General features: G+C 65.9%; 57 protein-coding genes. 31 read left to right on the top strand and 26 right to left on the bottom strand.

The annotated features are described in order from the left end of the window. Positions 1 to 114 precede the first annotated feature (114 nt). Complete coding sequence (locus MK313_RS05805; RefSeq protein WP_287780433.1) at positions 115 to 831, bottom strand: pirin family protein; 717 nt, start codon at positions 829 to 831, stop codon at positions 115 to 117. 60 nt (positions 832 to 891) lie between these two features. Continuing rightward, complete coding sequence (gene wrbA / locus MK313_RS05800; RefSeq protein ID WP_287780432.1) at positions 892 to 1,488, bottom strand: NAD(P)H:quinone oxidoreductase; 597 nt, start codon at positions 1,486 to 1,488, stop codon at positions 892 to 894. 137 nt (positions 1,489 to 1,625) lie between these two features. Between wrbA and MK313_RS05795 the strand changes: the two genes are divergently transcribed. The 5 genes from MK313_RS05795 to grxD all read left to right on the top strand — a co-directional run bounded on the left by MK313_RS05795 (position 1,626) and on the right by grxD (position 6,521). After that, positions 1,626 to 2,534 (top strand): LysR family transcriptional regulator, encoded by a 909-nt coding sequence (locus MK313_RS05795; protein WP_287780431.1) that lies wholly within the window; start codon positions 1,626 to 1,628, stop codon positions 2,532 to 2,534. 302 nt (positions 2,535 to 2,836) lie between these two features. Further along, positions 2,837 to 3,526, top strand: a complete 690-nt coding sequence (purQ, locus tag MK313_RS05790) for a phosphoribosylformylglycinamidine synthase subunit PurQ (protein WP_287780430.1) — start codon at positions 2,837 to 2,839, stop codon at positions 3,524 to 3,526. A 36-nt stretch (positions 3,527 to 3,562) separates the two neighbouring features. Further along, positions 3,563 to 5,794 (top strand): phosphoribosylformylglycinamidine synthase subunit PurL, encoded by a 2,232-nt coding sequence (gene purL / locus MK313_RS05785; RefSeq protein ID WP_287780429.1) that lies wholly within the window; start codon positions 3,563 to 3,565, stop codon positions 5,792 to 5,794. A gap of 56 nt (positions 5,795 to 5,850) precedes the next feature. After that, positions 5,851 to 6,087, top strand: a complete 237-nt coding sequence (locus MK313_RS05780) for a BolA family protein (RefSeq protein ID WP_008944520.1) — start codon at positions 5,851 to 5,853, stop codon at positions 6,085 to 6,087. 98 nt (positions 6,088 to 6,185) lie between these two features. Next, positions 6,186 to 6,521, top strand: coding sequence for a Grx4 family monothiol glutaredoxin (grxD, locus tag MK313_RS05775; RefSeq protein ID WP_287780428.1), 336 nt, complete (start codon positions 6,186 to 6,188; stop codon positions 6,519 to 6,521). Positions 6,522 to 6,835: 314 nt separating this feature from the next. Here the strand turns inward: grxD and rpsD are convergent, their stop codons facing one another. The 4 genes from rpsD to MK313_RS05755 form a co-directional block, all read right to left on the bottom strand. Then, positions 6,836 to 7,450 (bottom strand): 30S ribosomal protein S4, encoded by a 615-nt coding sequence (rpsD, locus tag MK313_RS05770; RefSeq protein ID WP_008944522.1) that lies wholly within the window; start codon positions 7,448 to 7,450, stop codon positions 6,836 to 6,838. A gap of 174 nt (positions 7,451 to 7,624) precedes the next feature. Beyond that, positions 7,625 to 9,172 carry a DEAD/DEAH box helicase gene (locus MK313_RS05765; RefSeq protein WP_287780427.1) on the bottom strand — a complete coding sequence of 516 codons (1,548 nt, stop codon included), beginning with the start codon at positions 9,170 to 9,172 and terminating at the stop codon, positions 7,625 to 7,627. 422 nt (positions 9,173 to 9,594) lie between these two features. After that, entirely contained in the window at positions 9,595 to 10,416 is an 822-nt protein-coding gene (locus MK313_RS05760; protein ID WP_287780426.1) for a universal stress protein, read from the bottom strand. Between the two features lie 179 nt (positions 10,417 to 10,595). Further along, positions 10,596 to 12,404: an ABC transporter transmembrane domain-containing protein gene (locus tag MK313_RS05755; RefSeq protein WP_416054109.1), complete on the bottom strand. Its 1,809-nt coding sequence runs from the start codon at positions 12,402 to 12,404 to the stop codon at positions 10,596 to 10,598. A gap of 192 nt (positions 12,405 to 12,596) precedes the next feature. Here MK313_RS05755 and rpmE point away from each other — a divergent pair, with 192 nt between their 5' ends. Beyond that, positions 12,597 to 12,818: a 50S ribosomal protein L31 gene (rpmE, locus tag MK313_RS05750; RefSeq protein WP_008944526.1), complete on the top strand. Its 222-nt coding sequence runs from the start codon at positions 12,597 to 12,599 to the stop codon at positions 12,816 to 12,818. A 100-nt stretch (positions 12,819 to 12,918) separates the two neighbouring features. Here the strand turns inward: rpmE and MK313_RS05745 are convergent, their stop codons facing one another. After that, positions 12,919 to 13,395: a DUF1465 family protein gene (locus MK313_RS05745; protein WP_183077936.1), complete on the bottom strand. Its 477-nt coding sequence runs from the start codon at positions 13,393 to 13,395 to the stop codon at positions 12,919 to 12,921. 325 nt (positions 13,396 to 13,720) lie between these two features. On the opposite strand from MK313_RS05745, the gene MK313_RS05740 reads away from it, so the two are divergent. From MK313_RS05740 to MK313_RS05720, 5 genes are all read left to right on the top strand, one after another. After that, on the top strand, positions 13,721 to 14,203 hold the full coding sequence (locus MK313_RS05740) for an Hsp20 family protein (RefSeq protein WP_287780441.1): 483 nt from the start codon (positions 13,721 to 13,723) through the stop codon (positions 14,201 to 14,203). Between the two features lie 398 nt (positions 14,204 to 14,601). Then, positions 14,602 to 14,964: an endonuclease domain-containing protein gene (locus MK313_RS05735; protein WP_322098627.1), complete on the top strand. Its 363-nt coding sequence runs from the start codon at positions 14,602 to 14,604 to the stop codon at positions 14,962 to 14,964. A 132-nt stretch (positions 14,965 to 15,096) separates the two neighbouring features. Beyond that, positions 15,097 to 16,281 carry a M20 aminoacylase family protein gene (locus MK313_RS05730; RefSeq protein WP_008945474.1) on the top strand — a complete coding sequence of 395 codons (1,185 nt, stop codon included), beginning with the start codon at positions 15,097 to 15,099 and terminating at the stop codon, positions 16,279 to 16,281. A gap of 72 nt (positions 16,282 to 16,353) precedes the next feature. Continuing rightward, the gene (locus MK313_RS05725) at positions 16,354 to 16,650 is read left to right on the top strand and encodes a type II toxin-antitoxin system ParD family antitoxin (RefSeq protein ID WP_287780424.1); all 297 of its coding nucleotides are present in this window, start codon (positions 16,354 to 16,356) and stop codon (positions 16,648 to 16,650) included. 1 nt (position 16,651) lies between these two features. Next, a complete protein-coding gene (locus tag MK313_RS05720) occupies positions 16,652 to 16,981 on the top strand; it encodes a type II toxin-antitoxin system RelE/ParE family toxin (protein WP_287780423.1) in 330 nt (109 codons plus the stop codon). Here MK313_RS05720 and MK313_RS05715 read toward each other — a convergent pair. Both MK313_RS05715 and ubiG read right to left on the bottom strand, forming a co-directional pair. Continuing rightward, positions 16,978 to 17,712, bottom strand: coding sequence for a class I SAM-dependent methyltransferase (locus tag MK313_RS05715; protein WP_287780422.1), 735 nt, complete (start codon positions 17,710 to 17,712; stop codon positions 16,978 to 16,980). The two genes, MK313_RS05720 and MK313_RS05715, sit on opposite strands and share 4 nt — an antisense overlap. 10 nt (positions 17,713 to 17,722) lie before the next feature. Continuing rightward, on the bottom strand, positions 17,723 to 18,454 hold the full coding sequence (ubiG, locus tag MK313_RS05710; RefSeq protein WP_287780421.1) for a bifunctional 2-polyprenyl-6-hydroxyphenol methylase/3-demethylubiquinol 3-O-methyltransferase UbiG: 732 nt from the start codon (positions 18,452 to 18,454) through the stop codon (positions 17,723 to 17,725). 149 nt (positions 18,455 to 18,603) lie between these two features. Here ubiG and MK313_RS05705 point away from each other — a divergent pair, with 149 nt between their 5' ends. After that, entirely contained in the window at positions 18,604 to 19,824 is a 1,221-nt protein-coding gene (locus tag MK313_RS05705) for an aspartate kinase (protein ID WP_008945477.1), read from the top strand. On the opposite strand, the gene MK313_RS05700 is transcribed toward MK313_RS05705, so the two are convergent. Next, positions 19,803 to 19,964, bottom strand: coding sequence for a hypothetical protein (locus MK313_RS05700; protein WP_220660243.1), 162 nt, complete (start codon positions 19,962 to 19,964; stop codon positions 19,803 to 19,805). The genes MK313_RS05705 and MK313_RS05700 overlap by 22 nt on opposite strands. A 29-nt stretch (positions 19,965 to 19,993) precedes the next feature. Between MK313_RS05700 and ptsP the strand changes: the two genes are divergently transcribed. The 8 genes from ptsP (at position 19,994) to MK313_RS05660 (ending at position 30,918) form a co-directional block, all read left to right on the top strand. After that, positions 19,994 to 22,228, top strand: a complete 2,235-nt coding sequence (ptsP, locus tag MK313_RS05695) for a phosphoenolpyruvate--protein phosphotransferase (RefSeq protein ID WP_121219343.1) — start codon at positions 19,994 to 19,996, stop codon at positions 22,226 to 22,228. A gap of 251 nt (positions 22,229 to 22,479) precedes the next feature. After that, positions 22,480 to 23,910 (top strand): helix-turn-helix domain-containing protein, encoded by a 1,431-nt coding sequence (locus tag MK313_RS05690; protein WP_121219345.1) that lies wholly within the window; start codon positions 22,480 to 22,482, stop codon positions 23,908 to 23,910. A 278-nt stretch (positions 23,911 to 24,188) separates the two neighbouring features. Continuing rightward, positions 24,189 to 25,319, top strand: coding sequence for a flavodoxin-dependent (E)-4-hydroxy-3-methylbut-2-enyl-diphosphate synthase (ispG, locus tag MK313_RS05685; RefSeq protein WP_121219346.1), 1,131 nt, complete (start codon positions 24,189 to 24,191; stop codon positions 25,317 to 25,319). Positions 25,320 to 25,346: 27 nt separating this feature from the next. Then, the gene (hisS, locus tag MK313_RS05680; RefSeq protein ID WP_287780420.1) at positions 25,347 to 26,591 is read left to right on the top strand and encodes a histidine--tRNA ligase; all 1,245 of its coding nucleotides are present in this window, start codon (positions 25,347 to 25,349) and stop codon (positions 26,589 to 26,591) included. 15 nt (positions 26,592 to 26,606) lie between these two features. Further along, positions 26,607 to 27,899, top strand: coding sequence for a glutamyl-tRNA reductase (gene hemA / locus MK313_RS05675; protein ID WP_287780419.1), 1,293 nt, complete (start codon positions 26,607 to 26,609; stop codon positions 27,897 to 27,899). A gap of 4 nt (positions 27,900 to 27,903) precedes the next feature. Then, a complete protein-coding gene (gene prfA / locus MK313_RS05670) occupies positions 27,904 to 28,980 on the top strand; it encodes a peptide chain release factor 1 (RefSeq protein WP_287780418.1) in 1,077 nt (358 codons plus the stop codon). Further along, positions 28,977 to 29,831 (top strand): peptide chain release factor N(5)-glutamine methyltransferase, encoded by an 855-nt coding sequence (gene prmC / locus MK313_RS05665; protein WP_287780417.1) that lies wholly within the window; start codon positions 28,977 to 28,979, stop codon positions 29,829 to 29,831. The genes prfA and prmC overlap by 4 nt, the downstream gene beginning before the upstream one ends. 229 nt (positions 29,832 to 30,060) lie before the next feature. Continuing rightward, positions 30,061 to 30,918, top strand: coding sequence for a DUF4167 domain-containing protein (locus tag MK313_RS05660; RefSeq protein ID WP_287780416.1), 858 nt, complete (start codon positions 30,061 to 30,063; stop codon positions 30,916 to 30,918). 258 nt (positions 30,919 to 31,176) lie between these two features. Here MK313_RS05660 and clpB read toward each other — a convergent pair whose 3' ends face one another. Further along, positions 31,177 to 33,774: an ATP-dependent chaperone ClpB gene (gene clpB / locus MK313_RS05655; RefSeq protein ID WP_287780415.1), complete on the bottom strand. Its 2,598-nt coding sequence runs from the start codon at positions 33,772 to 33,774 to the stop codon at positions 31,177 to 31,179. Between the two features lie 210 nt (positions 33,775 to 33,984). Between clpB and MK313_RS05650 the strand changes: the two genes are divergently transcribed. The 3 genes from MK313_RS05650 to MK313_RS05640 all read left to right on the top strand — a co-directional run bounded on the left by MK313_RS05650 (position 33,985) and on the right by MK313_RS05640 (position 37,682). Next, positions 33,985 to 34,752, top strand: a complete 768-nt coding sequence (locus tag MK313_RS05650; protein WP_287780414.1) for an MOSC domain-containing protein — start codon at positions 33,985 to 33,987, stop codon at positions 34,750 to 34,752. Between the two features lie 483 nt (positions 34,753 to 35,235). Further along, positions 35,236 to 36,642 carry an MATE family efflux transporter gene (locus tag MK313_RS05645; RefSeq protein ID WP_287780413.1) on the top strand — a complete coding sequence of 469 codons (1,407 nt, stop codon included), beginning with the start codon at positions 35,236 to 35,238 and terminating at the stop codon, positions 36,640 to 36,642. 83 nt (positions 36,643 to 36,725) lie between these two features. Next, on the top strand, positions 36,726 to 37,682 hold the full coding sequence (locus MK313_RS05640) for an acetyl-CoA carboxylase carboxyltransferase subunit alpha (protein WP_008945922.1): 957 nt from the start codon (positions 36,726 to 36,728) through the stop codon (positions 37,680 to 37,682). Positions 37,683 to 37,713: 31 nt separating this feature from the next. Here the strand turns inward: MK313_RS05640 and MK313_RS05635 are convergent, their stop codons facing one another. After that, complete coding sequence (locus tag MK313_RS05635; protein WP_287780412.1) at positions 37,714 to 39,396, bottom strand: formate--tetrahydrofolate ligase; 1,683 nt, start codon at positions 39,394 to 39,396, stop codon at positions 37,714 to 37,716. On the opposite strand from MK313_RS05635, the gene MK313_RS05630 reads away from it, so the two are divergent. From MK313_RS05630 to MK313_RS05620, 3 genes are read left to right on the top strand one after another with little or no spacing between them, the layout of a single operon-like run. After that, positions 39,386 to 39,613 (top strand): hypothetical protein, encoded by a 228-nt coding sequence (locus MK313_RS05630; RefSeq protein WP_147430994.1) that lies wholly within the window; start codon positions 39,386 to 39,388, stop codon positions 39,611 to 39,613. The two genes, MK313_RS05635 and MK313_RS05630, sit on opposite strands and share 11 nt — an antisense overlap. Continuing rightward, on the top strand, positions 39,600 to 40,136 hold the full coding sequence (locus MK313_RS05625) for a protein phosphatase CheZ (protein ID WP_008945920.1): 537 nt from the start codon (positions 39,600 to 39,602) through the stop codon (positions 40,134 to 40,136). The genes MK313_RS05630 and MK313_RS05625 overlap by 14 nt, the downstream gene beginning before the upstream one ends. Positions 40,137 to 40,150: 14 nt before the next feature. Continuing rightward, entirely contained in the window at positions 40,151 to 40,561 is a 411-nt protein-coding gene (locus MK313_RS05620) for a DUF120 domain-containing protein (RefSeq protein WP_008945919.1), read from the top strand. A 3-nt stretch (positions 40,562 to 40,564) separates the two neighbouring features. Here MK313_RS05620 and MK313_RS05615 read toward each other — a convergent pair whose 3' ends face one another. Beyond that, a complete protein-coding gene (locus MK313_RS05615) occupies positions 40,565 to 40,861 on the bottom strand; it encodes a hypothetical protein (RefSeq protein ID WP_008945918.1) in 297 nt (98 codons plus the stop codon). A 142-nt stretch (positions 40,862 to 41,003) separates the two neighbouring features. On the opposite strand from MK313_RS05615, the gene MK313_RS05610 reads away from it, so the two are divergent. Beyond that, a complete protein-coding gene (locus MK313_RS05610) occupies positions 41,004 to 41,363 on the top strand; it encodes a PilZ domain-containing protein (protein ID WP_008945917.1) in 360 nt (119 codons plus the stop codon). On the opposite strand, the gene MK313_RS05605 is transcribed toward MK313_RS05610, so the two are convergent. Next, positions 41,360 to 41,761: an NUDIX hydrolase gene (locus MK313_RS05605; protein WP_287780411.1), complete on the bottom strand. Its 402-nt coding sequence runs from the start codon at positions 41,759 to 41,761 to the stop codon at positions 41,360 to 41,362. The two genes, MK313_RS05610 and MK313_RS05605, sit on opposite strands and share 4 nt — an antisense overlap. A 10-nt stretch (positions 41,762 to 41,771) precedes the next feature. Beyond that, complete coding sequence (locus MK313_RS05600) at positions 41,772 to 42,410, bottom strand: LysE family translocator (RefSeq protein WP_008945915.1); 639 nt, start codon at positions 42,408 to 42,410, stop codon at positions 41,772 to 41,774. A gap of 53 nt (positions 42,411 to 42,463) precedes the next feature. On the opposite strand from MK313_RS05600, the gene MK313_RS05595 reads away from it, so the two are divergent. Continuing rightward, complete coding sequence (locus tag MK313_RS05595) at positions 42,464 to 43,012, top strand: Lrp/AsnC family transcriptional regulator (RefSeq protein WP_322095731.1); 549 nt, start codon at positions 42,464 to 42,466, stop codon at positions 43,010 to 43,012. Between the two features lie 177 nt (positions 43,013 to 43,189). Further along, on the top strand, positions 43,190 to 43,483 hold the full coding sequence (rpmB, locus tag MK313_RS05590; RefSeq protein ID WP_008945913.1) for a 50S ribosomal protein L28: 294 nt from the start codon (positions 43,190 to 43,192) through the stop codon (positions 43,481 to 43,483). Positions 43,484 to 43,544: 61 nt separating this feature from the next. Here rpmB and MK313_RS05585 read toward each other — a convergent pair whose 3' ends face one another. The 6 genes from MK313_RS05585 to MK313_RS05560 all read right to left on the bottom strand — a co-directional run bounded on the left by MK313_RS05585 (position 43,545) and on the right by MK313_RS05560 (position 49,130). Further along, complete coding sequence (locus MK313_RS05585) at positions 43,545 to 44,009, bottom strand: MmcB family DNA repair protein (RefSeq protein ID WP_287780410.1); 465 nt, start codon at positions 44,007 to 44,009, stop codon at positions 43,545 to 43,547. Then, entirely contained in the window at positions 44,006 to 45,358 is a 1,353-nt protein-coding gene (locus MK313_RS05580) for a pentapeptide repeat-containing protein (protein WP_287780409.1), read from the bottom strand. Before MK313_RS05580 ends, MK313_RS05585 begins: the two co-directional genes overlap by 4 nt. A 69-nt stretch (positions 45,359 to 45,427) precedes the next feature. After that, on the bottom strand, positions 45,428 to 46,102 hold the full coding sequence (locus MK313_RS05575) for a TerC family protein (protein WP_287780408.1): 675 nt from the start codon (positions 46,100 to 46,102) through the stop codon (positions 45,428 to 45,430). Between the two features lie 82 nt (positions 46,103 to 46,184). Continuing rightward, positions 46,185 to 47,510 (bottom strand): TRAP transporter large permease, encoded by a 1,326-nt coding sequence (locus tag MK313_RS05570; RefSeq protein WP_287780407.1) that lies wholly within the window; start codon positions 47,508 to 47,510, stop codon positions 46,185 to 46,187. 13 nt (positions 47,511 to 47,523) lie between these two features. Further along, positions 47,524 to 48,030, bottom strand: a complete 507-nt coding sequence (locus MK313_RS05565; RefSeq protein WP_287780406.1) for a TRAP transporter small permease subunit — start codon at positions 48,028 to 48,030, stop codon at positions 47,524 to 47,526. Between the two features lie 5 nt (positions 48,031 to 48,035). Next, a complete protein-coding gene (locus MK313_RS05560) occupies positions 48,036 to 49,130 on the bottom strand; it encodes a TRAP transporter substrate-binding protein (protein ID WP_008945907.1) in 1,095 nt (364 codons plus the stop codon). Between the two features lie 264 nt (positions 49,131 to 49,394). Here MK313_RS05560 and MK313_RS05555 point away from each other — a divergent pair, with 264 nt between their 5' ends. After that, positions 49,395 to 49,583: a type II toxin-antitoxin system HicA family toxin gene (locus tag MK313_RS05555; RefSeq protein ID WP_287780405.1), complete on the top strand. Its 189-nt coding sequence runs from the start codon at positions 49,395 to 49,397 to the stop codon at positions 49,581 to 49,583. After that, positions 49,583 to 50,017, top strand: a complete 435-nt coding sequence (locus tag MK313_RS05550; RefSeq protein WP_287780404.1) for a type II toxin-antitoxin system HicB family antitoxin — start codon at positions 49,583 to 49,585, stop codon at positions 50,015 to 50,017. Before MK313_RS05555 ends, MK313_RS05550 begins: the two co-directional genes overlap by 1 nt. Before the next feature lie 3 nt (positions 50,018 to 50,020). Here the strand turns inward: MK313_RS05550 and MK313_RS05545 are convergent, their stop codons facing one another. From MK313_RS05545 to MK313_RS05525, 5 genes are read right to left on the bottom strand one after another with little or no spacing between them, the layout of a single operon-like run. Beyond that, a complete protein-coding gene (locus tag MK313_RS05545) occupies positions 50,021 to 50,794 on the bottom strand; it encodes an SDR family NAD(P)-dependent oxidoreductase (protein ID WP_287780403.1) in 774 nt (257 codons plus the stop codon). A gap of 11 nt (positions 50,795 to 50,805) precedes the next feature. Continuing rightward, on the bottom strand, positions 50,806 to 52,296 hold the full coding sequence (rfaE1, locus tag MK313_RS05540) for a D-glycero-beta-D-manno-heptose-7-phosphate kinase (RefSeq protein ID WP_287780402.1): 1,491 nt from the start codon (positions 52,294 to 52,296) through the stop codon (positions 50,806 to 50,808). Then, the gene (locus tag MK313_RS05535; RefSeq protein WP_287780401.1) at positions 52,293 to 52,874 is read right to left on the bottom strand and encodes a D-sedoheptulose 7-phosphate isomerase; all 582 of its coding nucleotides are present in this window, start codon (positions 52,872 to 52,874) and stop codon (positions 52,293 to 52,295) included. Before MK313_RS05535 ends, rfaE1 begins: the two co-directional genes overlap by 4 nt. A gap of 32 nt (positions 52,875 to 52,906) precedes the next feature. Next, positions 52,907 to 53,857, bottom strand: coding sequence for a GDP-L-fucose synthase family protein (locus MK313_RS05530; RefSeq protein WP_287780400.1), 951 nt, complete (start codon positions 53,855 to 53,857; stop codon positions 52,907 to 52,909). 3 nt (positions 53,858 to 53,860) lie between these two features. Further along, positions 53,861 to 54,886 (bottom strand): GDP-mannose 4,6-dehydratase, encoded by a 1,026-nt coding sequence (locus MK313_RS05525; protein ID WP_287780399.1) that lies wholly within the window; start codon positions 54,884 to 54,886, stop codon positions 53,861 to 53,863. Positions 54,887 to 55,129: the final 243 nt, after the last annotated feature.

The following is a 55,129-nucleotide window of genomic DNA, read 5'->3' as shown; positions in this document are numbered from 1 at the left end:
AGCGAGTTAGGCGAAGCTGGGTGAGGGGTAAGGCCAATGACAGCGCCGCCCCCTCACCCGGTTCGCTATCGCTCACCACCCTCTCCCGCCAGGGGAGAGGGTGACACGAGCGTCCTACGCCGCGACGGCGTCCAGGCCCGGCGCATCCACCAGCACAACCTGGGTATCTTCCAGCGCCTTGATCTCGACGCTGTCCAGATCGCTGATGGCGACGCCATCGCGGGACTCGGCGCGGGTGCCGTTTACCTCGATCTTCCCATCGGTCGAGACGAGATAGAGGTAGCGCCCCTTGCCCAACGTATAGGTCGTGCTGTCGCCGGCCTTGAAGCTGCCGCCCAGCACAGCCGCATCCTGGTTGATCGGCAGCGCGTCCTTGTCACCCGTCCGGCCGCTGGCCAGCACGGTCAGCCTGCCATTCTGCTCCTTCGGGAAGGTGCGGGCCTCCCAGTAAGGCTCGGCATGGCGCTTGTTGGGCATGATCCAGATCTGGAAGATCTGGGTGTCGTCCGGCTCCTGATTATATTCGGAGTGGACGATGCCCTTGCCGGCGCTCATCACCTGCACGTCACCCGCCTCGGTGCGACCAACATTGCCCAGCCGGTCGGTATGGGTGATCGCCCCTTTGCGGACATAGGTGACGATCTCCATGTCCCGGTGGCCGTGCGGGTCGAACCCGGTGAAGGGCGAGATGGTGTCGTCGTTCCAGACACGCAGCGCGCCCCAGCCCATGCGGGACATGTCGTGGTAATTGGCGAAGCTGAAATGATGCTTGGCCTTCAGCCAGCCATACTCGGCACCGCCTAGGGTGGAAAACGGACGAACGTCAATCATGACAGTCACTCCTTGCCTCGCCTGCACCGGCATTGTTGGCCCGGGCAGGCCGTAAAAACGTTACTTCACAAGCTTCGCGGCGATCCCCGCGACATGAGCGCCCTGCTTGCGGGCGATGGTCAGCTCGACCTCGCTGGGCTGACGGCTGCCGTCAGGCCCGGCCACGGTGCCGGCGCCATAGGCAGAGCCGCCGCGGAATTCGCTGATATCGGTCAGCTCCTCGATCGAGTAGGGCGCGCCGACGACGACCATGCCGTGATGCATCAGCGTCGGAATGAAGCCCAGGATGGTGCTCTCATTGCCGCTGCCGGTACCGGTCGAGGTGAACACGCTGCCCACCTTGCCGACCAGCGCCCCCTTCATCCACAGGCCGCCGGTCTGGTCCATGAAGTTGCGCATCTGCGAGGCGACCGTGCCGAAGCGCGTCGGCGCGCCGAAGATGATCGCGTCGTAGTCGCCCAGCTCGTCCGGCTTGGCGACCGGAGCGTCCTGGTCCAGCTTCATGCCGGACTTCTTCGCCACATCCTCCGGCACCAGCTCGGGCACGCGCTTCACCGTGACCTCAGCACCGGCGCCCTTGGCGCCTTCAGCGACGGCCTTCGCCATCGTCTCGATATGGCCGTAGGAGGAATAATAGAGAACCAGAACCTTCGCCATGTACCTGCTCCTTCGCATCTGTTGTGGCCGCCTGACGGCCGGACCGATCTGATGGCCAGGATATAGCGCGGAAGGACTGTCGCTTAAATCCGGCTCATGGCACAATACTGTTTCCAGACAGAAACGATGTGGCCGATATGCAGGATCTGAACGCGATGCTGGTCTTCGCCCGGGTGGTGGAGGAAGGCGGGTTCTCGGCGGCGGCGGAGAAGCTGACCCTGTCCAAATCCGCCGTCTCCAAGCAGGTGGCGAAGCTGGAGGACCAGCTGGGCGTGCGGCTGCTGAACCGCACCACACGCCGCATCAGCCTGACCGAGGCGGGCGAGCTGTTCTTCGTCCGCGCGCAGGAGGTGGTGGCGGCAGCCGAAGCGGCGGAACAGGCGGCGACCAGCCTGCAGGACGCGCCGCGCGGCACGTTGCGGCTGAACGCGCCGGTCAGCTTCGGGCGGCAGCATCTGGCGCCGGCGCTGCCGGACTTCCTGTATGTCAACCCGGACGTCACCATCGACATGACGCTGACCGACCGCTTCGTCGATCTGGTGAAGGAAGGCTATGACATGGCGATCCGCATCGGCGCGCTGCCGGATTCGACGCTGATCCAGCGCCGGCTGGCCGACGCCCGCATGCTGACCGTCGCCTCGCCCGACTATCTGACGCGGCGCGGTGTCCCGCAGACGCCGCTCGACCTGCAGCGCCATGACTGCCTGTGCTACGCCTATCAGGCGACCGGCGACGAATGGCGTTTCTCCGGCCCGGAAGGCATCATCCGGGTACGCGTGGCCGGCCAATTGCGGGCGAACAATGGCGATGTGCTGATGGAGGCCGCCATTGCCGGCCTCGGCGTGATCGTGCTGCCCAGCTTCCTGGCGGGCGACGCGGTGCGCGGCGGTCAGCTGACGCCGATCCTGCGCGACTACAAGCTCTCCGAAGGGGCGATCCACGCGGTCTATCCGCATGCCCGCCACGTCTCCGCCAAGGTCCGCGCCTTCACCGATTTCCTCGCCAAGCGCTTCGGCGGCAAGCCCTATTGGGACCGGGATTTGTAGGAGCGTATCTGCCGTTCCTCCCCCTACGTCATGGCCAGTTTCCCTCCTTTCAACTCCGCCCGTCACCCCCGCACTTGTTGCGGGGGTCCAGGCTTCCGCTTTCTGGATGTCTGCCCGAGTAGGCTGAACCCTGGATTCCCGGGACAAGCCCGGGAATGACGGTTGGAGAAACGGCACCGCCATGTGATCCTATTCTCTTGTACCGCCCCCGCTTCCGCTTGCCTTTCGGCGCTTCCGGGCATAGTGTCGCCCCGATTTCGCACCCCCATTTCGCACTCACGGCCGCAAGGGGCGACAGCGCCATGAAATCCGCCATCATTCTCTTCCCCGGCACCAACCGCGAGCAGGACATGCGCGCGGCGCTCCGCCAGTCTTCCGGCGTCGATCCCTACCTCATCTTCCACCGCGAGACGGAAGTGCCCGAGGTCGATCTGATCGTCATTCCCGGCGGTTTCGCCCATGGCGATTACCTGCGCTGCGGTGCGATGGCCGCGCGCTCCCCGGTGATGCGCGACGTGGTCGCCAAGGCCAAGCGCGGCGTGCCGGTGCTTGGCGTGTGCAACGGCTTCCAGGTGCTGACCGAGACCGGGCTGCTGCCGGGCGCCCTGATGCGCAACGCCGACCTGAAATTCGTGTGCCGCAATGTCGATCTGCGCGTCGAGAGCAGCCAGTCGCTGTTCACCAGCGGTCTTGCTGAGGGCCAGGTGATGAACGTGCCGGTCGCCCATCATGACGGCAATTACTTCGCCGACGAGGCGACGCTGGACCGGCTGGAAGGCGAGGGCCGCGTGGCCTTCCGCTATTGCGCGCCGGACGGCGCGGTGGACGGGCGCGGCAACCCGAACGGTTCGGCCCGCAACATCGCCGGCATCTTCAACGAGACCAAGAATGTGCTGGGCATGATGCCGCATCCCGAGGATTCGGTTGAGCCGATCCAGGGCGGCACCGACGGGCGCGGCCTGTTCGACGGCATCGTGCGCGCCCTCTCCTGATCCCTTAAATCCCAGCAGTACGGAAAGCGTCCAGGCATGACCGCAACCGAGGCCAGCCGGCGGAATGTCGCCATCACCCCCGAGATCGTCGCCGAACACGGGCTGACGGCGGAGGAATATGACCGCGTCCTGAAGATCATGGGCCGCGAGCCGACGATCACCGAGCTTGGCATCTTCTCGGTGATGTGGAGCGAGCATTGCTCCTACAAATCCTCGCGCATCTGGCTGAAGACGCTGCCGATCAAGGGGCCGCGCGTCATCCAGGGGCCGGGCGAGAATGCCGGCGTGGTCGATATCGGCGACGGGCAGGCGGCGATCTTCAAGATCGAGAGCCACAACCACCCCTCCTTCATCGAGCCCTATCAGGGGGCGGCGACCGGTGTCGGCGGCATCCTGCGCGACGTGTTCACCATGGGCGCGCGCCCCATCGCCAACATGAACGCGCTGCGCTTCGGCGAGCCCAGCCACCCGAAGACAAGGCATCTGGTGTCCGGCGTGGTGTCGGGCATCGGCGGCTACGGCAATTGCGTCGGCGTGCCGACGGTGGGCGGCGAGACCAATTTCGACCCGTCCTACAATGGCAACATCCTGGTCAACGCCATGACGGTAGGCGTGGCCCGCACCGACCGTATTTTTTATTCCAAGGCGGCGGGTGTCGGTAATCCGGTGGTCTATGTCGGCGCCAAGACCGGGCGCGACGGCATTCACGGCGCCACCATGGCGTCGGCCGAATTCACCGATGACAGCGAGGAGAAGCGCCCGACCGTGCAGGTGGGCGACCCGTTCACCGAGAAGCTGCTGATCGAGGCCTGCCTGGAGCTGATGGCCGAGGACGCCATCGTCGCCATCCAGGACATGGGCGCGGCCGGCCTCACCTCCTCCTCCGTCGAGATGGCCTCCAAGGGCGAGCTTGGCATCGAGCTGGAAATCGACCGCGTGCCGATGCGCGAGACCGGCATGACGCCCTATGAGGTGATGCTGTCGGAAAGCCAGGAGCGCATGCTGATCGTCCTGAAGCCGGAGGCGGAAGCCAAGGCCAAGGCGATCTTCGACAAGTGGGAGCTGGATTTCGCCGTCATCGGCCGGCTGACCGACAGCGGCAATCTGGTGCTGAAGATGCACGGCGAGACCTATGCCGACATCCCGGTCGCCCCGCTGGTCGCCGAAGCCCCGGAATATGACCGCCCATGGGTTCCGACCGAAAAGCCGGCAACCATCGCCGCCGCTGACCTGAAGCACGACATCGGCGTGCTGGACGCGCTGAAGGAGCTGGTCGGCGGGCCGCATCTCTCCAGCCGGCGCTGGATCTGGGAGCAGTACGACCATCTGGTCATGGGCAACACCATCCAGCGGCCGGGCGGCGATTCCGCCGTCGTGCGCCTTGAGGGCAGCAGCAAGGGCATCGCGATCACCACCGACTGCACGCCGCGCTATTGCTACAGCCATCCGGAGACGGGCGGCGCGCAGGCGGTGGCCGAGAGCTGGCGTAACCTCACCGCCGTGGGGGCGGAGCCGATTGCCGTCACCAACAATCTGAATTTCGGCAACCCGCAGCGCCCGGAAATCATGGGCCAGCTGGTCGGATGCATCAAAGGCATGGGCGAGGCCTGCCGCGCGCTCGACTTCCCGGTCGTTTCCGGCAATGTGTCGCTGTACAACGAGACCAACGGCAAGGGCATCCTGCCGACCCCGGTGATCGGCGGCGTCGGCCTGCTGCCGGATGTGGCCCAGCAGGCCACGCTGGCGCTGCGCAAGGCGGGCGAGACGCTGGTGCTGATCGGCGATCACTCCGGCTGGCTGGGATCGTCGCTCTATCTGCAGGAGATCGAGAAGCGCCGCGAGGGCGCGCCGCCGCCGGTCGATCTGGCCGCCGAGCGCCGCACCGGCGATTTCGTGCGGGCGCAGATCCGCGCCGGCAGCCTCAGCACCGTGCATGATCTCTCCGATGGCGGGCTGCTGGTCACTGTCTCGGAGATGGCGATGGCAGGCGGCACCGGTGCCGCGCTTGAGACCAATCTGACTGGCAAGGACCTGACCGCCTGGTGCTTCGGCGAGGATCAGGGCTGCTATGTCGTCGCAACATCCGATCCGGCCAGCGTGCTGGCGGCGGCGGAAAAGGCCGGCGTCCCGGCGAAACGTATCGGTACGACCGGCGGGGCCGAATTGACAGTGGCCGGCGCCGGTGCCATATCGGTGGAAGCGCTGCGCCGGGCCCATGAGGACTGGTTCCCGTCCTACATGGATCAGGCGGCGGCAGGGAACGCGTAAGCTTACCGGCGACGACAGCCAGCGACGACAGCCAGCGACGACAGGGAGACAGGCAGATGCCGATGGATTTGGGCGAACTTGAGCGCATGATCAAGCAGGCGCTGCCCGATGCCACGGTGACGATCGAGGATCTGCGCGGCGATGGCGACCATTACGCCGCGCATGTCGTCTCTTCATCCTTCGCCGGGAAGAGCCGTGTGCAGCAGCACCAGATGGTCTATCAGGCGCTGCAGGGGCGAATGGGCAACGAGCTGCATGCGCTGGCGCTGCAGACCTCGGTGCCGGAAGCCTGACAAGGCAAGCCTAACCGGGAACCACAGCCAGCCGCCGGCTTTGCTGGCGCAACGCACCAGACGCCGGCCGTGCCGGTGCAAGCAAAGGAATTGGAACCATGGACGCTTCGGTTCGCGACCGCATTCAGGGCGAGATCGACAGTAACGACATCGTGCTGTTCATGAAGGGCACGCCGACCTTCCCGCAGTGCGGCTTCTCCGCCGTCGTCGTGCAGGTGCTGAATCACCTGGAAGTCGACTACAAGGGCATCAACGTGCTGGAAGACCCCTCGATCCGCGATGGCATCAAGGAATTCTCCAACTGGCCGACCATTCCGCAGCTCTATGTGAAGGGCGAGTTCGTCGGCGGCTGCGACATCGTGCGCGAGATGTACGAGACCGGCGAGCTGACCGACCTGATGGCCACCCGCGGGATCGCCGTCGCGGCGGAATAACCGCTTCGCACCTTCACCGGATACTGAAAAGGCCGCCTGAAAGGGCGGCCTTTTCCTTTTCTTCCCTCTCCCCTTGCGGGAGAGGGTTGCGCAGGCTTGTGAGCAAAGCGAGCTAGCCGAAGCTGGGTGAGGGGGAACCGCACAGACCGAGCCGCCCCCTCACCCGGACGCTTCTCGTCCCCCCTCTCCCGCAAGGGGAGAGGGTTTAGGGACAGGCGTCTCGAAGCATAAGGCGGCTTAAAGAAAATTCCCCCCAAACGAGAACGGCCCGGCATGATGCCGAGCCGCGTCGTAGTCGGGATGTCCCGTACCGGTTAGCGCGAGTAGAACTCGACCACCTGGTTCGGTTCCATCGACACCGGGTAGGGCACATCGGCCAGCTTCGGGATGCGGGTGAAGGTACCCTTCATCGCGCTGTGATCGACATCCAGATAGTCCGGCACGTCGCGCTCGCCCGACGAGCTGCCTTCCAGCACCAGCGGCAGCTGGCGGGACTTTTCCTTCACCTCGATCACATCGCCCTCGCGGACCATGTAAGAGGGGATGTTCACGCGCTTGCCGTTGACCTTGATGTGGCCGTGGTTCACGAACTGGCGCGCCGCGAACACGGTCGGCACGAACTTCATGCGGTAGATCACGGCATCCAGGCGGCGCTCCAGCAGGCCGATCAGGTTCTCACCGGTGTCGCCCTTCAGGCGCACAGCCTCCTCATAGAGGCGGCGGAACTGGCGCTCGCCGATATTGCCGTAATAGCCCTTCAGCTTCTGCTTCGCCATCAACTGCACGCCGTAGTCGGTCGGCTTGCGGCGGCGCTGGCCATGCTGGCCCGGGCGGTAGTCGCGCTTGTTCAGCGGGCTCTTCGGCCGGCCCCAGAGGTTCACACTGAGGCGGCGGTCAATTTTATACTTGGATTCCTGACGCTTCGACATTCTCTAAACCTTGCTCCGTTTATACGGATGATGATGTCCCGGTAGGTCCTGCGGTCCGTTTCCGGACCCGGACGGGAATGGGCGTGCGTTTTCGCCCATTCCGCTTTCCCGGGAATGAAGGCGCGCAGTATAGGGATCGGCGCGCCCGAGTCAAACCAAGAGTCGCTAAGGCTGTTAGCCCGCCTTGCGGCTACGCCAGGGGCGACCGCCGCCCTTGCCGGAGCGCTCGCCAGAGCGCTCACCAGCCCCCTCGCTCTTGCCAGCATGGGAGGGGCGATTGCCGTTACCGGCCTGCGGCGGGCGCTTCATGAAGGACATGCCGGCCATCGAGTCATCGCCCTGGCTCCGGCGGCCCTCAGTACGGTCTTCGCGCTGACCGCCAGCATGGCCTTCGCCCTGACCACCAGCATGACGGGGACGCTGCGGCTTCTGGCCGTGACCATGATTGGGACGGCCACCCTCGGGACGCCCCTCGGAACGTCCATGCGGACGGCCCTGATGCGGACGACCCTGCGGGCGCCCCTGATTCGGACGGGGGCCACGCTCGCGGCGCGGCTCTTCGGCCGTCGCGACCGTGCCTTCCGGAAGGGCACGCTGCAGCTCCGGCACCTTCTGGCGGGTCAGCTTCTCGATGTCACGCAGATAGGCCCGCTCCTCCCGGTCGCAGAAGGAGATCGCCATGCCGTCCGCCCCGGCACGCGCGGTGCGGCCAATACGGTGGACATAGCTTTCCGCGATGTTCGGAAGATCATAGTTGATGACATGGGTGACGCCATCGACATCGATGCCGCGCGCGGCGATGTCGGTCGCGATCAGTACCTTGCAGGCGCCGTCACGGAAGGCCAGCAGCGCGCGTTCACGCTGGGACTGCGACTTGTTGCCGTGGATCGCGGCGGACACGATACCGGCCCCTTCCAGATAGCGCACGACCTTGTCGGCGCCATGCTTGGTGCGGGTGAAGACCAGCGTGCGGCCAAAGCCCATCTGGGCATCGGACAGCAGGTCGGCCAGCAGCGCGCGCTTCAGCCCGGTCGGCACGAAGATCACCTGCTGCGACACGCGCTCCGCCGTGGAGGCGACGGGTGTCACCGCGACCTTTGCCGGATCGTGCAGCAGTTCGCCGGCCAGCGTCTCGATCTCGCGCGGCATGGTGGCCGAGAAGAACAGGTTCTGGCGCTTCGCCGGCAGCGTCTTCACGATGCGGCGGATCGGCTGGATGAAGCCCATGTCGAGCATCTGGTCGGCCTCATCGAGCACAAAGATCTCGACCTGGTCGAGGCGCACGACGCGGTTCTGCAGATGGTCGATCAGCCGGCCCGGCGTGGCGACGACGATATCGACGCCGCGCTGCAGCGCCTTGGCCTGCGGCCCGGCGGACACGCCGCCGAACACAGTGGCGACGGACAGGTTCAGGAACTTGCCATAGACCCGGAAGCTCTCGGCGATCTGGCTGGCCAGTTCGCGCGTCGGGCTCAGGATCAGCACGCGGCAGGAACCGCGCGGCGTCTTGATGTGGTTGCCCTCTTCCGTCAGCCGGTTGAGGATCGGCAGCGCGAAGGCCGCCGTCTTGCCGGTGCCGGTCTGCGCGATACCCATGAGGTCGCGGCCGGTCAGCACCGGGGGAATGGCCTGCGCCTGGATCGGCGTGGGCGTCTCGTAGCCTTCGGCGGTGACCGCCTTCAGAATCGGGGCGGACAGGCCGAGGTCAGTAAATTTCGTCAAAATGGAAAACTTTCGCTCAAGGCCCGCAAACAGCGGCCGGCCGACTCGCTGTCGGCCTTGCGTCATACCATCGCGGGCATTTCAGGGACGCCCCGCGTGGCCTGGGCGATCAAATGAAATCAGCGGCGCGCGACAGTACCGGTTGCCTGGATAAGGCAGCGTTCACGCGGTCGGCGCGCCAAGGGCCGTTTCATGCGGCAGTGCACAAATGCGCCCTTGGCGGCCTAATGTCAAGGAAATCAACCAGAAATGTAATTTACCGGCTGAAGCGATGGTTGCTGTTTTCTCTTTCTTGTCATTGCCGGGCTTGACCCGGCAATCCAGGGGCCACGATCTGAGGCGATGCAGGCAGGGCACCGCCCCTGGCCCCCCGGATCAAGTCCGGGGGTGACAGAAGGGGATATTTGCAGCGGCGTGCAGCCTTACCGGGACAGCACGACCGGCACGGTCATGTGGTCGAGGATGGTGCGGGTGCTGCCACCCAGCACATATTCCCGCAGGCGCGAATGGCCGTAGGCGCCGATGACGATCAGCCGGGCATCGCGGTCCGCCGCCAGGTTCAGCAGCACGTCGCCGGGGTCCAGCTCGGTCGAGGGCTCATGCTGCAGCGTGACCTTCAAATCGTGGCGGGCGAGATATTCCGCCGCCTCCTCGCCGCTGACCACCGCGTCGCCGCCGACCGTGACCAGCGTCACCTTGCCGGCCAGCCGCAGCATCGGCAGTGCGTCATGCAATGCGCGCGCCGCCTCGCGCCCGCCATTCCAGCCGACCAGCGCCTCGCCGCCGGCAATCGGCTTCGCACCGATATTCGGAACCATCAGGATCGGCGTGGAGGCGTTCATCACCAGGTCGCCGGCCAGCATCGCCACATCGTCGGGCACGTTATCGTCCACCGGCTGGCCGATGACGATCAGGTCGGCGCAGCGCGCCGCCTCGGCCACCGCCATCGCCATCGGCGCGGCATAGACCCGCCAGTCGCTGCGGGCCGTCCAGTCGGCCAGCTTCACCTGATGCTGGAACGCCTCGCGCAGCTTGCCCAGCCGCTCATCCTCGGCGCTGTCCAGCTGCTCCAGCACCGTGTCGGGGATCGCCCCCATGGAATAGACCGGCACGGCAATCGGGCGCTTCACGCCGACACCGACCAGATGGGCGTCCAGCCGTTCGGCAAGGTCGAGGGCGGTACCGACAACGCGTGCGGCCTCATCGGCTTCGGTGATGGTGACGACGATGGTCTTGATGGACATGATCGCTTTCCTCCTGGTGGTGGCGTCCTTACGGAAGCCCTCCTTGCGGGTGGCGCCAGAGCCTGAAACATCAGTGTGAGACGTCAGTCTGGGGCGTCATGATGCGGAGGACATCATACGCCCCTTTCTGTGACATTGATGTGCATCAAGAAGGACGCAGCCTTTCCCGCAGGGCAAGATCACGCGCCTGCGGCAGCATCCGGCAGGTGCTGGTCGAACTGCAGCGTCGCCAGCCGGGCATAGAGCCCGCCCTGGCGCATCAGCTCGGCATGGCTGCCGGTCGCTGCAATGCGGCCCTGATCCAGCACCACAATGCGGTCCGCCTTCAGCACGGTGGCCAGCCGGTGCGCGATGATCAGCGTGGTGCGCCCGGCCATCAGCCGGTCCAGCGCCGACTGCACCAGCCGCTCGCTTTCGGAATCCAGCGCGCTGGTCGCCTCATCCAGCAGCAGCACGGCGGGATCGCGCAGGATCGCCCGCGCGATGGCGAGGCGCTGGCGCTGGCCGCCGGACAGGCGCACGCCCTTTTCGCCGAGGAAGGTGTTGAACCCTTCGGGCAGCCGATCCAGGAACTCGGCTGCCGCTGCGGCCTCGGCAGCGGCGCGTACTGCGTCATCGCTGGCGCCGGGCCGGCCATAGCGGATGTTCTCGAAGGCATTGGCGGAGAAGATCACCGGCTCCTGCGGCACCAGGCCGAGGCGGCTGCGCAGCGCCCTGGGATCGGCCTGCCGCACATCGACGCTATCCAGCCGGATTGTCCCGGACTCCGGATCGTAGAAGCGCAGCAGAAGCTGGAACACGGTGGTCTTGCCCGCCCCGGAGGGGCCGACCAGCGCCACCTTCTCGCCCGGCTGGACGGTCAGCGAAAACTCCTCCAGCGCCGCCCGGTCGGGACGTGCCGGGTAATGGAAGCGCACGCGGTCGAACTCGATGCCGCCGCGCGGCGGTTCCGGCAGGGCGACCGGCAGCGACGGTACTGCGACCGGCGACGGCGCGGCCAGCAGCTCCATCAGCCGTTCGGTCGCCCCCGCCGCGCGCTGCAGATCGCCGATCACCTCGGAGATCGCACCGACCGCGCCGGCCACCACCACGGCGTAGAACACGAAGGCCGACAATTCACCGCCGCTGATCGTGCCGTCGATGACGCTGCGCCCGCCCAGCCACAGGATGGCGGCGACGGCGCTGAACACCAGCATGATGACGGTGGCGGTCAGCATGGCGCGCGCCGCAATCCGGCGCACCGAGGTGGCGAAGGCACGCTCCACCTCACCGGCGAAATTCGCACGGTCCTCGCCCTCATGGGTGAAGGACTGCACGGTGCGGATCGCGTTCAGGCTCTCCTCGATATAGGCGCCGACATCGGCCAGCCGGTCCTGGCTGTCGCGCGACAGCCGGCGCACCTTGCGGCCATAGATCAGGATCGGCGCGACCACCAGCGGCACAACCAGAAAGACCAGGCCGGTCAGCACCGGGCTGGTGATAACCAGCATCACCGTGCCGCCGACGAACAGCAGCGTGTTGCGCAGCGCGATGGAGGCCGAGGAGCCGACCACCACCTGCACCAGCGTGGTGTCGCTGGTCAGGCGGGACAGCACTTCGCCGGTGCGCGTCGTCTCGAAGAAGCCGGGGCTCAGGCTCAGCACATGGTCGAACACCGCCTTGCGGATATCGGCCACCACGCGCTCGCCGATCCAGGACACCAGGTAGAAGCGCACATAGCTGGCGACCGCAAGCACCAGCACCACGCCGAACAGCACGATGACCGCCTGGTCCAGCAGCGCCGGATTGCCGGCCCCGAACGCGCCATCCACCAGGTAGCGCAGCCCCATGCCAAGTCCCAGCACGGTGGAGGCGGCGATGACCAGCGCCGTCAACGCGCCGGCGATCTGCCCCTTGTAAGGGGCGAGGAAGCGCAGCAGATGGTGCAGCGGCCCCAGCCGCTTGCCGCCTTCCGGCATAGTCCTGTCGGCCCGTTCACTCATCGACATTCGGCACTGCCCTTTTGTCTCTATATTTCCCTTGCCGTACAGCAATTTTCCGGCCATTTCCAGCAGCGCCGCCGCGGCCTCGCGTCACGGCCGGAAATCGCGGTGCGGATGGGGCTTGCCTCGCCGCACCGGCTTCTGTATATACGGCGGCTCGCATATTTGGCCCCTTACTCCCGACCGGCGGACTTGGCTATGAAGCAGGAAATCCATCCCGACTATCACGAGATCACGGTCGTGATGACCGACGGCAGCACCTACAAGACTCGCTCCACCTGGGGCAAGGAAGGCGACACGCTGCGCCTCGAGATCGACCCGAAGTCGCACCCGGCCTGGACCGGCCAGCATCGTCTGCTGGACAGCGGCGGTCAGGTCGCGAAGTTCAACAAGCGCTTCGCCAATCTCGGCATCGGCTGAGCAGCGCTGCAAACACCTGCGGATCAGGCGCCGGTCTTTCCGGCGCCTTTTTCGTTGCGCGCATTTCCATAAAATAGTTACGGGGAATAATTGTGCGGGATCAGTTGGCGTCCAGCATGCGGTCCAGCCGCTCGATGCGCTGATAGACGCTGAGGCTGCGGTCCATCAGCCGACGCAGTTCCGGCGGCATGTCGAGCGCTTCGGAATGCCGCTCGGCCAGGCACACCTCCTGGCCGCCAAGCCGATAGCGTTCCTCGCTGGCCTCGGCCGAGGTCAGCTCGCCATGATGCACCGCCTTCTGCACCATCAGCCAGGCCATTGCCTGGGTCAGGCGCGAGGTCATGCGCATGGTCTCGCAGCTGAGCTGCGCCTCATCGACCCGCGCGGCCATGAAGCGCACCCGCTCGATATCCAGCCCCCTATCCTGCCTTGGGCCGGAAGGCGCCATAAAGTCACCGCGCGCCGGCTGGCGGCGCAACCGCGCCTTCTGGGATGCCTGCAGGTAATCGCGCGTTTCGACGATCAGGTCGAAAAGCTCGCTATAGGTCCGCTCCAGAAGCAGCGTCGTCTGTTGCATCGCGCCCATATTCGCGACCTGGCCCACCTGTAATTGCCACCGGAAATCATTCCGCCTGTGAAACAGTATGGCGGCAAAATCGAACTATTCCAAGCCCCTAGGCGCGCATATTCCAAAAAGCTTCATTAACCATTCTAGCCGTTGAAAAGGCCGGATGCCTGCGGACAGCGGCCCCTGCGGCTGGGTTTCTCCACCCTCTTGAAGCCGCTTTCCGGCTTCCCATATCTGGAACGTGGATCGCCACTGATGGGGTCCACGGACGATTACCGGTCAGACCCATGGGGTGGGCCGTACACAGAACATGTTGCTTCAGGAGGACATGACAATGCGCAGTTTCGATCTTTCCCCGCTTTTCCGTTCGACCGTCGGCTTCGACCGCATGATGCGGCTGCTCGATGAGAGCATGCGCAACAGCGTCCAGCAGGCGCCGAGCTATCCGCCCTACAACATCGAGAAGCTGGAAGAAAACCAGTACCGCATCACCATGGCGGTTGCCGGCTTCGCCGAGGGCGACCTCGATGTGACGGTGCAGAACAACACGCTGGTGATCAGCGGCCGCAGCGAGCAGAACGAGGAGGAGAACGCCCAGGAAGGCCGTTTCCTCTATCGTGGGATTGCCCGCCGCGCCTTCGAGCGCCGCTTCGAGCTGGCCGAGACCGTGAAGGTTTCCGGTGCCCGCATGGAGAATGGTCTGCTGCATGTCGATCTGGTGCGCGAGGTGCCTGAGGCTGCCAAGCCGCGCAAGATCGAGATCGCCGGTTCGACTGCCAGCACCAGCAAAGTCATCGAAGGCAAGAAGGCCGCGTAACCGGCCTCTCCCTGATAGTTCCCGTTTTCCCTGACGGGCGCGGCCGCATCCAGAAATGGATGCGGCCGTTTCTGTCTCTCTCCTCTCCTCTCGCGGGAGAGGGGCGCGTAGGCTTATGAGCGAAGCGAATTAGCCGGAGCTGGGTGAGGGGGAATTGCTTTCCGGCCATGTCCTTCGAGACGCGCGCCCCGAGACCTCGGGGGCGCGCTCCTCAGGACGAGGTCATTGTTGGAATAACGGCGGTGCCTCCTGGTGACCTCATGCTGAGGAGCCGGCTGCAAGCCGGCGTCTCGAAGCATAGGGCGGCGCGATGAACCGCCCCCTCACCCGGCTCGCTGACGCTCGCCACCCTCTCCCGCGAGGGGAGAGGGTTGTTATGAATGTGCTAATGTTTCTGCATGTCCAGCGGCAGGGCGCGGCACTTAAGGCGGACTATGACGGAGGCTGAAAAAAGTCTCTGGAAAGTGTTGCGCGATCGGCAGCTCAGCGGCTGTAAATTCCGGCGGCAGCAGCCGATTGGTCCGTACATTGTCGATTTCGTAGCCTTCGCACAGAAGCTGATTGTGGAACTCGATGGTGGGCAGCACGCTCTGAATGTGCAGCATGACGTGACTCGGACCAGATATCTCTCTGATTGCGGTTTCCGGGTACTTCGCTTCTGGAACCAGGAGGCGCTCTCTAATCCGCAAGGTGTTCTACAACGCATCCAACAAACCCTCTCCCCCGGGCGGGAGAGGGTGCCGCCGTCAGGCGGCGGGTGAGGGGGATTGGCAAGGCGTTGATGCATGGTCCTGGAATGGTAGGAGCCATGCACCGCCCGCGCTTGGCAGTGCGGCGGGCTTCGTGCTTTGCTGGCGGCAAGGAAGATCAATTAAATCCAAAAAGGCAGGCCGATGAGCATTCTTGAGAAGATTTCCGCCTATCACGACGAGCTGACCGCGATCCGCCGCGACATCCACATGCATCCCGAGCTGGGTTTCGAGGAGGAACGCACCAGTGACATCGTCGCCGAGAAGCTGAAGGGCTGGGGCTGCGAGGTGGCACGCGGCATCGGCAAGACCGGCGTGGTCGGCACGCTGCGCGTCGGCAATGCGCACAAATCCATCGGCCTGCGCGCCGACATGGACTGCCTGCCGATGCAGGAAATGAACGGCCTGCCGCATGCCTCCAAGTTCGACGGCAAGATGCATGGCTGTGGCCATGACGGCCACACCACCATGCTGCTGGGGGCGGCGCGCTATCTGGCCTCGACGAAGAATTTCGACGGCACGGTGCATTTCATCTTCCAGCCGGCCGAGGAAGGGCTCGGCGGCGCCGACGCCATGCTGGCCGACGGGCTGTTCAGCAAGTTCCCCTGCGACGCCATCTTCGGCATGCACAACCGGCCGAGCCTGGAGCCGGGCAAGTTCGCCATCCGCACCGGCCCGATGATGGCCGGCGGGTCGTCCTGGGACATCCATATCAAGGGTAAGGGCGCGCATGGTGCGCGGCCCGAATCCGGCATCGATCCGGTGGTTGTCGCCTCCTACATCGCCACCGCGCTGCAGACCATCGTGTCGCGCAACGTCCGTCCGCAGGACACGGCAGTGCTGTCGATCACGCAGATTCATGCCGGCGATGCCTACAACGTCATTCCGGAGACGGCGGTGATGCGCGGCACGGCGCGCTGCTTCACCAAGGAGAACATGAAGCTGATCGAGGACAATATGCGCCGCATCGCGGAATCGGTTGCCGCCGGTTTCGGGGCGACGGCGACGCTGGATTTTCGCGGCAAGTTCCCGCCGCTGGTGAACCATCCGGAGGAAACCGACCTCTATGCCGATTGTGCGGCGATGCTGGTCGGCGAGGAGAATGTGGAGCGCAACGGCAATATGGTCATGGGGTCGGAGGATTTTGCCTCCATGCTGCTGGAGCGGCCGGGTGCCTATATGCTGATCGGCGGCGGCAATAACGGCGTCGGCGAGACCTCCTGCGAGGTGCATAATCCGGGCTACGACTTCAACGACAAGATCCTGCCGCTGGGCGCTGCCCTCTACGCCCAGACGGTGGAGCGCTTCCTGCGGAAGGAAGGTGTTTGATCACCAGTCGCACTTGAGCCGAAAAGGCTGTTGGCATATTATGCCAACAGCCTTTTTATTGGAGGTGTGGCCATGCCAACCCGCAATGTCGTACTGACCGACCATCAGGCTGATCTGGTCGAGCGGCTGGTGGAAAGCGGTCGCTATCAGAATGCCAGCGAGGTTTTGCGCGACGGCTTGCGGCTGATCGAGGCGCGAGATATGGAAAATGCCGCGCGGCTGGAGGCGTTGAAGAACGCGGCGCAAGTTGGCATTGATGACATCGACGCGGGACGTTTCCGGAGTTTCGATGACGTTTCCGCGTTGAATGACAGGCTAACGGCAATCGCGGATAGAGTGCTGGGACGTTCGCCTTCCGGAAGCCGGTGACGTGCCTCCCGAGCGCTGGACGGTTCGTCTTGCCGCTGCCGCAGAAGCTGATTTCGCAGCCATCCTGGAGTGGACGCTGGAGCGTTTCGGAACAGGTCAGGCAGCCGGCTACGAAACAGTTCTGAGGGAGGCCGTTAAGGCGCTAGGCGATGGCCCGGCAATCCCGGGCGTGAGCAGGCGCGAGGATATCGGGCCGGGTCTTTGCGTCCTGCATGTTGCCCGGAACGGGAATCGAGGACGGCATTTCCTACTGTTCCGGGTCGCTGATGCGCAAACACTCGATATCCTGCGCATATTGCATGACAGTATGGAGCTGCCGCGCCACCTTTAGCCGCCGCGGCGGCAGGCGATCAGCAGGAAGGGCGGGCGGTCGCGTTCGGCCGCCCAGTCCGGTCGTTCCGCGATCTGCGCCGTGTCCGGCCCCCATTCGTCGATCCAGCCAAGCGTGAAGCCGGCCTGCGTGAGCAGCGACAGATAGGTCGCCACGGTGCGGTGCTGCTTCACCACGCCGGGCGCCAGCCAGTCGGTGACGCGCGGGCCCTCATCGAGATAGCCGTCCAGCGGCCAGGTCCGCTTGCCGTCCTTGTCCGCTACCCAGCCGGGGCGGGAGGGGGCGGTGAACAGCGGATGTTCGACCGAGAAGACGAAGCGCCCGCCCGGCGCCAGCCCGGCATGGATGCGGGCGAACAGCCCGGCCAGATCTCGGATGTAATGAAAGGCGAGCGAGCTGTAGGCGAGGTCGATGGAGCCCGGCGCGATGGTAAAGCTTTCCAGATCGGCGCGTTCATAAGTGACGGCAGGATCGGCGGTTTCCGCGCGGGCGCGTTCCAGCATGCGCTCCGACACATCGACGCCATGGACGCTGGCCGCCCCCTGTTCCCGCGCCCAGCGGCAGAACCAGCCGAAGCCGCAGCCGAGGTCGAGCACGCGCAGCCCCTTCAGCTCGGGCAACTGCGCGCGCAACGATGGCCATTCCGGCGCCGCCGCCAGCCCGTGCACGGAGCGCGGGAGCTGGCTGTAGCCCTCGAAGAAGCCGGAATCGTCGTAGATATTCTGGGTCATGAGCCCGCCTTTACGGCCGCGTCGCGAAGGCGAGGTAGTTCACGCCGAGATCGCGGCCCAGCGAGAAACGGTCGGCCAGCGGGCTGTATTCGATGCCGGTCAGGTCGGCAAGCTCCAGCCCCTGCCGGCGCAGCGCGGCGGCCAGCTCTGACGGGCGGATGAACTTCTTCCAGTTATGCGTGCCGCGCGGCAGCCAGCGCAGCACATACTCCGCGCCGACAATGGCGGTCAGGTAGGATTTCGGCGTGCGGTTCAGCGTGGACAGCGCCAGCGCCCCGCCGGGCCGGGTCAGGTCGCGGCAGGCGGCCAGGAAGGCATCGACATCGGCGACATGCTCCAGCACCTCCATCGAGATGACGGCGTCGAAAGACTCGCCCGCCTCGACCAGCGATTCGGCGGTGGCAGCGCGATAATCGATTTTCAGCCCGACCGAGGCGGCATGCGCTTTGGCGGCGGCGATGCCCTCCTCGGCGGCGTCGATGCCGGTCACGGTCGCGCCCATCCGGGTCATCGGCTCGCACAGCAGCCCGCCGCCGCAGCCGACATCGACGAGGCGCAGGCCGTTGAGCGGCTTCGGCGCTTCCGGGTCGCGGCCGAAATGGGCGCACAGCCTGTCGCGGATATAGCGCAGCCTCACCGGGTTCAGCCGGTGCAGCGGACGGAACGCGCCTTCCTCGTCCCACCAGGCATCCGCGATGGCGGCGAACTGCGCGATTTCCCTGGCATCGACCGTGCTGCCCATGGCGGTTGCCTTTCATTGAAAAAGGTAAGCCTGACTGTCCCGGCAGCCTTGCTCCGGCACAACCCACAGAGTATGTATTGGCCCGGCTTGCGCCCGGCAACCGCTTTCGGGGGTTGCATCGGCGCGGGGACTTGGCCGAAGGGGCTGTTATGGCGCGTATCGTGATGAAATTCGGCGGCACGTCCGTCGCCGACATGACCCGCATCAAGGCGGTGGCGGAGCGCGTGAAGCGCGAGGTCGATGCCGGCAACGAGGTGGCGGTGGTGGTTTCCGCCATGTCGGGCGAGACCAACAAGCTGGTGGCCTATGCCCGTGAGGCGGCGCCGATGCATGACGCGCGCGAATATGACGCTGTCGTCGCCTCGGGCGAGCAGGTGACCGCGGGCCTTACCGCGCTGGCGCTGCAGGCGATCGGCGTGAATGCGCGCTCCTGGCTCGGCTGGCAGATTCCGCTGCGCACCGATGGCGTGCATGGCAAGGCGCGTATTCTGGGGATCGATACCGACGATCTCATCAAGCGCATGAAGGACGGCCAGTTTCCGGTCGTCGCCGGGTTTCAGGGGCTGGGGCCGGATAACCGCATCACCACACTGGGACGCGGCGGGTCCGACACTTCCGCCGTGGCGCTGGCCGCCGCGCTGAATGCCGACCGCTGCGACATCTTCACCGATGTGGACGGGGTCTATACCACCGACCCGCGCATCGTGACGAAGGCGCGCAAGCTGGATAAGATCACCTATGAGGAGATGCTGGAAATGGCCTCCCTCGGGGCGAAGGTGCTGCAGACCCGCTCGGTCGAGCTGGCAATGAATCACGGGGTGCGGGTGCAGGTGCTGTCCAGCTTCGTGGACGCCCCCGGTACCCTGGTAGTCGATGAGGGAGAGATCGTGGAACAGCAAGTCGTCAGCGGCATCGCCTATTCCAAGGACGAGGCGAAGATCACCCTGGTGAAGGTCGCCGACCGGCCGGGCATCGCGGCGGGCATCTTCGGGCCGCTGGCCGATGCGGCGATCAATGTCGATATGATCGTCCAGAACGTCTCCGAGGACGGCAAGTCCACCGACCTTACCTTCACCGTCACCAAGGCGGATCTCGACCGCACCGTGCAGGTGCTGGAGTCGCGCAAGGCTGAGCTGGCCTACAAGGCGATCACGCCGGACCCGAATGTCGTGAAGATCTCGGTCATCGGTGTGGGCATGCGCAGCCATGCCGGCGTTGCCCAGACCATGTTCAAGACGCTGGCCGACCGCGGCATCAACATCCAGGTCATCTCCACCTCGGAGATCAAGATCAGCGTGCTGATCAACGAGGAATATACGGAGCTGGCGCTGCGCGCGCTGCACACCGCCTACGGGCTGGACGCCGCCTGACCATGATCCATGCCGCCGCCATCGCGATGACCGGGACTGCCAATCGGCAGACCCGTCGTCGTGCCGGCGGCGCCATGATGTGGTGCGGCCCGCGACACCTCCTCAAGCCGGGCCGGCTCGGGATCCTTCGCTGATGTCACCTGCAAGCGTACGTCCCCAGCCGCGTCAGATGTTGAAGCGGCTGCGCGATGTCATGGCCGGGCCTGGCAGTGCGCAGGAACGCCTGGAACAGGTCGTGACGGTCATTGCCGCCGACATGGTGGCCGAGGTGTGCTCGGTCTATATCCGGCGCGCCGGCGAGCTGCTGGAACTGTTCGCGACCGAGGGGCTGAATCCCGAGGCGGTGCACCGCACGCGGCTGCGCATCGGCGAGGGCCTTGTCGGCGATATCGCGGCGCATGCCCGCCCGCTGGCGCTGGCTGACGCGCAGGCCCATCCGCAGTTCGCCTACCGGCCGGAAACCGGCGAAGAGGTGTTTGCCTCGCTGATGGGCGTGCCGATCCTGCGCTCCGGCAAGGTGCTGGGCGTGCTCGCCGTGCAGAACCGCACGCGCCGGCAATATACCGAGGAAGAGACCGAGCATCTGGAAACCATCGCCATGGTGCTGGCGGAGCTGGTTGCCACCGGTGAGCTGATCAAGCCGGCGGAGATGCTCTCGACCGAAGGCAACGCCATGCTGCCCTCGCGCCTGGAGGGGGTGAAGATCAATGGCGGGCTGGCCATCGGCCAGGCGGTCCTGCATCAACGCCAGGTCGTCATCCGCCGCGTGGTGGCCGAGGATGCTGAGGAGGAGCTGGTGCGCTTCCGCACCGCGCTGGCCGGCATGCAGTCGGCTATCGACCGGATGATCGATGCGGTGGACAGCGACGTGGCGGCGGGCGAACACCGCGACATTCTCGAATCCTACCGCATGTTCGCCGAGGATCGCGGCTGGATCGGCCGCATCGCCGAGGCGATCCGCACCGGCCTCACTGCCGAGGCGGCGGTGCAGAAGGTGCAGAACGACACCCGCGCGCGCATGTCGCAGATCACCGATCCGTATCTGCGCGAACGGCTGCTGGACCTCGACGATCTCGCCATGCGGCTGCTCCAGCATCTGTCGGGCGATGTCGATCTGCTGGTCGATCTGCCGCCCACCGATGTGGTGCTGATCGCCCGCTCGATGGGGCCGGCGGAGCTGCTGGACTATGACCGCACAAGCCTGCGGGCGCTGGTGCTGGAGGAGGGCTCGATCACCTCGCACGTCGCGATCGTCGCCCGCGCGCTGGACATTCCGGTGGTTGGCCGCGTCTCGGGCATCGTCACCCGGGTTGAGGCAGGCGACCAGATCGTTGTCGATGGCGATAACGGCCTCGTCATGGTGCGGCCCGGCGAGGATGTTCTGGAGCATTTCGCGGCGGCGATGGGTGCGCGCCAGCAGCAGATGCAGAGCTATGCCGCGCTGCGCGACCTGCCGGCCCGCACGAAGGATGGCGTCGATATCGCGATGCTGCTGAATGCCGGCATGCTGGCCGACCTCACCCATGTCGAGGAGGCCGGGGCGGCGGGCATCGGCCTCTACCGCACTGAAATCCCGTTCATGATCCGCTCGGCCTATCCTGACCTGAAGAGCCAGGTGGAGATTTATTCCCGCGCGCTGGAACGGGCCGGCGGCAGGCCGGTGGTGTTCCGCACGCTGGATGTCGGCGGCGACAAGCGGCTGCCCTATTTCAGCTATGACGATGACGAGAACCCGGCGATGGGCTGGCGCGCCATGCGCATCTCCATCGACCGGCCGGCGATGCTGCGCCAGCAGCTGCGCGCGATGATCCGCGCGGCTGCGGGGCGCCCGCTATCGGTGATGTTCCCGATGGTGGCCGAGGTCGCGGAGATCGATGTGGCGCGCGCTGTCCTGGATATGGAAATCGCGCGGGAGGAAGCGGCGGGACGACCGCTGCCGCAGCCCCTGTCGGTCGGCGTGATGATCGAGGTGCCGTCGCTGTTCTGGCAGCTCGACCAGATTTTGCAGCGAGTGGATTTCCTGTCGGTCGGCAGCAACGACCTGCTGCAGTTCTTCTTCGCCAGCGACCGTGGCAGTCCGCTGCTGGCCGACCGCTATGACTGCCTGTCGCCGGCCATGCTGTGCTTCCTGCGCGGGATCGTGGAGAAGGCTGACGCTGCCGGCAAGCCGATCACCGTGTGCGGCGAGATGGCCGGCCGACCGCTGGACGCGATGGCGCTGCTGGCGCTGGGCTTCCGCCGCCTGTCGATGAACCCGGCGGGCATTGGCCCGGTGAAGAGCATGGTGCGCAGCCTGAATCTGGCGCAGGCCCAGGATTACATCCTGACGCTGCTGCATCAGCCCGATCATTCCCTGCGCCGTAAACTCCGTTCATTCGCAAAAGATTATGGAGTTGTTTTGTAGGATTTTCTAAAGGCGCGTAGCGTTTGCTAATAATTAATCTCTGGTGTATGCTCCAGAATATTGATTTTGTTTGATTCTCGTTACGGCGTACCTTGCGTCGAAGACTGAACGGCCAGAAGCTTCGCTTGCCTGTGGGGGGCAGCGGTATTTTGTTGTGGCGGCTGGCCGTCCGCGCCGTGCATAGGAGCCGGCGCCGCTGGCGGTGACACGTCAGGCGACAGGGTGGGGAAAGCGTAAGCGTTGAGGGCGACATGCTGAAAAGCAAGAACCGTCTGAATTTCCTGGAGATCGAGGAAGTGTCCGGCGCGGCCAAGCCGGCGGACACGCCGCGCGGTGTCGGCTATCGGCTGGCGCAGGCCAGGGAGAGTGCGGGCTATTCGCTGGACGATGTGGCCGGCTATCTGCGGGTGCGCCGCAACTATCTCGAAGCCATTGAGGCGGAACGCTATGACGCGCTGCCGGGCCGCACCTACGCGATCGGCTTCGTGCGAGCCTATGCCGAGCTGGTGGGGCTGGACGCCCCCCGCCTGGTCAACGAATTCAAGGCCGAGACGGCGGCGCTGAAGAGCCGTACGGAACTGGTCTTCCCCTCGCCGCCGCCCGAGGGCCGTATTCCCGGCGGCGCCATCCTGTTCGTCTCGGTGCTGGTGGCGCTGCTGGCCTATGGCGGCTGGTATTACATTTCGGTCACCGAGAAGGGTGTAGCGGAACTGGTGCCAGCGGTGCCGGACCGGCTGGTTGCCCTGCTGGAAGGCGGTCGCGCGGCGGATACGGCTGGTGCTCCCGCTGCGGTGGAGGAGCCCTCTGCCCGCCAGGCGGTCGCCGCCATCACGCGCGATGAGGAACCGCCGCTGCCGGCGCCTGCAGCTTCCGCGCTGCCGGCGCCTGCCGTTACGGCTCCTGTTGTCTCCGAACCGGCCCCGGCTGTCCCGGTTTCCGCCGTGCCGCCAGCTCCTGTCACAGCGCCGGCGCCTTCGACGGCGACAGTAGTACCGGTCGCGCCTCGGCAAGCCGCTCCTGCGCCAGCTCAGGCCACGCCGTCGCAACCCGTGCCGCAGGCCGCGACCGATATCGTCTCTGCGCCGCAGGCGCCTTCTGGCAACAGCACGTCCGACCCCATCGCTTCTGCTCCCACGCCTTCTGCCGAGGAAGAGCGGACGCCCGAGCCGTCGAGCCTTTCCGGTGCGCCGGCGGCGTCCGGCCCGGCCCTTGCCGCCCGCGATACAGCGTCCAATGACACGGCGACAAGTGGGGATCGCCCGGCTGCATCCGCATCCACAGCGCCGGCCGCTCAGGCACCCACCCCGACACCAGCCCCAACACCTGCTGCGCCGCAGACGGTCGCCAGCCTTCCTGCCACCGGTTCTGCCGGCAGTTCAGGCGGCACCGGGTCGGACACCAGCCCAACCGTCGGGCCGCGCATCGTGCTGAACGCGACCGACGAGGTCTGGCTGCAGATCCGCGAGGGGGAGAATGCGCTGGTCACCCGCATCCTGCGCAAGGGCGACACCTACCGTGTGCCGAATCGCAGCGGCCTGACCCTGCTGACCGGCAATGCCGGCGCGCTGGAAATCCTGGTCGATGGCAAGCCGGCGCCGACGCTGGGGCCGCTGGGGGCGGTGCGCCGGGATGTGGCGCTCGATCCGCAGGCGCTGCTGTCCGGGGCCGACGCGCGGCAATAGCCCAATCGGGGTTCAGCCCAAAGGCAGTTTGTCTAAAGGCAGTTTCCGGGCTTTTCATCGTTCGGCCTCTTGATCCGGGGCGCCGGAACGCGCAGCTTAGAGCCGGATCGTTTGAGTCTGCATCAGATGTCTGATTCAGACTCAAACGTGAATCCGCCTCTAATCAAAAGGATAGAGGGCGATTCACGCTTCAAATGCATCACTGAGGGATCGCATTTGAAGCGATCGCACTCTAGGCACTGGTTTCACCCAACCGTCCGGGACGGGAGAGACGACGCATGAGCGTTCGCCCCTATCGCGATATCCACCGCCGCAAGTCGCGGCTGATCCATGTCGGTTCCGTGCCGGTCGGTGGCGATTCGCCGATCAGTGTGCAGACCATGACCAACACGCTGACGCCCGATGTGGCCGCGACCATCGCGCAGGTGCAGGCCGCCGCCGAGGCGGGTGCGGACATCGTGCGCGTCTCCTGCCCGGACGAGGACTCGACGAAGGCGCTGAAGGAGATCGTGCGCGCCTCCCCGGTGCCGATCGTTGCCGACATCCATTTCCACTATAAGCGCGCCATTGAGGCGGCGGAGGCGGGCGCGGCCTGCCTGCGCATCAACCCCGGCAATATCGGCTCGGCCGCGCGGGTGCGCGAGGTGGTGCAGGCGGCCAAGGATCATGGCTGCTCCATGCGCATCGGCGTAAATGCCGGCAGCCTGGAGAAGCATCTGCTGGAGAAATATGGCGAGCCTTGCCCCGACGCGATGGTGGAAAGCGCGCTCGACCATGCCCGCATCCTGGAAGACAACGATTTCCGCGAATTCAAGATCAGCGTGAAGGCGTCCGATGTGTTCCTGGCCGTCGCCGCCTATCAGGGGCTGGCCGACGCCTGCGACTACCCGCTGCATCTGGGCATCACCGAGGCCGGCGGTCTTCGCGCCGGCACCATCAAATCCTCCATCGGCCTCGGCGCGCTGCTGTGGGCCGGTATCGGCGACACGATCCGCGTGTCGCTCTCGGCCGATCCTGTCGAGGAGGTGAAGGTCGGCTACGACATATTGAAGTCGCTGGGCCTGCGCCGGCGCGGCGTCACCGTGATCTCCTGCCCGTCCTGCGCGCGTCAGCAATTCCAGGTCATCAAGACCGTCGAGGTGCTGGAGGAGCGGCTGGCCCACATCACCACGCCGATGACCGTTTCCGTCATCGGCTGCGTGGTGAACGGGCCGGGGGAGGCGCGCGAGACCGATATCGGCTTCACCGGTGGCGGCAATGGCACGCACCAGGTCTATGTGAACGGCCTGCCCGACCATCGGCTGAAGGATTCGAATATCGTTGACCATCTGGTCGCGCTGATTGAGAAGAAGGCGGCGGAGATCGACGCCGCCGGCCAGCAGCCGGCGCAGCCGACCGCCGCAGAGTAGATTTTCCCGTCCAGGAGACTGAACAGCGTGGCTTCCCTGCAGCCGGCCCGCGGCACCCACGATCTTTTGCCGGAGGATTTCCGCCGGCACGCCCGCGTCATCGATATCGCCCGCGAGACCGCGTCGCTCTATGGCTTCGCGCCCATCGCCACGCCGATCTTCGAATTCACGGAAGTGTTCCAGCGCACGCTGGGCGACACCTCCGACATCGTCACGAAGGAGATGTACACCTTCACCGACAAGGGCGGCGAACAGGTGACGCTGCGCCCGGAAGGCACTGCCGGCGTGGCGCGCGCGCTGATCTCCAACGGGCTGTCGCAGCATCTGCCGCTGAAATATTTCTATGCCGGGCCGATGTTCCGCTACGAACGGCCGCAGAAGGGGCGGCTGCGCCAGTTCCACCAGATCGGCGTGGAGCTGCTGGGCGTGCCGGGACCGCAGGCCGATGTCGAGGTGCTGGCGCTGGGCCAGCACATCCTCGACGGGCTTGGCGTGTGGGACCGCACGACGCTGGAGCTGAACACGCTGGGCGACCCGGAAAGCCGCGATGCCTACCGCAAGGTGCTGGTCGCCTATTTCCAGGATCATCTCGATAAACTATCGGCGGACAGCCGCGAGAGGCTGCATCGCAATCCGTTGCGCATCCTCGATTCCAAGGATGAGGGCGACCGCAGGCTGGTCGCCGATGCGCCGGTCTTCGCCGAATACCTGAACCAGGCCTCGCAGGATTTCTTCGGTGCGGTGAAGGCAGGGCTGGAGGCGCTGGGCATCCCCTACAACGTCAATCCCCGGCTGGTGCGCGGCCTCGACTATTACACCCATACCGCCTTCGAGTTCGTGACCGAGGCGCTGGGCGCGCAGGGCACGGTGATGGCCGGCGGGCGCTATGACGGGCTGGTCGGCATGATGGGCGGGCCGGAGACGCCGGGCATCGGCTGGGCAGCCGGTATCGAGCGGCTGGCGCTGCTGCTGGCGGAAACGCCGGAAGCACCGCGTCCCGTCGCCATCATTCCGGTGAGCGCGGCGGAGGAACCGGCGGCGCTGGCGCTGGCCGACCGGCTGCGGCGCGCCGGCCATGTGGTGGAATTCGGCTATGGCGGCAATGTCGGCAAGCGGATGAAACGCGCCAACAAGCTGAACGCCCGCGCGGCCATCCTGATCGGCGAGAGCGAGCTTGCCCGCCAGGCCGCCACGCTGCGCGATCTGGACAGCGGCGAGCAGGTGGAAGTTCCCCTGGAGCAGCTCGCGGATCGCCTTTCCAGCTTGCGTTAGGGCGCGGGCGGCGCGATGACCGCCACCCTCTTCACCGTCGCTGGCGTCAACCGCCGCACCGGGCCCGTGGAACTGCGCGAGCGCCTCTATGTCGAGGATGAGGCGGTGCCGGCCCTGCTCGACCGGCTGCAGGCGGCCGGCCTGGCCGAGGCGATGGTGCTGTGCACCTGTGACCGCGTCGAAGTCTGGGGTGTCGGCCCGACGCCGCAGCTGGGTGAGGCTGCTTTCGACGTGCTGGCGGAAAGCGCGGGGCTGGACCCGCGCACACTGCTGCCCCAGCGCTTTCTGGAAACCGGCGAGGCCGCGCTGCGCCACGCCTTCGCGGTCGCATCCTCGCTGGACAGCGAGGTGATTGGCGAGCCGCAGGTGCTGGGCCAGGTGAAGGCGGTGCACCGGCTGGCGCGCGATGCCGGGCGGGTCGGCCCGGTACTGGAACCCATCCTGCAGGCCGCCTATCAGGCGGCAAAGCGGGTGCGGACGGAGACCGCAATCGGCCAGCGCCCGGTCTCGCTGGCTGCTGCCGCCTGTCAGCTGGCCCGCGACGTCCAGGGCGATTTGTCGCGCTGCCGGGCGCTGCTGATCGGTGCCGGCGATATGGGCGAGTTCCTGATGCAGCAGCTACTATCGTCTGGGCTGGGCGATGCCATGGTGGTCGCCCGGACCGCGCGGCGGGCTGAGTCGCTGGCCCGGCGACTGGGCTGCCATTATGCGCTGCTGGAGGAATTGCCGGACCGGCTGGCCGAGGCCGATATCGTCGTGGCGTGTCAGGGCGAAGGGCGCTATATGCTGAGCGCCGATATGGTCGAGGGGGCGTTGCGGCGGCGCCGGCGGCGGCCGGTCTTCCTGGTCGATCTGGCGGTGCCGGGCGATATCGAGCCGGCGGTGAACCGGCTGGATGACGCCTTCCTCTACGATCTGGACGAGCTGGAGCAGGTGGCGCTGCAAGGCCGTGCCGGGCGCGAGGCCGAGGCCGGGGCCGCCTGGGCGATCCTGGAGGCGGAGCTGGCGGGCTTCCGGCAGCGCCAGGCCGAACGTGATGCAGTACCGGCGCTGGTAGCGCTGCGGGCGGGGTTCGAGGCGGCACGGCAGGCGGTGCTGGCGGAACTGCCGCCGGATGATCCGGCAAGGCCGGCGCTCGACCGGGCGACGCAACTGCTGGTGAACCGGCTGCTGCACAGGCCGATGGAGGAGTTGCGCCGGATGGCCGTGACAGGAGAAGAACAGGCGGCGTCCGAGTCGCTGTTGCGGCGGCTGTTTCCGGACGCACCGCCTGACGAGATGCCTGACGATACGAAGAACGAGGAGTAGGTCGGTGGACCTTAGCCACAAACTGGACCGCGTGGTCGCCCGGCATGACGAGCTGCGGGCGATGCTGTCATCGGGCGAGCCGATGGATGCGCAGCGCTTTCAGCGCATGTCCAAGGAATATGCCGAGCTGGAAGCGGTGGTCGAGAGCATCAACGCCCTGCGTGCCGGCGAGGCGGAGCGCGATGGGTTGGTCCAGCTGCTGGCCGACCCTTCGACCGATGCGGAAATGAAAGCGATGGCCGAGGAGGAGCTGGCCCTCCTGGAGGACCGGCTGACGGAGCTGGAGCAGGCGGTGAAGATCGCGCTGCTGCCGAAGGACGAGGCGGACGAGAAGAACGCCATCCTGGAAGTGCGCGCCGGCACCGGCGGCGACGAGGCCGGGCTGTTCGCCGCCGAGCTGTTCGAGATGTACCGCCGCTATGCCGCGCTGCATGGCTGGCGCTTCGAGGTGATGGAAGTCTCGGAGAACGATGTCGGCGGGATGAAGGAAGGCATCGCCACCATCACCGGGGCCAATGTGTTCGCCCGGCTGAAGTACGAGTCCGGCGTGCATCGGGTGCAGCGCGTGCCGGCGACCGAAAATCAGGGCCGCATCCATACCTCCGCCGCCACGGTCGCCGTGCTGCCGGAGGCGGAGGAGGTGGACGTCCATGTCGAGGACAAGGATCTGCGCATCGACGTATTCCGCGCCAGCGGGCCGGGCGGCCAGTCGGTGAACACGACCGACAGCGCGGTGCGCATCACCCATCTGCCGACCGGGCTGGTGGTCAGCCAGCAGGACGAGAAATCGCAGCTGCGCAACAAGCAGAAGGCGATGAAGATCCTGCTGTCCCGCCTGTACGACCTGGAGCGCGGCAAGCTGGACGCCGAACGCTCCGCCGCGCGCAAGAGCCAGGTCGGATCCGGCGACCGGTCGGAGCGCATCCGCACCTATAATTTCCCGCAGGGGCGCGTTACCGATCACCGCATCGGCCTGACCCTGCACAAGATCGAGAAGGTGATGCTGGGCGAGGCGCTGGACGAGGTGATCGACGCGTTGACCGCCGAGGATCAGGCCGAGCGGCTGGCCGAGCTGACGTGACGATCGCTGCCGACCTGCTGCGCGATGCTGCCGTACGGCTGGAGGCCGCCGGGGTCGAGGAGGCACGGCGCGATGCCCGCCTGCTGCTGGCCGAGGCGCTGGGAGTAGAGGCCCACCGGCTGATCCTGGAGCCGCAGACGGAGGTGCCGCAAGCGGTGGCCGATCGCTTCGAGCGGTTCGTGGCGGCGCGCGCGGACCGGCTGCCGGTCTCGCGGATTCTGGGACGGCGGGAATTCTGGGGCCTCAGCTTCCGCCTGTCGCCGGCAACGCTCGATCCCCGCCCGGACAGCGAGACGCTGGTGGAGGCGGTGCTGAAGGCCTTCCCGGACCGTAACGCTCCCCTGCGCGTGCTGGATTTCGGCACCGGCACCGGTTGCCTGCTGCTGGCGGTGCTGTCGGAATATCCCGCCGCCAGCGGCCTCGGCATCGACAAGGCGGAGGACGCGGTGGCCACGGCCAGCGCCAATGCCGCCGATCTCGGCCTTTCATCCCGCGCCGCTTTCCGCACCGGCGACTGGGGGCAGGGGCTTGAGGGTGCCTTCGACATCATCCTGTCCAACCCGCCCTATATCGAGGCGGAAGTGGTGCCGGCGCTGGCGCCCGAAGTGGCGCGGCATGACCCGCTGCTGGCGCTGGCCGGCGGGGCGGACGGGCTGGACGCCTATCGTGCGCTGATGTCGCATGCGGCGCGCCTGCTGGCGCCGCAGGGGCATGTGTTTCTGGAACTGGGGCAGGGCCAGGAGAAGGATGTGGCGGAGATCGCGGCGTCCTGCGGGCTGCAACGCCACACGGCCCATGCCGACCTTGCCGGGATCGTCAGGTGCCTGGAACTGGTTGCGGTAAATGGTTAACGCTGCCCGCTGGTAATCGACACTGACAAATTTGCGGGCCAAAACGTAAAAAAATGTTGGACAGGGCGGAATTAGCGACTAGGTTGAACGCGGCTGAACGCCCGGCGGCCCAGCGTTGAAGAACGCCAAGCCTAGCTCTCCCGAATATCGGTGGTTCGTCCCGTTGAGACGCACCTTTTGTGCTGCCGGCCCGGCGTTTGACGCCCATTACAACGTGTAGAATGGTGCCATGAGACAAGGTCCTCATCAGAAGCGCTCCCGTGGGCGCGGCAACGGCGGGCGCAAGCCGCATTCCTCTCCCCGGAACCATACGTACGACAGTAACGGTCCCGAGGTCCGTATCCGGGGCACCGCCTATCAGGTGCACGAGAAGTACATGGCGCTGGCGCGCGATGCCTCGTCGGCGGGCGACCGCATCCGGGCCGAGAACCTGCTGCAGCATGCCGAGCATTATCTGCGCATCATCCAGGCCGAAGAGGCCGCGCAGGCGGAGTATGAGGAAAACCAGCAGCGCCATAACGGCAATCGCAATCAGGGCGGCGAGCGCAATTACGAGCCGCGCGACCGCTTCCGCGATGACCGGCAGTCCGGCGACAATTCCGACGAGGACAGCGACGGCCAGGTCGTCATGCTGAACCGGCATTCCCAGGACGAGAGCCAGGGCGATGACGATTCCGACGGTCGCTCGTCTGATCGTCAGGGCGACCGCCAGGCTGATCGCCAGGGCGAGCGTCGGCAGGCATCGCATCAGGGTGAACGCCGTCCGCGTCCGTCCCGTGACGAAAACCGCGACGAGGACGATGCTGATGGCCTGCAGCGCATGATGGGCCTTGGCGGCGGTGCGCCGGCCAACGGCGCGCAGGGCGAGGGGGACGAGGATACGGCGCCGCGCCGTGGCCCGCTGCGCCGCCCGCGCCGGTCGCGGAGTGCCGATGCCGAGACGCCGGAGGCTGTCGCCGCACCGGAAGCCGGCGATAATGCTGAGCAGCCGGCCGCGCCGGTGCGCCGCCGTCGCGCGCCCCGGGTCCGCAGCGCCGATGCCGAGCAGGGCACCTTGCCGGTGGAAGAGGAAAGCGGCGCCGCCTGATCGGGCTGTGCAGACTGTCTCTCGGTCGATCAGTTTTTCTGACTGTCATTCCCGGGCTTGTCCCGGGAATCCAGGGTTCAGCCTGCTCGACTGATATCCAGCTAGTGGAAGCCTGGACCCCCGCAACAAGTGCGGGGGTGACGGACGGAGTGGACCGAGACGCTTTTGCGTCGCCTCAAGGCAATAGAAAAACCCCCGGGATTGCTCCCGGGGGTGTTTGCTTTTGCGGCAAACGGCCTGAGGTCAGGCAAAACAGTCTCAAGCGGCCTGCTCCACGATGCGCTTGCCGTTGATCGCCAGCAGCCCATCCTCGACATCGACCTTCACCCGGTCGCCATCATGGATCGATCCTTCCAGGATCATGGTCGCCAGCGGATTCTGCAGTTCGCGCTGGATCACCCGCTTCAGCGGCCGGGCGCCATAGACCGGGTCGTAGCCGGCATCGCCCAGCCAGACCTTCGCCGCGTCCGACAGGTCGAGCGCGATATTTCGGTCTTCCAGCAGCTTGTACAGACGGCCCAGCTGCACCTCGACAATGCCGGTCATGTTCTCCCGAGTCAGCCTGTGGAACAGCAGGATATCGTCCAGCCGGTTCAGGAATTCCGGGCGGAAGGCGGCACGCACCACCTCCATCACGGCGGCCCGCATGCTCTCCACATCGGCACCGCTGGCATCGCCGGCCATCATCTCCGACCCCAGATTCGAGGTCATGATGATCAGCGTGTTGCGGAAATCCACCGTGCGGCCCTGACCATCGGTCAGGCGGCCATCGTCCAGCACCTGGAGCAGCACGTTGAACACGTCGGGATGGGCCTTCTCGACCTCGTCGAACAGGATCACCTGATAGGGCCGGCGGCGCACCGCCTCGGTCAGCGCCCCGCCCTCCTCATAGCCGACATAGCCGGGAGGCGCGCCGATCAGGCGGCTGACGGCATGCTTCTCCATGTATTCCGACATGTCGATGCGCACCATCGCCTGCTCGTCATCGAACAGGAATTCTGCCAGCGCCTTCGTCAGCTCCGTCTTGCCCACACCCGTGGGGCCGAGGAACAGGAAGGAACCGATCGGCCGGTTCGGGTCCTGCAGCCCGGCGCGGGCACGGCGGATGGCGTTGGAGACGGCAATGATGGCCGGGTCCTGGCCGATCACGCGCTGGCGCAGCTTGCCTTCCATGGTCAGCAGCTTCTCGCGTTCGCCCTCCATCATCTTGTCGACGGGGATGCCGGTCCAGCGCGAGACGATCTGCGCGATCTCCTCCGCCGTCACCTCCTCCTTCAGCATGTGATGGCTGCCGTCATCCTCGGCACCCTTCAGCTTGCGCTCCAGCTCGGGGATGACGCCATACATCAGCTCGCCGGCACGCTGCAGCTCACCGCGCCGCTGCGCGATCTCCAGCTCGGTGCGGGCCTGGTCCAGCTGTTCCTTCAGCTTCTGGCCAGCGGACAGGCTTTCCTTCTCGCTCTGCCACTGCGCGGTCAGGTCGGCGCTCTCGCTCTCCAGCTCGGACAGCTCGACCTCCAGCTTCTCCAGCCGGTCGCGCGACGCGGAATCACTCTCCTTCTTCAGCGCCTCACGCTCGATCTTCAGCTGGATGATCTTGCGGTCCAGCTCGTCGATCTCCTCGGGCTTCGAATCCACCTGCATGCGCAGCCGGCTGCCGGCCTCGTCCACCAGGTCGATCGCCTTGTCGGGCAGGAAGCGGTCGGTGATGTAGCGGTTGGACAGCTGCGCCGCCGCGACGATGGCGCTGTCGGTGATGCGCACGCCGTGATGCAGCTCGTACTTCTCCTTCAGCCCGCGCAGGATGGAGATGGTCTCCGGCACCGACGGTTCGGACACGAAGACCGGCTGGAAGCGCCGCGCCAGGGCGGCGTCCTTCTCCACATGCTTTCGGTATTCGTCCAGCGTGGTGGCGCCGACGCAATGCAGTTCGCCGCGCGCCAGCGCCGGCTTCAGCATGTTGGAGGCGTCCATCGCTCCATCCGCCTTGCCCGCACCCACAAGCGTGTGCATCTCGTCGATGAAAAGGATGATCTCGCCGGCCGCCGAGGCGATCTCGCTCAGCACAGCCTTCAGCCGTTCCTCGAACTCGCCACGGAACTTGGCGCCGGCGATCAGCGCGCCCAGATCGAGCGACAGCAGCCGGCGGTTCTTCAGCGTCTCCGGCACGTCGCCATTGACGATGCGCTGGGCCAGCCCCTCGACGATGGCGGTCTTGCCGACGCCAGGCTCGCCGATCAGCACGGGATTGTTCTTGGTGCGGCGCGACAGCACCTGGATGGTGCGGCGGATTTCCTCGTCGCGGCCGATCACCGGGTCGATCTTGCCTTCGCGCGCGGCGGCCGTCAGGTCGCGGGCATAGCGCTTCAGCGCGTCATAGCCCTGTTCGGCGGTCGCGGTATCGGCGGTACGGCCCTTGCGGACATCGTTGATCGCCTCGTTCAGCTTCTGCGGGGTGAGGCCAGCCTCCTTCAGGGCCTTGCCGGCATCCGTGCCGTCGGCCATGGCGAGCGCCAGCAGCAGCCGCTCGGCGGTGACGAACTTGTCGCCCGCCTTCTCGGCGATCTTGGTTGCCTGGTCGAGGATGCGCGCCAGCTCCGGCGAGAGATAGACCTGCCCGGCGCCACTGCCCTCGACGCGCGGCAGCTTCTCCAGCACCGCGTCGGTGGTGGCCAGCGCCTTGGCGGGGTCGCCGCCCGAAGCGCGGATCAGGTTGGCGGCCAGCCCTTCCGCATCGTCCAGCAGCACCTTCAGCAGATGTTCCGGCATCAGCCGCTGATGGCCGCGTGTCAGCGCCATGGTCTGGGCCGACTGCAGGAAGCCCTTCGACCGTTCGGTGAATTTCTCGATGTCCATGCGATTTCTCCTTTTGCGACACATCGATCCGTGCTGCCCGTAAGGCCATTTCCGAGGGCGCGGCCCCGCCTGGCGGCGGCCGCATCGGAAGAGGATCCATGCTCTGTGCTAGAGATGGCGTGTCCTTTGTGTCACACAAGAGGCGGGTGCGTGAATAAGTGGCTGGAATCGCGCGTTGACAGGGCACCCTATAGGTTTAGAGAGTGAAGCATGTCCGATTCGCCAACCCTTGCCCGCCTGTGCCGCTACCCCGTGAAGGGGATGAGCGCGCATGACCTCGAATCCGCCGCCCTGTCGGTCGGCAAGGCGCTGCCGCATGACCGGCGCTTCGCCATCGCCCACGGCTCCACCACCGATCTGCCGCCGGATGGCGGCTGGGCGCCGAAGGCCAATTTCGTCACGCTGGTTAATTGCGCCAAGCTGGCCGGTATCGAGGCGGCTTTCGAGCCGGAGACCGGGCATCTGACGCTGAGGCGCGACGGCCGGCAGGTGGCGCGCGCCGACATCACCACCCCGCTGGGCCGGACCATCGTCGAGGATTTCCTGCGTGCCTATCTGGCCGGCGAGGTGCGTGGAGCGCTGCGGTTGATCGAGGCGAAAGAGGATGCCTTCACCGATTCCCTCGATGGCAAGCTGTCGCTCATCAACCTCGCCAGCATCCGCGATCTGGAGCGGGTGACCGGCCATCCGGTCGATCCCATCCGGTTCCGCGGCAATCTCTATATCGAGGGGCTGCCGGCCTGGGCGGAATTCGGCTGGACCGAGGAGACGAAAGTCCAGCTGGGCAAGGTTGGGCTGAAACTCTACAAGCGCATCGGTCGCTGTGCCGCCACCAATGTGAACCCGCAGACGGCGGAGCGTGACGCCAATTTGCCGCTGGCGCTGCGCCGGGGCTTCGGCCATTTCGACATGGGTGTCTATCTGCAGGTGACAGTGCCGGGCACCGTGCGGACCGGCGACACGCTGACGGTTTCCTGAGCAAGTAAGGCCTCATTCTCTGCCGCTAACCCCCTCCTCTGACTGCCATTCCCGGCCTTGTGCCGGGAATCCAGGGTTCAGTTTACTCGACAGACGATCCAGCAAGCGGAAGCCTGGACCCCCGATGCGCCCATGGGCAACAAGTGCGGGGGTGACGGGAAGAAAAATGGGGTGATGCCGGTGCGTAATCACCGGCATCCTCATCTCTGCAACTTCCCGGCTTGACCGGGCGGCGAGGGGCGGGTAGGACAGGATCATTATGGCAAAACGCACCTTCATCAGGATCGAGGCTGTCTCTCTCGCGGGAATTCCGTCGGAATCCCGGGACGAGTCCGCCCGCCGCGCGCCATAATCCAACGCTGAAATAAGAACAGCCGAGCGCGCCGGACCCTGACGAAGGCGCGCTTTTTTATTTCTGCCAGGCTATTTGCCGCCAAAATCCAGCGCCCCGTCTGTCCGGCCCTCTCGGCGGAGGAATGAAGAATGTCCGTCGCCGCCAGTCTTCTGAAAGACACCCGCCCGCCCGTCGAGAGCGGCCGGCCCAACTGGGATGAGACCCGCGCCACGCTGAAGCTGGCGCTGCCGCTGATCCTGGCGCAGCTCGCCCAGATGGCGATCAACACCACCGACGTGGTGATGACCGGCTGGCTGGGGCCGGAAATGCTGGCCGCCGGCACGCTGGCGACCAACTACATGTTTCCGCTGTTTTTCCTGGGCATGGGGATTCTGGCCGCCGTCGCGCCGATGATCTCGCAGGCGCTGGGGGCGCGGCAGTTCCGCAATGTCCGGCGCAGCGTACGCCAGGGCTTCTGGGCCGGGGCCGCGCTGTCGGTGCCCTATTTCTTCCTGCTGCTGTTCTCGGCGCCGATCATGTCGCTGCTGGGCCAGCAGCCGGAGGCGGTGACGCTGGCGGAGAGCTATCTGCATGTTTCGCTGATCGCGATTCCCTTCGTCCTGTGGCTGATTCCCCTGCGCATCCTGGTCGCATCGCATGGCAAGGCGCATCTGGTGCTGATCAGCTCCACCACCGGCTTCTTCCTGAACATCCTCGGCAATTACACGCTGATGTTCGGCAATTTCGGCTTTCCGAGGCTGGAGCTGGTGGGGGCGGCGGTCAGCTCCGTGCTGGTGAACATCGCCATGTTCACCGTGCTGCTGGCCTATTGCCTGACCAACCGGCGGCTGCGGCGCTACCGCATCCTGGCGCGCTGGTGGCGGCCGGACTGGTCGCGTTTCGTCACCATCTTCCGCATCGGCGTGCCCAGCGGTCTGACCAACCTGGCCGAGGTCGGGCTGTTCTCGGCTGCCAGCTTCCTGATCGGCGCCATCAGCATCCAGGCGCTGGCGGCACACGCCATCGCCCTGCAATGCGCGGCGCTCAGCTTCATGGTGCCCTATGGCCTGTCGCAGGCGACGACGATCCGTGTCGGGCTGGCGGTCGGGGCCGGCAACCGGCCGGGCGTGCGACGGGCAGGTGTGATCTCGCTGTCGCTGGGCCTCGGCTATGCGGCGCTGGCGGCGCTTGGCTTCTGGCTGGCGGGGGATTTCATCGCCGGCCTGTTCCTCGATCATAAGCTGGCGGAGAATGTGCCGGTCATCGAGATCGCGGTGCGGCTGTTGCTGATCGCGGCCTGGTTCCAGCTGTTCGATGCCACCCAGACCATCGCGCTGGGAGCACTGCGCGGCCTGCGCGATACCGCTGTGCCGATGGCCTATGCGATTGCCGGCTATTGGGGGCTGGGCTTCACCGGTGCGGTGGTGCTGGGCTACTGGGTCGATATCGCGCCGGGCTGGGGCGGTGTCTATGGCGTGTGGCTGGGTTTCGTGATCGGCCTGGCCAGTGTCGCGGTGGCGCTGACCCTGCGCTTTTTCGCGCGGTCCAGACTCTAGCGGGATAAACCCCCGACTTGTGCCGAGACGGCGGCGCCGGTATGGTGCCGCCGACTTCGCGACACAACAGGTCCCTGGGGCGCATGCGCAGTTTTCTGGATTTCGAGAAGCCGATTGCCGAGGTCGAAGGCAAGATCGAGGAGCTTCGGCACCTGTCCGGCGGCAGTGAGATCAACATCGCCGAGGAAGTGGCCCGGCTGGAAGGCAAGGTCGAGCGTCTGCTGTTGACCACCTACCAGAAGCTCACTCCCTGGCAGAAGGTGCAGGTCGCCCGCCATCAGGACCGGCCGCGCTTCAAGAACATCGTCTCGCACCTGATCGAGGAATTCACGCCGCTGGCCGGCGACCGGAACTTCGCCGAGGATGCGGCGCTGCCGGGCGGCCTGGGGCGGTTCCGCGGCCATTCCGTCGTCGTCATGGGGATGGAGAAGGGCGCGACCACCGAGGAACGGGTGCGCCATAATTTCGGCATGGCGAAGCCCGAGGGCTACCGCAAGGCGCGCCGGCTGATGGAGCTGGCCGACCGGTTCGGCCTGCCGATCGTCACCTTCATCGATACGGCGGGTGCCTATCCCGGCGTCGGTGCCGAGGAGCGCGGCCAGGCCGAGGCGATTGCCCGCTCCATCGAGGCCTGCCTTGCCGTGAAGGTGCCGGTGATCGCCTGCATCGTCGGCGAGGGCGGCTCCGGCGGCGCCATCGCGCTGGCCGCCGCCGACCATGTCATCATGTTCGAGCATTCGGTCTATTCGGTGATCTCGCCGGAAGGCTGCGCCTCGATCCTGTGGCGCAGCTCCGACCAGTCTCAGGTCGCCGCCGAGGCGCTGCGGCTGACCGCGCAGGACCTTCACAAGCTCGACGTCATCGACGAGATCGTGGCCGAGCCGGTGGGCGGCGCGCATCGCCGGCCGGGCGACGCGCTGACCGCGCTGGGCGACGCCGTGGAGAAGGCGCTGAAGACGCTGCTGCCGCTGGACGGCAAGGAACTGAAGGCGAAGCGCCGCGAGAAGTTCCTCGCCATGGGCAAGATCGGCCTGTCCTGACCGTTATCCCGACCGGGTTTGAGGGGCTGCGTTAGAACAGCCCCTCGATCTCGCCCTTTTCGTTCACATGGATGGCATTGGCCGCCGGCACGCGCGGCAGGCCGGGCATCGTCATGATGTCGCCGCAGATCGCCACCACGAACTCCGCCCCCGCCGACAGCCGGACTTCGCGCACAGGCACGATATGGCCGGTTGGGGCGCCGCGTGCCGCGGCATCGGTCGAGAAGCTGTACTGCGTCTTGGCGATGCAGACCGGGAAATTGCCGAACCCATCCGCCTCCAGCTGCTCGAAACGCTTGGCGACGGTGGCGTCGAAGGCGATGTCTTCGGCACCATAGATCGACCGCGCAACAGTGCGGACCTTCTCCGCCAGCCGCATCCCGTCGGGATAGAGCGGCTTGAAGTTTGACTGCCCGCTATCCGCCAGCTCCGCCACGCGTGCGGCCATCGCCTCAATGCCTTTGCCGCCTTCCGCCCAGTGCCGGTTCAGGAAGCAATCCACGCCCTGCGCCCGGCAGAATTCCAGCACGGCGGCGACCTCCGCCTCGGTATCGCCGGTGAAGCCGTTGATGCCGACGACCAGCGGCACGCCATATTTCCGCACATTGGCGATGTGCCGGCCCAGATTGGCGAGGCCAGCCTCGACGGCGGCGACATTCTCCTGCCCCAGATCGGCCTTGGCGACGCCGCCATGCATCTTCAGCGCGCGCACGGTGGCGACGAGGACGGCGGCATCCGGCGCCAGTCCCGCCTTGCGGCACTTGATGTCGAAGAATTTCTCGGCGCCCAGATCGGCACCGAACCCGGCCTCGGTCACCACATAGTCGGCCATCTTCATCGCCGCCTTGGTGGCGATCACCGAATTGCAGCCATGCGCGATGTTGGCGAACGGCCCGCCATGCACGAGGGCCGGGTTGTTCTCCAGCGTCTGCACCAGATTCGGCATCAGCGCATCACGCAGCAGGGCCGTCATCGGACCGGCGGCCATCAGCTCGGCCGCGCGCACGGGCCGGCGGTCGCGGGTATAGCCGATGACGATGCGCCCCAGCCGGGCCGTCAGGTCTTCCAGGTCGGTCGCCAGGCAGAAGATCGCCATCACCTCGGAGGCGACCACGATGTCGAACCCGTCCTCGCGCGGATAGCCGTTGGCCACCCCGCCCAGCGAGCTGACGATCTGGCGCAGCGCCCGGTCATTCATGTCCACCACGCGGCGCCAGCTGACGCGGCGCGTGTCGATGCCGATCTCGTTGCCCCAGTAGATGTGGTTGTCGATCAGCGCCGCCAGCAGATTGTTTGCCGCCGCGATGGCGTGGAAGTCGCCGGTGAAGTGGAGGTTGATATCCTCCATCGGCACGACCTGGGCATGGCCGCCGCCGGCGGCACCACCCTTCATGCCGAAGCACGGGCCAAGGCTGGGTTCGCGCAGGCAGATCATCGCCTTCCGGCCGATCCGGTTCAGCCCGTCGCCGAGGCCCACCGTGGTGGTGGTCTTGCCCTCGCCGGCAGGGGTCGGGCTCATCGCCGTGACCAGGATCAGCCTGCCGTCCGGCCGGTCCTTCAGCGATGCGATATAGCCAAGATCGATCTTTGCCTTGGTCGGGCCATAGCGGTACAGCCGGTCCGCCGGGATCGCCAGTTTCGCGGCAATCTCCTCAATCGGCTTGAGGTGCGCTTCACGGGCGATCTCGATATCGGATTTCGGCTTGCTGACCATCGCGTTCTTCCCTGTTTCCGGTTTTCTTTATGGCCGCGGCGGGCCAAGGCTGGCATTGTGTTTGAAGGTACTTGGCTATGACGGACGGCACTATGGCGAATCTTTCCGCCATTCGTCCAGCAAGGCCGTTAACCTTTGCTTAATTCGACGGCTACTAGGCTGGGCCAGTGCGGCACTGGCCGTCTTTGTGGGGATTCAGAACAATGTCCGGCAATAACGCCACTGACCTTAAGCCCGAAATCCTGAAGCTTTTCGCCTTCACCCAGAAGATCCGGCGTGAACTGGCGGCGATCCGCAAGCCGGGCGAGGATACCGACCATTTCAACAGCATGTCGCAGGAGTTGGACGCCATCGTCGCGGCGACCGAGGATGCGACCAACACCATCCTGGAAAGCGTCGAGGCGATCGACGCCATCGCCCAGGAAATCCGCGACATGGCACCGGACAACAAGCCGATGACCAAGAAGCTGGATGCCATCGGCGACCGTATCGGCGCGGTGTTCGAGGCCTGCACCTTCCAGGACATTACCGGCCAGCGCGTTTCCAAGGTCGTGACCTCGCTGAAATTCATCGACGAGAAGCTGAATACCATGGTCAGCCTGTGGGGCAAGGACGAGCTGGCACGCCTGTCCAAGGAAATCGGCGAGGATGCCCGCGAGGGCGACGCCGCCCTGCTGAATGGTCCGCAGCTGAAGGGCAAGGGCGTCAGCCAGGACGATATCGACCGCCTGTTCGACTGAGCGGGGTGGAGGCGATGGGGCCGGCCCATCGCGGGCGCGTCGCGGCGGGGCGTGGCTTCGCCAGCGACCGCATGGCGCTGGAGCCGGTGCATCAGGGGCTGCAGGCGCTGGCGGGCGGTATCGGCATGGTGCCGGGCACGCTGAATTTGCTGCTCGACCTGCCTTTTGTCGGATTTCTGCCCTTCTATGTGACCGAGGCCGATCTGGGCGTTACCGTGTGGACCGACCATGCGCCGGCCCGCAAGGGGCTGTCGATTGGCCGGGCGCTGATTGCCGGGCGCTATCGCGGGCTGATCCTGCGCGGCGACGAGCCGGACTATCCGGCCAACCAGGTGGAGATCGCCTGCGAGGTCAGGCTGCGTGAGCATCTGGGACTGGCGGATGGCGACCGCCTCGATTTCCGGCTGGTCGACAGCTTCAGATAGGCCTCATGTCACGGCCCAGCCGATCAGGGCGGCGCCGATGACCAGCTGGAAGATGCCGCCGACGATGCGCGCCCCGATGAAGGCCTGCAGCGCCCCCACGATGAACAGCGCTCCCAGCGCCAGCAGCACCCAGGCGAACAGGCTGGCATCGTCCATGCCGGCGCCGCTGGCCACCCCGCCGAAGAAATCCGAGAAGATGGCGCCCAGTGAGTCCAAGGCGCCCAGCACCGTATCGGCGATCCAGGCCAGGCCCGCGCCGATGATCTCGCCCACATCGCGCAGTATGTTCACTTCGACCATGATCGCAGACCCTTCCCGGCGGAGATAATAAGGCCACATTTTCAATGTTTTGTGGCGTTAACGATTGATTCAGCTTAACCGTGTTTAATTGCGTCGTGGCGAACATTTGAATCGGTTGGCCACGGAAAGGCAAGGCAAGGTCATGTTCGCGAGATTGAAGGAAATGCTCTCAACCGACGAGCGCCGGATTGCTCCGCGCGTCGAGCCGGTCGGGGATTGCTTCGTCGAACTTGACGGGCATCGCTATGCGCTGAAGAACTGGAGCCTGACCGGCCTGTTCTTCGGCCCGTGCGACCAGGTCGTGCCGAAGCAGAAAATCTATCTGCGCCTCTGCGTGAAGGACGATGTGGTCAATATCGACTTTCCGGTCGAGGCGGTGGTGGCGCGGGTGCAGCCCGACGGCATGGTCGGCGCCTTCTTCTACAGCATGAATCCGGGGCTGAAGAAGCAGATCATCAAATATTTCACGCATCAGCGCGAGCTTGCCGGCGACGAGAATTAAGCAGCGCCGCCAGCCGCTTTGGCAATGGCGCGGCGATAGCCCTCCGGCAGGGCCAGACCGGCCAGATCATCCACCGCGAACAGCCCGGCATCCAGATGCTCCTGGCTGAAGCTGAGCGATCCCAGATTGTGCTTCAGTCGGCAGGCGTAACTGACGATCACCACCTCGCGGTCCACCTGGGCGATGCGGTAGGTCCAGCAATCCAGCAGCGGACCGACCACGACATCGAGATACAGTTCCTCGAAGATTTCCCGGTGCAGGCAGTCTTCCGGCTGCTCGCCCGGTTCCAGGCGCCCGCCCGGCAATTCCCATTCCGCGCGCTCGTTGCGCAGCAGGATCACCTGCCCGCGATGCAGGATCACCCCCTTGATCGACACCGGAAAGACGGAACCGGCCATAGATCGCTTCCTAGGTGGTAATGGCGGCGGCGCCGAAACCGATCAGCAGCGCGCCGGCGAAACGGTTGATCCAGGGCAGCGCCGTATCCGGTATGCGCCCCCGGATTGCCGTCACGAAGCCGGACAGCAGCACCCACCACAGGGCGGAGCCGACGAACACCCCGACGGTCAGGCCGATCGATTGCGACGTCTCGCCGCCGGCATGCATCAGCCCCAGCCCGGCGAAGATCGCGATGAAGGACAGGATGGTCATCGGGTTGGTCAGGGTCAGCGCAAAGGTGGCGATCACCTCGCCCGCCAGGCCCAGCTTTCCGCCCGGGGCCAGGAAGGGAAGGATGGGGCGTTCGGGCAGCCGGTCGGCATCGGCATAGATCACGATGGCCTTGATGCCGAGCAGGATCAGGAACACGCCGCCGCCGATCTTCAGCACATCCTGCCAGGCCACGAAGAAATCCATGACAGACACCAGCCCGAAGGCGGCGACGGCGCCATAGGTGCCATCCGCCAGCGCTGCCCCCAGCCCGACCGCCAGCCCAGCCGGCAGGCCGCGCTTCAGCGTGCGCTGTATGCACAGCGCGCCAATCGGGCCGACCGGGGCGGCGATCGCGAAGCCGACAGCCAGCGCCTTATAGAAGAAAAGCAGGTCCATCCGGGGTCCGTTCGGGTGCTGCCGGGCGATTGTTTTCGCGGCGGCTGTGGAAAATGTTGATGAAACTGTGGATGGAAAGTAAAGTAAAAAAAATATCCGTAAAACCAAACTCCCCAGATAATATGGCTTTCGATTCGGAAAGTGTTCTAGATAAGGTTGGCTGGCAACTCCTGCGTGCTTTGCAGGAAGATGCGCGGTTATCCTTCAGCGAGCTGGGCCGTCGTGTGGGGCTTTCCTCACCCGCCGTGGCCGAACGCGTGCGCCGCATGGAGGATATGGGCATCGTCGCCGGCTACCGGGCGACCATCGACCCGACGCGACTGGGCTTTCCGACACTGGCCTTCATCCATCTCAGGCTGAATGGCGACCAGTATGCCCGCGTCGCCGCGATGGCCCGCAATCTGAGCGAGATCATCGAATGCCACCATGTCACCGGCATCGACTGTTTCCTGTTCAAGGTGCTGGTCTCCTCCCCGGCGCATCTGGAGGCTGTGATTGCCCAGCTGCGGACCTTCGGCCAGACCAGCAGCTCCATCGTGCTGTCCTCGCCGGTGAAGAGCAAGATGCTGCTGTCCGGCCCCAGCGTGCGCATTGAGCCTTAAGCCGGTCTAAGAGAAATTTGGCAAAGATTCCGTCCCGGATGGCTTGACGGGGCGGGCGGGAGCGGCTACAAACCGCGCTCTCCTGAGCCGGATTGCCGGCTGGGTACGCTATTTTGTGGGCCGGAAGCCCGCTCAACCGTCAGGGCTTGCCCTGCCATAGGAATTCGGAGACGAGACATGGCGAAACGCTGCACGATCACCGGCAAGGGCGTGCTGGTCGGCAACAACGTCAGCCACGCCAACAACAAGACCCGCCGCCGTTTCCTGCCGAACCTGCAGGAAACCTCGCTGCTGTCCGATGTGCTCGGCATGGTCCGCGTGCGACTCAGCACCAACGCGATCCGCACCATCGAGAAGAATGGCGGCATCGACGCCTATCTGCTGAACACCCGGGTGGCCGCGCTGACCACCGAGGCGCGCCAGCTGAAGCGCCGCGTGGTGAAGGCGATGGAGAAGAAGCAGGCCGCCTGATAGCGCCGCTTCCAGAGATACGCAGAGGCCCGCTGAAAAGCGGGCCTTTTGCTTTTCGGGCTCAGCAGGCTTCCGGGTCGAGCGTACGGGTCAGGCGCTGGCTGCCCAGCAGCGCGAATTTCAGGGTCAGTGCCTTGCGCCGCGCCGGCGCCAGCCGTGCCTCCGGCGCCTCGCGCAGGATGGCCGCACCGAACCGGTCAGCGACGATCAGCCCTGGCTCGTCCGGCAGGATGTCGTGCGGAAACCCCTCCCCCACGGCGAAGAAGAACCGGTCGCAGAACTCCAGATAATCGCGCCATTTGCGGTCGCTGCGGAAATCCTGCACGGAGGATTTCACCTCCACCACGGTGATGCTGCCATCCGGCGCCAGCGCCATCACATCCACCCGGCGGCCGGTGCGCAGCGTCACCTCGGTCAGCGTGCCATGGCCGTGGGCGGCCAGTAGCCGACAGGTGCCGCGCACGATATCGCTGGCGATAAGCGGCGACGCCGCGATTGCGGGCACGGTGGCGGGCAGGTTACTCATTGCCGGATGCCAATGGCGCCGCGCAGATCGCAGCCTTCCAGATTGGCACCGCGCAAATCGGCTTCGGTGAAATCGGCATCCTGCAGGTCAGCGCCCGACAGGTCGGCATTGCGCAGCACCGCCTTCACGAAGCTGGCGCTGCGGGCGACCACCTTGCGCATGTCGATGCCGGACAGGTCGGCCTCGACGAACTTCGCGTGCTCCAGCTGGCTGGTCCAGAACTGGGTCACCGCGCCGAAGATCGGCACCGGGTTCATCTTGGCGGCGACCAGCCGCGCGCCGGTCAGATTGGCGCGCTTCAGATTGACCCCGCGCAGGTCGGCGCGCGACAGGTCCGCACCGCGCAGGTCGGCGAAGCCCATATCGGCCATCAGCAGCTCGCATTTCTGCAGGTCGGTTCTGGCGAGCACCGCGAATTCGAAGGCCGCGGCGGAGAAGTTCAGCTCCGCCAGCTTCATGCCGGAAAGGTCGATGCGCGTCAGGTTGGCGCGGCGGCCTTTCTTGCCGGCGGTCCTGATCCAGTCCACATGCTGGCGCACCAGCGTTTGCAGCGTGATATCCAGCGTGTCGAAATGCACCGGCTTCAGCGCGTTCTGGAAGCTGGCTGAGCCGTAATCGACCGTGCCGAAGACAGCCCCCGCCAGATCCGCGCCGGCGAAGGAGGTCTCACTCAGGATGGCGCCGATCAGGATGGCGCCATGCAGCACGGCGCCGTCGAAGGTCGCCTCCGTCAGGTCCGCCCCTTCCAGGATGGAGCCGGTGAGGTTGGAGTTGCTGAGGTCGGCGCGCACCAGCTTCACATTGCGCAGGATGCAGTCGGTCAGGTCGGTCTGCACGATGAAGGCGTTCGACATCTTGGCGTTCGACAGGTCGGCGCGGGCCAGGATCGCGGAGCCGACATCGGTGGTGCGGGCATGCTGGCCGATGCCGACCAGATTGCCCTTCTTGTCGGGGCGCATCAGCAGCCCGTCGCGCAGGTCGCATTCGACCATGTTGGCATTGGTCAGGTCGGCACCGCGCAGATGCACACCGCGCAGGTCGGTGCGGGTGAGGTCAGCGCCGCGCAGATTGGCCTGTGTCAGATCGGCGCCGAACAGGCTGGCCGCGCGCAGCGTGGCGCCCTCCAGCACGGCATGGTGCAGCCGCGCGCCCGACAGGTCGGCGTTGGACAGGTCGCGTCCGGAAAAATCCAGGTAGGACAGGTCATGCAGCAGGAAATTGGCACGTTGCCCGCCCATGCGGCCGCCGACGAACTGCTCATGCAGGTCAAGCGCCCGGTCAAGCTCCTGCTGCGCCAGCCGCTTCCATTCGAAGCCGCCATCGTCACCAAGCGACGGTGTCCTCGTCATGCGCGTTCCCGACTGGCTGTCATCCCGCCAGACTGGCGCGCTTCTGTGGCTTTGTCGAGGCGCCTTAGCCTACAGGGTCTGGGCTGCCGCCATGATCTGCAGGCCGCCCTCATAGATCATCGCCAGTGCCACATAGAGGATGATGGCAAGGCCGACATAGGCAACCCAGCGGTGGCGGTTCAGCAGGTTGGCGATCAGGCTGGCGGCCAGCCCCATGAAGGCGACCGACAGCACGAGGCCGATCACCAGCACCTCCGGATGCTCGCGCGCGGCCCCGGCTACAGCCAGCACATTGTCCAGCGACATCGAGACGTCGGCCAGTACGATCTGCAGCGCTGCCTGCGCGAAGGTCTTGCGCGGCAGCTCGGGTGCTGCCCTGCTGGCCGGGTCGGTGAAGCTCTCATCCGCGCTGTCGAGGGCGGCGTTGGCGGCCGCCTGCTCCGCCGCATGGCCGGCGCGCAGCTCGCGCCACATCTTCCAGGATACCCACAGCAGCAGGATGCCGCCGGCGAACAGCAGGCCGATGACCTGCATCAGCTGCGTGGTCATCAGCGCGAAGATGATGCGCAGCACCGTCGCCGCCGCGATGCCCAGCATGATGACCTTTACCCGCTGGTCCTTCGGCAGGCCGGCGGCGGCGAGGCCAACGACAATGGCATTGTCGCCGGCCAGCACGATATCGATCATCAGCACCTGGAAGAAGGCGCTCAGCATATCTGGCGTCAGCCAGTCTAAGCCTAGCATGGGTAAGGGTCTCTCAAGGCAGGAGGCTCTTACATCGCATGCCGGCCCCTTCTCCACAAGAGGGCGGCTCTACAAGAGGTGGCTACCAGCCGATGGCCGCCGGCAGCCAGGTCGCCGTGCCGGGAACCAGGAACACGATGGCGATGCCGATCATCTGCAGCAGCACGAAGGGCACCACGCCGCGATAGATGTCGCCGGTGGTCACGCCGGGCGGGGCGACGCCTTTGAGGAAGAACCGCGCCCAGCCGAAGGGCGGTGTCAGGAAGCTGGTCTGCAAATTCACGCAGATCAGCGTGCCGAGCCAGACCAGGTTCACGTCCTGGGCGATGAAATAGGGCAGGAACAGCGGCACCGCGATGTAGCTGATCTCGATCCATTCCAGGAAACAGCCCAGCACGAACAGCAGCAGCATCAGGAAGATCAGGCTGCCGGTCACGCCGCCGGGCGCCCATTCGAACATATGCTCGACCAGCTTCTCGCCGCCCAGCCCGCGGAAGGCGAGGCCGAACACCTGCGACAGGATCAGGATCAGGAACACCATGCCGGAGATCGACAGGCTGGCCCGTGCCGCATCGCGCAGCAGGGCGTAGGAAAGCTTGCCGGAGACCGCGCAGACGAGGATCGCCCCCAGTGCCCCCATCGAGGCCGCCTCGGTCGGCGCGGCGACACCGCCGATGATCGCCCCCAGCACCGCGACCACCAGCAAGAGCGGCGGCAGCACCACCTTGAACAGCTTAGCGTAGAGCTGCCGGCGCGGCAGGGCGGCGCGCTCCTCGGCGGAGATCGCCGGGGCATGGCTGGGCCGAAAATAGGCGGTGGCCAGGATGTAGAGGACGTACAGCCCGGCCAGGATCAGGCCGGGAAACACCGCGGCGGCAAACATGGTGCCGACGGATTCACCCAGGATATCGGCCAGCAGCAGCAGGATCAGGCTGGGCGGGATGATCTGCCCCAGCGTGCCCGAGGCGCAGATCGTGCCGCAGGCCAGCCCCTTGTCGTAGCCGCGCCGCAGCAGCGCCGGCAGGGTCAGCAGGCCCAGCGTCACGATGGTGGCGCCAACGATGCCGGTGGAGGCGCCCATCAGAACGCCGACCAGCACGATGGCGATACCCATGCCGCCGCGCATCGAGCCGGACAGATGGCCGACCACATCCAGCAGCTCTTCCGCCAGCTTCGATTTCTCCAGCATCACCCCCATGAAGACGAACAGCGGGATGGCCAGCAGCGTGTAGTTCGAGACCACGCCGAAGATGCGCGCCGGCAGCAGGTTGAACAGCAGCGGCCCGAAGCCGATGTAGCCGAACACGAAGCCGGAGACGGCGAGGCCGACCGCGACCGGCACGCCCACCATCAGCATGGTGAAGAAGGAGACGACCGTCAGGATCGCCAGAATCTCGTTCGGGGACATGGAAAAGACCGGGTCAGCGGGAAGGGAAAAACTTCAGGATGGCCCTCAGCGTCTCCGCCGTTGCCTGCGCGAACAGCACGGCAAAGCCCAGCGGGATCAGCGCCTTCAGCAGGAAGCGGTGGGGGATGCCGTCCGGGTTCGGCGAGCCTTCGCCCATGCCGTAGGATTGCAGGACGAAGGGGATGGACAGCTTCACCAGCAGGGCGGCGATCAGCGCCATGGCCAGGCCGGAGACGATGTCGATGGCAAGCCGTACGCGCTTCGGAAAGCGCTGGTAGAGGCCATCGACGCGCAGCGCCTCGCCATGCAGCAGGGCATAGGACATGCCGAACAGCGCGATCGGCGCGATCAGATGCCATTCCAGCTCCTGCAGCCAGATGGCGCCGGTATGCAGGAAATAGCGGACCAGCACATTGCCGGCCACCAGCAGCACCAGGGCGACGCCGATCCAGGCGGCGAGGCGGCCGAACAGCTCGACCACAAGGTCGAGCCGCCCGGCCAGTTTCGCGATTGCGCTCACGCGTGTTAGCTGCCGAGAGCGGCGCTCTGGAACGCGCCCTCGCTCAGCTTCGCCCATTTATCGTGCTTCTTCTTGAAGCCCATGTAGCTGTCATGGACCTTCTTGGTCAGCGGGTCCTTCGCCGATTCGGTCGCCAGCGTGTCATAGGTGGCTTCCTTCAGTCGCGCGATGACCGCGTCGGGCAGCGGCTTGGCGGTCACGCCGTCCTTCTCCACCAGCTCTGTCAGCGCCTCGCCGTTCACCGCCTCGCTCCAGGTCAGGCTTTCCAGCACGCAGGCCATGGAGGCGACCTTCACCATCTCCTTCAGGTCCGCCGGCAGCTTCTCCCAGGCGGCGGCGCCAATCACCAGCTCGCCGGTGGTGGCGGGCTCGTGCCAGCCGGTGGTGTGGTAGAACTTGGCCGCCTTCTGCAGGCCGAGGCGGCGGTCCTGGAACGGACCGACGAACTCCGCCGCATCGATCACGCCGCGCTCCAGCGCCGGGAATATTTCGCCGCCGGGCAGCAGTCGGGCATCGACACCGAGCTGGCCATAGACCTTGCCGGCCAGGCCCGGAATGCGCATGCGCAGGCCCTTCAGGTCATCGACGCTGGTCACTTCCTTGCGGAACCAGCCGGTCATCTGCACGCCGGTATTGTTCATCGGGAAGGCGACCAGGTTGAACGGCTTGTAGACCTCCTGCCACAGCTCCAGCCCGCCGCCGTGATACAGCCAGGCCATGTGGCCCTGGAAGCTCATGCCGAAGGGAACGGTGGTGAAATACTGGGCGGCGAACACTTTGCCGGACCAGAAATAGGAATTGGCGGCATTGGCCTCCACCGTGCCGGCGGCGACGGCGTCAAAGCCCTCCAGCGCCGGGATCAGCTCGCCCGCCGCGAAATGCTGGATCTTCAGCCGGCCGCCGGACATCGTCTCCAGCTTCTTCGCCATATCGGTCGGGCTGCCCGGCCCAACGACATAGAAGGGGGCGTTCGGCCCGTAGGCGTTGGTCATCTTCCAGGTGATGGTCGACTGCGCCCGCGCGACGGTCGGGGCGGCCAGCGCGGCAGTCGCGCCAACAGTGCCGGCAAGGCCGGCCTTCATGAAGGAACGGCGTTCCATGTGAAATACTCCTCTGTCCGCTTGTTCTGCTTGGGAGCCTCGTGCCGAGGCCTCGCCGCCGGAATTGCACGGCGCATGCCACTGGTAGGACCAGCGGCCAAAAGGACAGGGGATCAGGTGGTTATGGGAATTTCACCGCCGCGCGATGCGGTTTCACGGACGGCACGGCGCGCTGAAAGCGTGGGCAGTCCGCTGCTGCGCTGCACAAATTAGCAGCTTGACCAACAGGCTGGCGTTCCACATATCTGTGGAGCATCCTATGGCATGAATGCGAAGGAACTGAAGCGCTGGCTGAAAAAGCAGGGATGCACCTTCGCCAGTCACAAAGGCAGTTCCGGTCATCTGACGGTCCGCCTGGGTGACAGGAAGACTCAATTGCCGATGCACGGCTCCGCCAAGGAACCTGGAACGGGCCTTGTGAACAAGATTAAGCGCGATTTGGGACTGATCTGATGCTCACTTATCCTGTTGTGCTGACTCAGGACGACAATGGCACCTTGCTCGCCACTTGCCCGGACCTTCCGGAGGTCACAAGCTATGGTGAGACGGCGGAGTCGGCGGTGCGCCAAGCCCGTAACGCCATCGAGGAGGCGATCGCCGCGCGCCTCGATGCGTGGGAACCTGTTCCGGAAGGCACGGATGGTGCCGTGCAGGCGACCCTCTCGACGTTGCTGACCCTCAAGGTGACCCTTTACCGGACCTTGTGGGAGCAGGGGAAAACGCGCGCCGATCTGATGCGGCTTCTCGGCTGGAAGCGTACGCAGGTGGACCGGCTGTTCGATCCCAACCATGCAACCCAGCTTGACCAGTTCGACGCGGCGTTCGCGGCGCTCGGCAAGGGGATCGACGTGGCACAGACCGATCTGACGAGTTTTCTCGCGCGCTAACGGCTAGAAGGCCATCCAGCCGCCATCGACCATCAGATTCTCGCCGGTGACGAAGCTGGCATCGTCGGAGGCAAGGAACAGCGCCGCCCCGGCGACATCGTCCGGGGTGCCGAGACGCGGCATCGGCGTGCGTGATTCGGAATAGGCGAGGATGGCGGGATCGACGGCGCGGCCGGTCTTGCCGGTCAGGATCTTGCCCGGCGCCACGGCGTTGCACAGGATGTGGTGCTTCGCATAATCCACGGCTATCTGGCGGGTCATATAGACAAGGCCGGATTTGGAGACGCCATAGGCGATGTCGTTCGGTGCGGCGACCATGCCGTGCTGCGAGGTGATGTTCACGATCCGCCCGCGCACGCCCTGAACGATATCCTGCGTCAGCATCTGCCGCACGGCGGCGCGCGCCATCAGGAACGGGCCGGTCAGGTTCACCGCGATGACGCGGTTCCAGTCCGCCAGCGGCGTCTCGGTCAGCGGTGTGTCGGTGCCGATGGCGGCGTTGTTCACCAATATGTCCAGCCGGCCGAAGCTGCTGACGGCGGCGTCGATGGCGGCCTGCGCCTGTGCCTCGTCTGACACGTCCGTTGCGATGAAGCGTACCGGATGGCCTTCGGCTTCGATCAGCGCGCGGGTCGGCTCCCCGCCCTCGCGGACAGTCTCGGACAGGTCGGCGATCAGGATGGATGCGCCTTCGGCGGCGAAGCGCCTTGCGATGGCCCGGCCGATGCCGGATGCCGCCCCGGTGATCAGCGCAACCTTGCCGTCGAGCCTGCCCATCCCGCTGTCTCCTACGCCTTGCGACCGGTCAGCTTGCCGCCAGTCAACTTGCCAATGGTGCCGGTGGTGCTGCACCCGGCCTCCAGCGTCGCCCGCCCGACGCGCCCGCCATAGGATTGCACGATCTCGGCGCCGACCACGGTCTCCACCGTATAGTCCGCGCCCTTCACCAGCACGTCGGGGCGCAGCGTCTCGATCAGGTGGATCGGCGTGTCCTCGGCGAAGATCACCACCAGATCGACGGTGGCCAGCGAGCCCAGCACGGCGGCGCGCGCGGCTTCCGACTGCACTGGCCGGTCCTCGCCCTTCAGCCGCTTCACCGAGGCGTCGCTGTTCAGTCCGACCACCAGCCGGTCGCAGGCCTTGCGGGCCTGCGCCAGCAGCGAGACATGGCCGGGATGCAGCAGGTCGAAACAGCCATTGGTGAAGCCGATCTTCAGCCCGTGGGTACGCCAGCCGCGGATGGTCTCTGCGGCGGTGGACAGCGGCACGGTCTTGCGGTCCATCGACATCAGGCTGGTGGCGTGCTGCGCGTTCAGGATCTCGCCCGGTGTGGCGACGGCGGTACCGGCCTTGCCGACGACGATGCCGGCGGCCAGGTTCGCCAGTTCCGCCGCGCGCTCCACCGGGATGCCGGCAGCCAGCCCGGCGGCCAGCACCGCGACCACCGTGTCGCCCGCGCCCGATACGTCATAGACCTCCCGCGCGGCCGCCTTCAGATGCAGCGGCGGGGCGTCGGCGCGCACCAGCGTCATGCCGTCCTGGCTGCGCGTCACCAGCACCATGGCGACATCGCAGCTCTCGATGATCTTCCTGGCGGCTTCCTCCACCTCCGCATCGGTGCCGACTGGCAGGCGGCTGGCCTCGGCCAGTTCCTTGCGGTTCGGCGTCAGGATGGTGGCGCCGGCATAGCGCCCGAAATCCGCCCCCTTGGGATCGACCACGATGGGCCTGCCAGCCGCCCGCGCCATCTCGATCAGCCGGGTGACGACCGCATCGGTCAGCACGCCCTTGCCATAGTCGGAGAGGATCAGCCCGCCGCTGGTCGCCAGGTCGGTCTCGGCGCGCGACAGCAGATCGGCGACGCTGGCCGGCGCGATCTGCGCCACCAGCTCGTCATCGGCGCGCAGCAGCTGCTGGCCGCCGGCGATATAGCGGCGCTTCACCGTGGTGCGGCGGTTCTCCTCGAACAGCAGCTGCGCTTCGATGCTGGTTTCCTCGCCGACCAGCCCGATCAGCATGCGGCCGGCCTCGTCGCGGCCCAGCACGGTGAGGAAGCAGCTTTCCGTGCCCAGCGCCGACAGGTTGCGCGCCACATTCCCGGCCCCGCCCAGCATCGCCTGTTCGCGCTGAATCTGCAGCACCGGGATCGGCGCTTCCGGCGAGATGCGGTCCACGCTGCCATAGATGAAGCGGTCCAGCATGGCGTCGCCGACGCACAGCAGCCGGGCGCCGGCGATGCGCTCCAGATCGGCGGTGAAGTCGGTGGTTTCCTCTGTCATGACGCCAGTCCCAGCTTCTTTTCGATGGCGCCGCACAGCATCTGGCCCAGCATGATGTGCATCTCCTGGATGCGCGCCGTAGTCGATGATGGGACAATCAGCAGCGGATCGGCCAGCCCGACCAGATCGCCGCCGTTTTTGCCGCTAAGGGCCGCCACCCGCGCGCCGATGGCCCTCGCCGCCTGCAGCCCCTTAGTCACATTGGCGCTACGTCCGGAGGTGGAGATGCCGATCACCATATCCTCCTTGCGGCACAGCGCCTCGATCTGCCGGGCGAACAGCTGCTCGAAGCCCAGATCATTGCCGATGGCGGTCAGCGCCGAGCTGTCGGTGGTCAGCGCCAGCGCCGGGATCGCCTTGCGGTCGGTGATGTAGCGTACCGAAAGTTCGGTCGCCAGATGCTGTGCGTCGGCGGCGCTGCCGCCATTGCCGAAGAAGATTATTTTGCCGCCGGCATTCAGTGCAGTGCAGCAGGAGTCGACCAGCACCGCGAAGGGCTGCGCCAGCGCCTCGCGCGTCGCCGCCGTGACAGCCGCATGCTCCGTGAATTCCGCCGCATAGAAGGAAGCCAGGTCCATAACCGCCCCGTTCGGGTTTTCGGGTTCCGAATTCAGACTGTGGCGGTTTCCCTAGCACAATTTTCCCGGTACCAGCGATAGGTCTGTTCGATGCCGCTGCGCAGATCGATGGCGGGGCGCCAGCCCAGCGCCTTTATGCGGGAGATGTCGAGGCGCTTTTCCGGCGTGCCGTCGGGCCGGGAGGAATCGAACCGAATGGCGCCGCGATAGCCGACGGTCTCCGCGATCAGTCTGGCGAGGTCGCGGATCGATATGTCGCCGCCGCTGCCGATATTGACCGGCATTTCGTCCGAGTAGTCGTGCAGCAGCGCAAGGCAGGCGGCAGCCAGATCGTCGGCGTGCAGGAAATCGCGGCGCGGGCTGCCGCTGCCCCAGACGGTGACTTCCGGCACGCCCGTTTGCTTCGCCTCGTGGAAGCGGCGCAACAGGGCGGGCAGCACATGGCCGCTCTCAGCGTCGAACTGGTCGTGCGGGCCATAGAGGTTGGTCGGCATCGCCACGATGGCGTCGAAGCCATATTGCCGGCGGTAGGCCTGGCAGAGTTTCAGCCCGGCAATCTTGGCGATGGCATAGGCCTCGTTGGTCGGCTCCAGCGCGCCGGTCAGCAGTGCCTCCTCGCGGATCGGCTGCGGCGTGACGCGCGGATAGATGCAGGAGGAGGCGAGATAGAGCAGCTTCTCCGCGCCCTGCCGCCAGGCGGATTCGATGACGTTCGCGGCGATGCGCAGATTGACCGACAGGAACTCCGCCGGGAAGGCGGCATTGGCGGCGATGCCGCCCACCTTCGCGGCAGCCAGGATCACATGGCTGGGCTTTTCGGCGGCGAAGAAAGACTCCACCGTGCGTTCATCGGTCAGGTCCAGTTCGGCATGCGTGCGCAGCAGGAGTTTACGGTGGCCCTCCGCCTCCAGCCTGCGGCAGATCGCCGATCCGGCGAGGCCAGTATGGCCGGCGACATAGACCCGGCTGTCCGGCAGCAGCATCGCTCAGGCGGTCATCAGCCGCTGGGCCGGTTGTGCCGGCCGCAACCCGTAGCGCGCGAGGTCGGCTTGCATCATCTCCTCAACCAGTGCCTCAAAGCCGATGGTGGGGCGCCAGCCCAGCAGCCGCGCCGCCTTGCCGGCATCGCCGCAGAGATGATCCACCTCCAGCGGGCGGCGGCAGGCGGGATCGCTCACCACATGGAGTCGCCAGTCGAGTCCGGCCTGGCCGAAGGCGATCTCCAGCAAATCCCCGATGGTATGCGACTGGCCGGTGGCGATGACATAATCCTCCGGCTCCTCCTGCTGCAGCATCAGCCACATGGCGCGGACATAGTCGGCAGCATGGCCCCAGTCGCGCCGCACCAACAGGTCGCCCAGCGCCAGCCGGTTCTGCTGCCCGGCGGCGATACGGGCAGCGGCCAGCGTCACCTTGCGGGTGACGAAATTCTCGCCGCGGCGCGGGCTTTCATGGTTGAACAGGATGCCGTTGCAGGCGAACAGCCCATAGGCGTCGCGATAGACCGTCGTGGCATTGTGGGCGGCCAACTTGGCCACGCCATAGGGGCTGCGCGGGCGGAACACCGTGTCCTCATTCTGAGGCGGGGAAGAGTCGCCGAACATTTCTGACGAGCCGGCCTGATAGAAGCGCACTTGCCGCCCGCTGGTCCGGCAATGCGCGTGCAGCGCCTCCAGAACGCGCGTCGTGCCGGTGGCGATGACATCCATGGTGCGGGCGGGCTGCGCGAAGGACAGGCCGACATGGCTCTGGCCGGCGAGATTGTAGATCTCGTCCGGCTGCGTCTCGTCGATCAGGCGGCGCAGGAAAGCGGCATCCAGGATGTCGCCCTCATGCAGGAAGAAGCGCGGTTCGGCATCGTCCTCTCGCGACAGCATGTGCGCAATGCGCCAGACCGCCCCGCCCTCAATCCGCCGCGCGCGACCGTGCACGGCGTAGCCGGTTTCCCGCAGGATTTCCGCGAGGTAGGCCCCGTCCTGCCCGGCCACCCCGGTGATCTGGGCGGTCCTCATGGCTCAGCAGCGGGGCAGGTGATGATTCATAAGAGTAGTATGATTAACCGGCATACCATCGTAAAGCGGAAATCAGCGAGGGATGTCCAGCTGGAAGCCGCCTAACCCCGCTCCAGCGCCTTCGGCATTGGGCCGCCGGTTGCCCAGTCCAGCAGCTCGACCGTGTGGACGGTCGGGGTGTCGGTGCCGCTGCCGATCTGCGTCATGCAGCCCAGATTGCCGGCGGCGATGATGGCGGGCCGG

Origin of the sequence: Oceanibaculum sp. (genome assembly GCF_022449305.1) — a bacterium.
Classification (GTDB): domain Bacteria; phylum Pseudomonadota; class Alphaproteobacteria; order Oceanibaculales; family Oceanibaculaceae; genus Oceanibaculum; species Oceanibaculum indicum.
This window is presented reverse-complemented; position numbering and strand designations above follow the sequence as displayed.

Coding starts and splice junctions, on each gene's coding strand:
- MK313_RS05640 (WP_008945922.1), top strand. CDS start 36,726: ATGCGCAGTTTTCTGGATTTCGAGAAGCCGATTGCCGAGGTCGAAGGC.
- MK313_RS05530 (WP_287780400.1), bottom strand. CDS start 53,857: ATGCTGCTGCCGGACAGCCGGGTCTATGTCGCCGGCCATACTGGCCTC.
- MK313_RS05615 (WP_008945918.1), bottom strand. CDS start 40,861: ATGGTCGAAGTGAACATACTGCGCGATGTGGGCGAGATCATCGGCGCG.
- MK313_RS05740 (WP_287780441.1), top strand. CDS start 13,721: ATGCGCAGTTTCGATCTTTCCCCGCTTTTCCGTTCGACCGTCGGCTTC.
- purL (WP_287780429.1), top strand. CDS start 3,563: ATGACCGCAACCGAGGCCAGCCGGCGGAATGTCGCCATCACCCCCGAG.
- rpmE (WP_008944526.1), top strand. CDS start 12,597: ATGAAGCAGGAAATCCATCCCGACTATCACGAGATCACGGTCGTGATG.
- MK313_RS05730 (WP_008945474.1), top strand. CDS start 15,097: ATGAGCATTCTTGAGAAGATTTCCGCCTATCACGACGAGCTGACCGCG.
- MK313_RS05560 (WP_008945907.1), bottom strand. CDS start 49,130: ATGGAACGCCGTTCCTTCATGAAGGCCGGCCTTGCCGGCACTGTTGGC.
- MK313_RS05650 (WP_287780414.1), top strand. CDS start 33,985: ATGTCCGATTCGCCAACCCTTGCCCGCCTGTGCCGCTACCCCGTGAAG.
- MK313_RS05780 (WP_008944520.1), top strand. CDS start 5,851: ATGCCGATGGATTTGGGCGAACTTGAGCGCATGATCAAGCAGGCGCTG.
- MK313_RS05760 (WP_287780426.1), bottom strand. CDS start 10,416: ATGTCCATCAAGACCATCGTCGTCACCATCACCGAAGCCGATGAGGCC.
- MK313_RS05645 (WP_287780413.1), top strand. CDS start 35,236: ATGTCCGTCGCCGCCAGTCTTCTGAAAGACACCCGCCCGCCCGTCGAG.
- wrbA (WP_287780432.1), bottom strand. CDS start 1,488: ATGGCGAAGGTTCTGGTTCTCTATTATTCCTCCTACGGCCATATCGAG.
- MK313_RS05580 (WP_287780409.1), bottom strand. CDS start 45,358: ATGACGAGGACACCGTCGCTTGGTGACGATGGCGGCTTCGAATGGAAG.
- MK313_RS05795 (WP_287780431.1), top strand. CDS start 1,626: ATGCAGGATCTGAACGCGATGCTGGTCTTCGCCCGGGTGGTGGAGGAA.
- MK313_RS05715 (WP_287780422.1), bottom strand. CDS start 17,712: ATGACCCAGAATATCTACGACGATTCCGGCTTCTTCGAGGGCTACAGC.
- hemA (WP_287780419.1), top strand. CDS start 26,607: ATGACCGCCACCCTCTTCACCGTCGCTGGCGTCAACCGCCGCACCGGG.
- MK313_RS05525 (WP_287780399.1), bottom strand. CDS start 54,886: ATGAGGACCGCCCAGATCACCGGGGTGGCCGGGCAGGACGGGGCCTAC.
- MK313_RS05660 (WP_287780416.1), top strand. CDS start 30,061: ATGAGACAAGGTCCTCATCAGAAGCGCTCCCGTGGGCGCGGCAACGGC.
- MK313_RS05605 (WP_287780411.1), bottom strand. CDS start 41,761: ATGGCCGGTTCCGTCTTTCCGGTGTCGATCAAGGGGGTGATCCTGCAT.
- MK313_RS05725 (WP_287780424.1), top strand. CDS start 16,354: ATGCCAACCCGCAATGTCGTACTGACCGACCATCAGGCTGATCTGGTC.
- ptsP (WP_121219343.1), top strand. CDS start 19,994: ATGTTGAAGCGGCTGCGCGATGTCATGGCCGGGCCTGGCAGTGCGCAG.
- MK313_RS05535 (WP_287780401.1), bottom strand. CDS start 52,874: ATGGACCTGGCTTCCTTCTATGCGGCGGAATTCACGGAGCATGCGGCT.
- MK313_RS05585 (WP_287780410.1), bottom strand. CDS start 44,009: ATGAGTAACCTGCCCGCCACCGTGCCCGCAATCGCGGCGTCGCCGCTT.
- MK313_RS05690 (WP_121219345.1), top strand. CDS start 22,480: ATGCTGAAAAGCAAGAACCGTCTGAATTTCCTGGAGATCGAGGAAGTG.
- MK313_RS05555 (WP_287780405.1), top strand. CDS start 49,395: ATGAATGCGAAGGAACTGAAGCGCTGGCTGAAAAAGCAGGGATGCACC.
- purQ (WP_287780430.1), top strand. CDS start 2,837: ATGAAATCCGCCATCATTCTCTTCCCCGGCACCAACCGCGAGCAGGAC.
- MK313_RS05575 (WP_287780408.1), bottom strand. CDS start 46,102: ATGCTAGGCTTAGACTGGCTGACGCCAGATATGCTGAGCGCCTTCTTC.
- MK313_RS05595 (WP_322095731.1), top strand. CDS start 42,464: ATGTTGATGAAACTGTGGATGGAAAGTAAAGTAAAAAAAATATCCGTA.
- ispG (WP_121219346.1), top strand. CDS start 24,189: ATGAGCGTTCGCCCCTATCGCGATATCCACCGCCGCAAGTCGCGGCTG.
- MK313_RS05735 (WP_322098627.1), top strand. CDS start 14,602: ATGTCCAGCGGCAGGGCGCGGCACTTAAGGCGGACTATGACGGAGGCT.
- MK313_RS05635 (WP_287780412.1), bottom strand. CDS start 39,396: ATGGTCAGCAAGCCGAAATCCGATATCGAGATCGCCCGTGAAGCGCAC.
- MK313_RS05755 (WP_416054109.1), bottom strand. CDS start 12,404: ATGTCGATGAGTGAACGGGCCGACAGGACTATGCCGGAAGGCGGCAAG.
- rpmB (WP_008945913.1), top strand. CDS start 43,190: ATGGCGAAACGCTGCACGATCACCGGCAAGGGCGTGCTGGTCGGCAAC.
- MK313_RS05570 (WP_287780407.1), bottom strand. CDS start 47,510: ATGTCCCCGAACGAGATTCTGGCGATCCTGACGGTCGTCTCCTTCTTC.
- MK313_RS05610 (WP_008945917.1), top strand. CDS start 41,004: ATGTTCGCGAGATTGAAGGAAATGCTCTCAACCGACGAGCGCCGGATT.
- MK313_RS05625 (WP_008945920.1), top strand. CDS start 39,600: ATGTCCGGCAATAACGCCACTGACCTTAAGCCCGAAATCCTGAAGCTT.
- clpB (WP_287780415.1), bottom strand. CDS start 33,774: ATGGACATCGAGAAATTCACCGAACGGTCGAAGGGCTTCCTGCAGTCG.
- MK313_RS05550 (WP_287780404.1), top strand. CDS start 49,583: ATGCTCACTTATCCTGTTGTGCTGACTCAGGACGACAATGGCACCTTG.
- rpsD (WP_008944522.1), bottom strand. CDS start 7,450: ATGTCGAAGCGTCAGGAATCCAAGTATAAAATTGACCGCCGCCTCAGT.
- grxD (WP_287780428.1), top strand. CDS start 6,186: ATGGACGCTTCGGTTCGCGACCGCATTCAGGGCGAGATCGACAGTAAC.
- MK313_RS05745 (WP_183077936.1), bottom strand. CDS start 13,395: ATGCAACAGACGACGCTGCTTCTGGAGCGGACCTATAGCGAGCTTTTC.
- MK313_RS05620 (WP_008945919.1), top strand. CDS start 40,151: ATGGGGCCGGCCCATCGCGGGCGCGTCGCGGCGGGGCGTGGCTTCGCC.
- rfaE1 (WP_287780402.1), bottom strand. CDS start 52,296: ATGACAGAGGAAACCACCGACTTCACCGCCGATCTGGAGCGCATCGCC.
- MK313_RS05805 (WP_287780433.1), bottom strand. CDS start 831: ATGATTGACGTTCGTCCGTTTTCCACCCTAGGCGGTGCCGAGTATGGC.
- MK313_RS05600 (WP_008945915.1), bottom strand. CDS start 42,410: ATGGACCTGCTTTTCTTCTATAAGGCGCTGGCTGTCGGCTTCGCGATC.
- MK313_RS05545 (WP_287780403.1), bottom strand. CDS start 50,794: ATGGGCAGGCTCGACGGCAAGGTTGCGCTGATCACCGGGGCGGCATCC.
- MK313_RS05705 (WP_008945477.1), top strand. CDS start 18,604: ATGGCGCGTATCGTGATGAAATTCGGCGGCACGTCCGTCGCCGACATG.
- ubiG (WP_287780421.1), bottom strand. CDS start 18,454: ATGGGCAGCACGGTCGATGCCAGGGAAATCGCGCAGTTCGCCGCCATC.